We start from the raw sequence: 51,195 nt of genomic DNA, 5'->3' as shown, positions 1-51,195 counted from the left end.
TTTGCTTTGCAAACTCACCCAATCGTACATAGCCTTATATGAAGTTCGTGTTCCTCAGACCGGAGGTTTGCCGCTCGCTTCCTTCAGATTCCACGTCACCATGGACACCCTTGCGTTAAGCTAACTACTACTTCTGCCTTCACAGTTCGGGACTTGCACCCTATAGACTACGCCCATGCTGGGCGCACAAAGTAAGTAGGGATGCGACGAAGTCGCATCCCTACTTACTAAGACATCTCGATAATGGTATAGAAGTTGTTCAATTCAAAGCGATCCAAAACCAACTACACACGTAGAGCCCAATGTATATTCAAGTTGTTTACTGGTTTTTTCTGGTTAATCAACAGATGTGTCATATTATAAAATGAAGTTCTATCATGGACAAATCACAGTTTTTATACCTACACAAACTTAAATAATAAAATAACTATAATAAATCAACTGTTTTATTATCCTTTAATTAAAAAAGCGTCCAGAGCCATATTTCGCTCTACACGCTTTCAAAATCATTACAGCTCTTGATAATTTCTTTGATGGTTGCCACCGTCTTTTACATCTGCATGATACAACGCTTTCAAAGCGAAACTTTTCTCCAAGTCAAGTTCTGCCATTATCTGTTTCAGACGTTTTGACAGCTCCGGATCATTCTTCACAAGCTTCTCCATTTTCGTTTTTGAATATTTCATAAACTGATTCCTCCTTCGCACTAAAGTTGTCTTTTCATTATACCACCTATTTAAGGTCATTCGCCCAATTCAGATTTGCTATACTACGGGTAAAGCAAGAAACGGACAGGAGCGACATCATGTATAAAACAATCGGTATACTCGCACACGTTGATGCAGGAAAAACAACTTTCTCTGAACAACTGCTTTATCATACACATCGCATTAAACAAAGAGGACGCGTGGACCACAAAGATGCCTTCCTCGATAGCCATGCCATTGAAAAAGAGAGAGGAATCACTGTTTTCGCAGATCAGGCATCTATCTCCTATAATGGCTCCATGTATACGATTATCGATACGCCCGGACATGTCGACTTTTCTCCCGAGATGGAACGTGCCATTCAAGTAATGGATTACGCCATAATTATCATTAGCGCGAGCGACGGCGTGGAAGGCCATACTGATACTGTGTGGCAGCTGCTTCGAAAACATCAAGTCCCTACATTTTTCTTCATCAATAAAACCGATCGTGAAGGAACGAACGTCGACAATATCATACATGAAATACGGACCAATCTATCGGAAGACATTTGTGATCTCACGACTTCTTTTAATGAAGGAATCATGCAAGAAGAACTCATCGAATTTGTAGCGGAGCGGGATGAAGAATTGCTGGAAACCTACATGAATTCCGGTTATGATTTGAGCTTATGGCTTGAAACGCTACAAACGATGATTAAAGAAAACAACGTCTTTGCAGTTTCTAGCGGTTCAGCACTAAAAGACATCGGTATTCTTGATTTTTGGAGGAAACTCGATTTATTGACCACTACTTCTTACAACGATGACAGTGAATTCGCTGCACGCGTTTATAAAATCCGTCATGATATAAATGGCAATCGAGTCACATACCTGAAATCCCTGAGTGGCACGCTAAGTGTTAGGGATGAGGTGAACTATGGCAATACCACCGAAAAAGCAACACAAATCCGTATCTATAATGGTAATAAGTTTAAGTCAGTTGAACAAATTCATGCAGGTGAACTATTTGCTGTTACAGGATTGACGCAGGCATCCATCGGCGACGGGATAGGTACGCTTACAGAAAAGTCGATATACGATATGATTCCGACCCTCAAATCGAAAGTCATTTTCAATTCATCCATCCACGTCAAAGAAGTACTGCAATGCTTCAACTTATTGGATGCGGAAGACCCTTCACTAGCCGTAACTTGGGACGAACACTTTCAAGAAATCCACGTTCATGTCATGGGCACCATCCAGCTCGAAGTCCTTCAGCAAATTGTCAAAGAACGTTTTTCCCTAGACGTTTCTTTTGGTGACCCCAAAATACTGTATAAAGAAACCATTGAAACGACAGTTACAGGGTACGGCCATTTTGAACCGTTGAAGCATTACGCCGAAGTACATCTATCAATCGAACCTGCAGCCAGAAATAGTGGATTACAATTTGAAAATGTATGCCATGCCAACGACCTATCGATTGGCCATCAAAACTTAGTACGTAGCCATTTATTCGAGCGGGATCATAACGGCTTACTAACGGGTTCTCCCCTCACTGATGTGAAACTAACCTTACTGACGGGACGTGGACATAATGAGCACACGTCTGGCGGTGATTTTAGAGAGGCAACCTTCCGGGCATTGCGGCAAGGCTTGGAGAAAGCCAAGAATAGACTTCTGGAACCTTATTACAATTTCAAACTAAAAGTGGATTTGGATCATATGGGACGCGTATTGTCAGATATTCAACAGGCATCCGGCAGCTTTGACCCGCCCGAAACCACACACGGATTGGTGATTGTGAAGGGACGAGTTCCCGTCGCTACTTTCATGAATTACAGCACCACCTTAGCTTCTTTTACGCATGGAAAAGGGACATTAAGTCTGTTATTCGGTGGCTATGATGAATGTCATAATGAGAAGCACATCATAGATGAAATTGGTTATAATAAAGAGGCGGATCCCGAATACTCATCCACCTCTATTTTCTGTGCGAAAGGGAAAGGCTATCCTGTCCCTTGGGATGAAGCGGAGAATGCCATGCATTGTTTATAATGTAAAAGTATTGAAATAGTATAGGGTTATGCCTAATAGATAGATGATAGAAAAGCTTGTATGATTATCAAAATTATGTGGAGAACGACTATTCTTTCGCACTTAAAAATGCTGATTAAAATAAATGACGGATGGGAAGGAACTATTACATAATGTTATCAAGAATTCAAAATCTCTCATCTGTATCTCTGCTACTAGAGGAGAATTTTGCTGTTTCTATTATAGATGCTAACGGATTTATCACTTATGTGAACCAAATTTTTTGCGATATCACAAAATACCAGGCCGAAGAGTTAATTGGGAAAACATATGGATTTCTCAATAGCGACTACTCCGATGAGACTACCCTTCTCGAAATAAAAAATGAAGTAATGAACCATAAAGTATCACATCAAAAAATAAAGAGTCACGCCAAAGACGGAACTCCATTCTGGATCCAAGCAACCATCGTCCCTGTTCTTGGCGATAATGACCAAATCATACAGTATATTTCTTTCGATATGGACATTACAAGCAAAGTACTGATGGATGACAATTATAAAAAAGCACTGTTAGACTTTAATAATATCGAAAATGCACTCAATCAATCTACCATTGTTGCCATCACTGATCGAAAAGGATTGATCACTTATGCAAATGATAAATTTTGTGAACTGTCTCAGTATCCGCTTGAAGAACTAATTGGACAAACTCACCGAATCGTTAACTCAGGTCATCACCCTAAAAGCTTCTTCAAAGAAATGTGGCAGACAATCGGAAAGGGGAAAATTTGGACGGGTGATGTGAAAAACCGATCAAAAGATGGAAAAAGCTATTGGGTTAACACCACAATTGTCCCCCTTCTTAATAATAAAGGAGGACCTTATCAATACATCGCCATCCGATCAGATATCACTGCTAGAAAAGAAGCGGAGCAATCACTTGAAATTGCTTTAAATAATGATTTCTGCCAGACTGTAAAAAACCTACAAAATGCAATTTTTAAGTATACATACGATGACAAAGGAAAAATCCTATTCACACTTATGGAGGGTAAGATTGCACAAGAACTCGGTATTACTGTGGAAAAAATCAATTTGCGCAAAGTGGAATCTTCTTTTTCAAAAAAGGAACTTGCTCAGATATTCCGTGATCTAACGAAAGGGATGGAAGGTAAGGTTGTTCAATTTGAATTGCTTCTCTATGGTTATACTTTTCTAGTTTATTTGTCACCGATTTCTGTAGACGGCGAGGTGGTTGAAGTAGTGGGTACCGCCATCGATATTTCCGAACGGAAAGAAGCGGAAAAACTTGTTGAACATATGGCATTTTATGATCATTTGACGGGTTTGCCAAATAGAAGACTTTTTCAAAAAAAAGTAAATGAAGAAATTGTACAAGCACAGATAGAAAATACTCAATTTGCAATTATGTTTATCGACCTCGATCGCTTTAAGAATGTCAATGATTCTATGGGTCATCCAATCGGAGATCAGCTACTAATAGCCGTAGGACAAAGATTACTGAAATCTGTTCGGAAAAATGATTTTGTTGCACGCCATGGTGGAGATGAGTATATCATTTTACTTCCTTTCTGCCAGCCATTGGAAGCGGATACAATAGCTGCACGAATCGTCGATGAACTAACACACCCGCTGACTCTTCAGAACATGGACTTGTATGTCACTTCAAGCATCGGCATCAGCACTTTTCCGGAAGATGGACATGATTATGAGACCTTAACTAGAAATGCTGATTCAGCAATGTACCTTGCAAAAGAAAAAGGAAAAAATAACTATCAATTTTTCACAGAGGATTTACATCGTGACATCGTCGAAAAAATGACACTGGAAATGGAACTTCGGCATGCACTAAAAAGAGATCAGTTCCTGCTCTATTATCAACCCCAAATCGATATCAACACAGGTGAAATAACCGGATTGGAAGCTCTTATCCGGTGGCATCATCCATCGAAAGGCATAATTTCACCCGCTGACTTTATTCCGATTGCAGAAGAAACTGGTTTGATTGTCCCAATCGGCCAATGGGTGCTCGAAACAGCGTGTGCACAGACTAAGAAGTGGCAAGAAACTGATTTCCCGAAGTTACAGATCAGTGTCAATGTTTCATTTATCCAGTTCATGCAAACCAATTTTGCCAAGCAAATAGAAGAAACACTTGTCCAAACAGAGCTACAGCCGCACTATCTAAACTTGGAAATAACCGAAAGCATGACGTCAGACGCTTTGAACTGTCAGAAAACGCTCTATCAGCTTAGAAAAATCGGCATCAATATCAGCATCGATGATTTCGGGACTGGATTCTCATCACTTAGTTATATTAGTAATTTTCCGATTACCCACTTGAAAATCGACCAGGTATTTGTACAAGGTACGAGTACAAGCAACAAAGCCATTGTTAAAACCATCATCAGTCTGGCAAAAAACTTGAATTTAAAAGTTATTGCAGAAGGCGTTGAAACGGAAGAACAAGCACGTTTTTTAAAAGACTTGGATTGTGATGAAGTACAAGGCTACTATTATTACAGGCCGCTGCTCAAGGAGCAAGTCACTACCCTATTTGCGATATCGAATTTGAATCCAATGAAATAATCTGATTGACGACAAGAAAACCCGCATTCAACTGCTATGAATGCGGGTTTTCTTTCATTTGTCTGTCCCGAAACGCAACACCAGAAAAAGTTCATTGGGATCTTTCTCGCGCATACCGGATACTTTTACTCCCTTAATGAGTTCAAAGGGAGTATTATTTTCAAGGAATTCAATATAATCACTAGTGGGATAATAAAGGATGATATCTACAGACCGTTGATTCTTTTCAACAGAAAGAAGAATATTATCAACGACTTTCATGAAGATTTGAATCGAAAATGGATTGAAGAAATAAAACCGATTATCTCCCGCATCGACCTCGTACTCCTCAGCTAGACAGCGTTCAAAATAGATAGATGCATTTGTCCGCTTAACCTTTTTCATGTAACTCGCCTGATTTTCAAGCGCTTCTGTATACAGTTGTCCACTCATTTCAATCCCCGTCACTGAAACATCAAATCGATTATGTATGTAAAAAGGCAGCCTGCCTTTGCCACATCCAAAATCTACAACGCTATCCGTTTTTGTCAGTTCATAGACTTGAAAAAACTGATCCAAGGCATCATAAGGCGTCGCTTCGTACCGGTTATAATGAGAGGACTGATGCAACCATTCCCGGGTACCGACGGTATTAATACGTAGCGATCGATCGCATTTTTTATCATACATAAGAGGTCCTCCCGCCTGTTTACATACATTGTATCAAAACATAAGAAAAAAACCCTGATAACTTTAAAAGTCTGTGTTTTCATTGTTTATTCAGCATGCTTTCACAAGCACTCAACCTTTTTTCGTTAAACAAACTTTGCCTGGTATTATGATTTACGCATTGTTATAAACATAGTCGCATTTTCGATAAAAACAGTATAGTTCTGTTTTAACGTTTTTATCAATATCAGTCAAGGTAATGGTATTGTTGATTGAATTCTCTTTCTCAGTACAACTAACTGTATTATTAGTTAACTGGTAATGGTATACTCGCCTTTATCTATGCGTCTTAAAATTTAGGTATTGGAATAGAAGACGTTTTCTTGTTAAGGAGCGGTGGGTAAATTGGACACAAAACAATTACGAATGTCTGTCACTGTGTTAGCTGGATTTCAATGGCTTTTCTTTATGTTCGCTAATACGGTGGTCATTCCAATCTCAGTTGGCAGTGCTTTTCAGCTGGAGTCTGTTGAAATAGTATCAGCTATTCAGCGTTCTTTCATTTTTACAGGAGTAGCCTGTCTTCTGCAGGGACTCTTCGGGCATCGCTTAGCATTAATGGAGGGCCAATCGGGTCTTTGGTGGGGCGTCATTTTAAGCCTGGCTGCAACCGCTAGTACAATGCATCTAGAACTAACAACGGTTGGCGGTAGTATTGCAATTGGAGTCATGATTTCTGGTGTAATCGTTGCCCTTCTTGGAATGCTCGGCATCGGGGAAGTCCTAAAAAAATGGTTTACACCTGTAGTGATGTTTGTTTTCCTTCTGTTGTTAGCCAATCAGCTTATTACTGTTTTCTTAAAAGGAATGATTGGTCTAAATACAGGAGATTCTATCGATGTAAAAGTTGCAGTTTTTTCGTTTCTCCTCGCTACACTTACGATTCTGATTCATGTATTAGGAAAAGGAATCATCAGCAGTTTGAACCTTCTCATTGGGATGACGGTCGGTTGGATTGGTGCTGTAATTCTATTTCCAGTGGAGGCCACAGAAACAATTAACACGACACCTTTCCTCACTTGGTTTCCATGGGGTTCCCCCACTACGTTCGAATGGGGCATAGTGATTACTGTTATTATCACTGGACTATTAAACACAACAAATACGATAGCCACATTAAAAGGGGCAGAAGATATTTTCGAAAAAGAAACGACGCCAAAACAATATCGGTCCTCTTTCCTACTAACAGGACTGTTTTCAACTGCTTCAGGTGTTCTTGGACTCGTTCCTTATGCACCCTATACTTCTTCATTAGGTTTATTACAGTCGTCCGGGATTCGTGACAGGGCACCATTTTTCATAGGTTCTGCTCTATTCATTCTTCTGGGGATGAATCCAATGCTTAGTACATTTTTTTCGACCATTCCACAAAGCGTCGGAAATACGGTGCTTTTTGTAGCCTATATCCAGCTATTCCGTTCAGCAATCCGTAATATCGAGGGCCTGACATTTGAGCCAAGAACCGTCTACCGCATTGCAATTCCTGCGTTACTGGGACTGTCAATCATGTCACTCCCCGCAACCGTTTTTACAACAATTCCACTACTGGCACGACCAATCCTCTCAAACGGGATGCTTATGGGGATTCTAACCGCACTCTTTATGGAGTTGTTGTATTATCTCAGTCAAAGGGTTAAAAGCCAACATTATTGAGGGAGTTGCAATTCGGAGTGTGAATTGTAGATCACTTAGCGCTTTGGGGTGTACATTGTAGACCGCTTGGCGCTTTGGGGATGCCTTTCGCCATGAGCCTGGATTAGCGCTTCGCATCCAGTCTCAGGGCTTCGGCTACCCCTTTGACGCGCCTGCGCTGGTGTGTTCATTATTGAGAGTGTTGTCATTTTGAAATGTATTGACTGAGATTATATTGTTATTGCTATTTGATACTGATTTAATTCAATGTAGAATGCACTAGAGGTTGCAAATCTCATACCCAATAACGAAATACACTATCTAACATAGACTTATCCAACGAAGGCGCAACTTCGTGGTAGCCGGAGCGATAAGACTGAAAGCGGTCTCCTTTCCGGCTTATCGGAGGCCACTGAAAAATTTCTTTATTATAATAAGAACTAGTTGATTGTAGTGGAGAGCGGCGACTCCAGCGGGAACAGCGCGAGCTGAAGACCCCACAGGAACGCAGTGACGAGGAGGCTGAAGCCGTGCCCGCGGATAGCGTCCGCTCGGAACGGAAATCAACGGGATTGAAGGAAATCGGACTTTTTCAGTGCCCTCGCTTATCGCGGGAGGCATCCACAAAGCGCAGAAGCGGTAATAGGAGGATTTCTAATTCTCTCCATAGCCCATTATCCTATAGTAGAAAAAGGTGATTACATGAATACAAAATTGTATACAAAAAATGAAAAACTAATCGCGGGCATTACCATGAAGGATGAAACCGAGCTTGATAACAATAATATGGCTCTCCACGCATGTATAAACCCTGATGATGTAAGACAAAATCGGCAAAAATTAGCTACTTTCTTGAATTGTGAGTTGGAAGCTTTTGTTTGTGCTCATCAAACACATAGCTCCAATTTCCATGAAGTGACACTTCATGACAAAGGGCGAGGCGCAAATCAAATGGATACCGCTATTGCTGATACAGACGCCTTATACACATTTGAGCCGAATCTATTATTATGTAGCTTTACTGCCGATTGTGTTCCAGTGATTTTCCACAATGATGCATCGGGTGTGATTGGTGTGATTCATTCGGGATGGCAAGGTACAGTAAAAGAAGTCTCCTCGAAAGTTTTCGAGCATTTGAAACTGGATAAACAATGCAACCCGAGTGATTTTCGTGTCCAGATTGGTGCAGCACTGAGCCAAGAAAAGTTTGAAGTCGATGAAGATGTATACTTAAAATTCAAAGATCTAGGCTATACGGATGATTTTATCTATTACAATGATCAAACCCACAAGTATCACATTGACAATCAGCGAGTCGTGAAAAAACAATGTGAGTTGGCAGGCATTCCGACTGAGCAGATTACAATTGACGAGACCTGCACGTATGTAAGCTCGGATGGTTTTTCGTACCGTCAAGACAAAAAGAGCGGGAGACATCTTAGTTTTATTATGAGAAAAGATGATTGACCCGATCTATTTCAAAAAAATATAGACAAAAAAGCACATCAACTAGTCCCATCGATGTGCTTTCATAATATAATTTATTGATTATTGACGATATCTACTTGCCAATCCTTTTAGGAAGTTTCTAGCGTATCTGTCGCCACATTCTTTATAATTTCGTTGTCCTTCTTTTCTAAGAACTGCACTCAATTCGCTTTTAGAAATATTGACTCCTGTGTCTTCTAAGATATCAAGAATGTCTTCACTTGTAAGTGAAAGTGCAATCTTCACTTTTTTGAGCAGGATATTATTAACATTACGATTGTTATTTGCCATTAAGAATTGTTTTTGGGAATCCTCTGGTTTTGTATCTTGTGTTCCTCTTTTTAAACGAACTAAACCGTTTAAAAAGGACTCTAACGTAATGTTGTCGATTTTTTTAACATATTCATCGTCTTGCACTTCATTCGTACTACTATTTTTTGCTTTTGATAACATTTCTTGTACTTCTTCTTTCGTTGTTTGAATGCCGCCTAGCCCAAAAATTTCAACCATATCCATATCTTTTATATCCAACGCATATCTTAACCTAATTAATATATCGTTATTAGTCATTTTTATCCCTCAAAACCTTTCCTAATTGCATAGTCATTATCAGTAGTATCCTTTACCCTATTATTGCATTAATTTATTACCATGTCTCTCCAAGTGTCCGCTGTGATTCGAAAAATCAACTATATTTACCTTTCAACTGATCACTGCCAATACCGCCAATTACCATTAAAAGTAGTGGTAAAAAGTTGGTGACTACTTTCGGTAAACCTTCTAGTAAAAGAATATTTGTACCCACAAAATTATTTAAAACGATAATAATTACTTTTGATGCTAATAAAAATACACCTACCAAAAACATACTGTCGAACAAAACTTTCCACTTTGGATATGCCAATTGCTTACTATCTTGAATTACTTTCTCTTTTAACTCTTCATCACTTCTTAAAAGCTCGTCTATCGTAATACCAAATAAATCACTCAAATCGATGATTACCTCGATACTCGGATAGTTTTTTCCTGTCTCCCATTTGGAAACCGATTGGCGACTAACATGAAGCTTTTCAGCGAGTTCTGCTTGTGACCAACCCTGTTTTTCTCTTTCCTTTTTTAAACGATCACTTAAAATCATACTTTTCATCGCCTTTCCTAGCAATTACAGTATTTCAGAAGTAAGTAGATAAAGTAAAGCTAGTTATAGGCGCATCTAGGTGCAACCTTTAGTTGCCACCTAGAATGTTCACTAAAATTCTTTCTTTCAACACAAATGGTAATTTAATAATTTACTTATGATACGGTTCATTTTTCATAATTCTAAAAGCCCTATACACTTGCTCCAGCAATATGAGCTTCATCATTTGATGGGGAAAGGTCATTTTCGAAAAAGACAACGATTCATCCGAGCGTTTCATCACACTTTCGTGGAGTCCAAGTGACCCCCCAATAACAAATGTCACTTTGCTTCTTCCATAAGTCATCAATGACTCTAGGTCTGCCGATAACTCCTCCGACGTCTTCATCTTCCCATCAATCGCAAGTACAATCACATACGCATCTGTCCCTATTTTCGACAAAATACGATCCGCTTCTTTTTTCTTTACAATTTCCATGTCGGCATCACTTAATGATTCGGGCGCTTTTTCATCAGCCACTTCGACGAGCTGTATTTTTGTATATGCTCCGAGTCTTTTTGAAAACTCTTCAATCCCCATCTTCAAATACTTTTCTTTTAGTTTTCCCACTGTCACAATTGTAATATTCACAAGTTATCCACCTTTTTATATTTGTTATAAACAAAACTTATGCACATATCCACAGGAGTTATCTACATGTTGTGTTCGACTAATCGTTCGCCACAACATACAATGCTGGCTCTTCACAATAGGAGCATTTTGTGGATAACTTTTCTTCATCTCGTACAGATTCCATAACTGGAAACTTTACCTGATCTGCCACAAAAACGTCAAGTGCATGGTTTATATGGGTTTCGCAGCTATATATCCTCATTTTTTATCCCTACTTTCATCCTTTTTCTTTCACACAAAGTTATTCACAAATTTTTAGATTTATCCACAAATAGTGAATATAATAAAAAAAGTAGGCAAAATAGCTATCGGCTAGCTACCTCGCCTACTGTGGATAAACTGAAATGTAAATTGTTTGTAACTTTTATTACTAGAACGAGTTTCCGTCTCTTAAAACCATTTCAATTTCAAGTAACTTCCCTTGTCGATACACTTTCATTTGCATCGTGTCACCTACATTCTTCGCATTATACAGATGTTTACGCAGGCTGACCATATCTTCTATCTTTTCGCCGTCCATTTCGACGATAACATCGTACTGTTTCACACCCGCAATTTCAGCAGAAGAGTTAGCTATGACATCATTGATAACTACGCCATCTGTTACACTTTCGGGTAACTTCAACATTTCCCGCTGTTGTTGTGCTGGAATGCTTCGGAGATCGAGTAATGTAACGCCCATCGTTGGGCGGTTTACCTCACCCAGCTTTTCTAGTTGATCAATAATAGGCATAGCAAGGTTTATTGGAATCGCAAGTCCTATTCCTTCAACAGTTGCCTCTGATATTTTCATGGAATTGATGCCAATTAACTGACCCGCAAGATTAATAAGCGCTCCTCCTGAGTTCCCCGGATTAATGGCAGCGTCAGTTTGCATGACGTCTGCAAACCAGTCCACTGATCCATTACCATCAAAATCGATTGGAATTGAACGGTCTTTCCCGGATACGACCCCGACAGTTACGGAACCTGAAAAACCAAGCCCGAGCGGATTACCGATTGCGATAACAGGTTCTCCACGTTTCAAAGCATCCGAGTCACCAAACTCGATAATTGTTTTTACAACTGCAGCATCAATTTCAATAACAGCCAAATCTGTCCACATATCGCTTCCTACAATCTTTCCTGCTGTCTTTGAGCCATCATCGAAGGATATCTCAATTTCAGTTGCGCCTTCTACTACGTGATGGTTTGTAACTATATATGCTGTATTCCCTTGTTTTTTATAAATGACACCCGAACCGGACCCTGTTTCTCTCGTTGTTTCAGTTGTCGACCAGATATCACGGTCCGTTTTCAAATTTGTTACACCAACAACCGAATCTGCCACTTTTTCGACAATATCAGTCACATCATTATTCACATCGAAGGAAACACGCTCTGTTCCTATCTCACCAGCCTTCTGGGCAGTTGTCGCACTCTCTGTGTCTTCTGTGATGTCATTTCCATTATGCATGATGAACCAGACGATCAATGCACCGAGTAGTACACCCAGAAGCCCCGGTAAGAAGCCACCTCTTTTTCTGGGCCGCTGTGGAACTGGCTGCTGTGAAGGTTCTTCTAGAAGCGGTCTTAATTCCCTATCGTCCATATTTTGATTGAATTCATCCATTTACCTCTCCCTTTCTGAAAAGAACGTTGTAGTTAACATTACCCTAATTCATATATTTCAATATAAAAAACCTTACCTATTGAGGATTTAGGTAAAATCCCTTGAAGGTAAGGTTATTTCATTATTTACACGGTGACGAGTTCAGTTGGCTGGTCAGCATCCGTATCGTATAGATGAACGAATTCACCTGTCCTAATTCCGCATGTTTCCAACGTTTGTGAAACACTCATCCTTGCAAGGTCTTTCATATTATTGTCTTTACTTAAATGTGATAGATAGATCTTCGTATCTTTTTGCTCAACAACTTCACTCATTGCTACTGCAGCGTCTTCATTAGAAACATGGCCGACATCACTCAGGATCCGCCGTTTGACGGACCAAGGATAACGGCCAACTTGCAACATACTGACATCATGATTGCTTTCAAAGACAAAAGCATCTGCTCCGTGTATGAAGCCTTTCATCCTGTCACTTACATAACCAGTATCCGTGATAACCGCAAGTTTTCGACCGTTTTCATGGAAAACATAAAACATCGGATCTGCTGCATCATGTGAAACAGCAAATGATTGAATGTCGAGTGAACCAAATGATTTAACTGTTTCCATATCAAATTGAAAACGCTGATCGAGAGGTATGTTGCCTACGAGTCCATCCATCGCCGCCCATGTCTTTTCATTTGCGTAAATGGGCATACCGTATTTACGCGCAACAACACCAATCCCTTTTATATGGTCACTATGCTCATGTGTGACAAAAATACCATCGACATCTTTCATAGAACGGCCAATGCCAGCAACTAAACTATCCATTTTCTTTGCACTAAATCCCGCGTCTACAATAAATGTATGTTCGTCATTTTCTATAAAAACCGCATTGCCGCTACTGCCGCTTGCGAGTACGCTAAAACGCATTAAAAAAACTCCTTATTCATTCTCTTCTTCAAGCGGTTCAGGTTGAAACTCTATAATCATACCTTCGATCGCATTAATGAAGTAATCTTCAATTTCGCCATCCTTTAATTCTACACGAACATGCCACGTCGGAGCAAACACTTGGGTTTCTGTCACTTGAACAAGACTGGAATAACCTAGCGTCATTTGCTTTACTTTGTAATCCTTTTTCAAATAATCCCGTGAATACAAGTTACCGATTGCTTCAATGGGTGATAGAAGATCATTTTTCCGGTTGAAACGATCGAATTCACCGAGCATACTTTGCTCGTATTTCGTCGCTTCCCCATCCTCATTCCAATAGATTATCAACATCGCATTGAGGCTATGGTAAATTGGATCTCCGTCGACCTTTTGGAAGAGTATAGCTTTTCTCTCATCTTTATTAACTTCCCATTGGACATAACTTTCTCCGCCCATTACATGCTTTGACAGGAACTCTGTGAATTCAATTTCCCCTTTTACATTCAGTAGACTGAACGGCTCTATCAAAGTCGATTTTAGAAGTGTTTCATCGACAACTTCGCCTTTTTGATTTTCAAGTTCTGCTAGTTTTGCATCGGATAATATCATAGGCTTTGCAGACACATAAAAGGGTTCATTTTTAAAAGGTGGTAGTTTATCATACGTAATGTTTTCCATCTTCAGCAATTCCTCGATTGGTGTTTCACCCAGCACTTGAACATTTTGTGCCTGCGTAACCTTGTTGAGGTAAAGCGTGTACAGAAAAACGTTCACTATTGAAAATACGATGATGAATATCGTTTTCGTCTTATTCCAATCCAATCAGCTCACCTCCTAAAGTTTCAGGTGAAAAACGATGCCAATTTTCAGTGTTGTTTCCTTTCACCAAGTAAAACCACGCCGGTTCCATTATGATATTTCCTCTATCAGTATTTCGCTTCATAAAATACCCTGGAGCAATTTCATCAACAGTTTCAAAATCCAGCATTTCCGAGTCAATTAGCCTTTCGGCAATCTCTACGCCTGAAGGGAGTGTTGCAGGTTCATCATCAATAAAAAAATCAAGGCGATAGTAGGGTCTCTTATAATTGAATATCTGTTTATCTCCCCATTTTTGTACAATTTCTGTGGTGGTACTCGAGTCTGAATAAACGGGAAGCCCCTCCAGGAATAAGCGAAATCGTACGGTCCTTGTTTTCGGATCCATGTACGTATACCTGAAATCATCTGTCCAACCGCCATGTTCATTAACAAAGTTGACTGTGTTCGAGAGTAATTCAGATGGAATTGCTAGTTCTTGAATTTTGGCAGTAGGATAAACATATTCAAACTTCTTATTTTCCTTATCAATCTTCATTATTGCATGGTTATCCCCTAGTTCTTCCATCTTAGGTCCCACTTGGCTACTCCGCACTGCATTCGGATCGTTGAACAATGCATCCCGGAATCGATTCGGGGAAATATCACCTTCAATAAACGTATACTTGGTTGTTTCTACAGGTTCAACTGGAACGACGATATAAGAAGAGCTTTCAGGGGCTACCTCCTTATAATCGGCGAGTTCCCGTGCGTCCGTTAATATGGATTGTTGAAGTTTATGATTGTCATCCGGTTTTGCTTTTGCACTGTAGATTTTCTTATTTGCCCTGCTGACAAAATAAATATCCATGTCACTATTGTCCGTATTCCAATCAACGACAATCCGATCGAAACTAATTTCTGGCACTGTCGGTATCGGTTCATCAATGTTTATGACATTATCATAGACAGTCAAAGGGACCTCACCGTGAAAGAATAATGTAAATCGGTTCGGTTTCCGTAAGAGGGTATTCAGATTATCTGTACTAAAGTTATTATTAAGTGATCTAATATCACCTATTTTCCATTCAGACAACTCTTCTACAAAGCTATTGATTTCAACTGGATTGGTGGTTCCTTTTAATGCATCTCCGAAGTTAAATATAGTTTTGTATGGTTTAATAATTTCATTGTATTTCTTTTTATCTGCGATGGCTACGTCTACAGGCGCCAATTGCTCAATCGTGTCATAACCGGGAGTGTATGTCCAAATGGAAAAGGTCAATACCATACTTAAGGCGACGAGTAAGGTAAGTACTGTTGTCTTGACAATCTCGATATATTTCATTCCCATTCACCGTCCTCTTGGATTTCAAACGGCAACGTAAAGAAGATTGTCGTCCCTTTTCCTTCTACACTCTCCGCCCATACCTCTCCACCATGCGCTCCAATCATTTCGCGGGCAATTGCTAGCCCTAGTCCCGTTCCACCCATTGCACGTGATCGTGCACGGTCTGCCCGGTAAAACCTATCGAATATCCGCTTCACGTTCGCTTGTGGTATACCCATTCCATCATCAGAAATCATTACTTTAATGAAGTCATCAGACATCATTATTCCAAAGCGGATATTTCCCCCGTCTGGAGAGTATTTTAGTGCATTTGAAATGATATTGTCGAGGACCTGGGTCATCTTATCCGTATCAATTTCAACGAACAAATCGGAGGCAGACAACAGTCTTATAAATTGAACACTTTGAGACTTTGAAAATTCAAAGCGATCTATGATTGAGTTGAAGAAGTGATTAAATTCGACCCATTCTTTATTCAAATCATAATCCCTGCTGTCCATTCGTGATAACTTCATTAAGTCATTTACAAGACGAATCATCCGTTCAGTTTCGGTCTGTGTTACGTGGAGGAAGGATGGAGCAATCTCTTCATTCTTCCAAGCACCATCAGCCAATGCTTCTAAATAACTGCGCATTGTCGTTAGTGGCGTACGCAACTCATGCGAAACATTTGAAACGAACTCTCGTCTCTCCATATCAATTTTTTCTTGTTCCGTATTATCATGTAAAACAACGATTAAACCATTCACAAATCCAGTCTCTCTCTGCGTGACTGAAAAATTGGCACGCAGAATATAAGGCTGTTCGTTCGTACTAAAGTCCAATGCAATTGAATCTCTAATTTGTATTAAATCTTCAAAAGCATATTCTTGTTCAACTCCCAGAATGCTAGAAATCGGTCTATTGAGGACAAGATCCCTTGTCAATCTCAGCATTCCAAGAGCGGAGTCATTAATAAGACTGACACGCCCTTTTCGATCGGTAGCTATGACACCATCCGTCATATTTTCCAGGACAGAAGCCAGTTTCCGTCGTTCACTTTCGGTCGTTGAATAAGACTCTTGTAACTGGTTTGTTAAGTGATTAAAAGCAATTGCCAGCTGGCCCAATTCATCGTTACCATACACACGCACTTTTCTGGAGAAATTCCCTTTTGCCATCGTCTGCGCCTGGCGTCTCATATCAGATATCGGCCTCGTCATTGTCTGGGCTATTAAAATGCCAAGAATGATTGTTATCGTCAACGATATGGCTACCCCGCCAGCTAAAATCCGATTCACTTCATCAATCTGAGTAAACACCTTTTCAATGTCTGCCTCTAGATAGATTGTCCCTATTAATTCATCCTCAGCAGTAAGAATAGGCGTTGCACGTACCAAAATCCGATTTCTAGTTTTCCGATCTAAATTGATAACATCGTTCGGGGTTTTTGAGGCAGTCGCCTTTCTAACAATTTCGTCCATCGCTCGCTGTCCTACCATCGACTTTTTGTCCAGGGCGGATGTAGCAAGGATAATCTTCCCTGCGCTAATAACCCTGATTTCATTGATGTCTTCCGAAGTGAAACCCGAAAGGACGGCCTGGAGACTCATTTCGAGTGTCACCGGGTCGTCTGGGGATCGTTTCTTTACCAATTCTTCACTAACACTAAATTCAATCAAACTCATCCTGTCCGAAATTGAGTCAGTGAAGTTTGTTTTTAATTTATCTTCGAGTTCACGTGCAAAATAGAGTCCGATTATTTCCATAGCAATTAGAATGAGCATCACATAAATTAGAACAAATTTAACGTGAATAGATCTAAAAAAACCGACTTTTTGCATAATTGTTACTCCTGTTCTGGATCCCGTAAGTAATAGCCTACTCCGCGTCTCGTGACAATCCACGTCGGGTGGCTCGGTGTATCTTCTATTTTTTCGCGCAAGCGACGAATCGTTACATCGACTGTCCGTACATCCCCAAAGTAATCATAGCCCCATACTGTCTGTAAGAGATGCTCACGTGTCATAACCTGTCCGATATGTTTGGAAAGATAATGAAGCAATTCAAATTCACGATGCGTCAATTCAATTTTTTCATCTCTTTTTAACACGAGGTAGGCATCTGGCTGAACAATTAAGTGGCCGACTGTAATATCGTTTGTCCCACCTTCCGCCTCTTCTTCGACAGATTTCATATGTCTCCGTAAATTAGCTTTGACTCGTGCGATTAGTTCACGGGTTCCGAATGGTTTTGTGACATAATCATCTGCTCCAAGCTCCAAACCAAGTACCTTATCAATCTCAGAGTCCTTCGCTGTCAGCATAATAATCGGAAAGTCATATTTCTTCCGGACTTCTCGACATACTTCCATACCATCCCGTTTAGGTAGCATAATGTCGAGTAGCATTAGGTCGGGTTTCACTTCTTCAACTTTTTCTAGCGCTTCTTCTCCGTCATATGCACAGTAAACAGTAAATCCTTCTTTTTTCAAATTAAATTCAAGTATATCTGCAATTGGTTTCTCATCATCGACTATTAATATTACTTTATCTTGCATGTTACATTCCCCTTCCAGCCCAGTTGGCATCTCTATATCTGTCCTTTTACTCTATCATTCTTGTCGCTAATTCGCACGTTTCACTCGTTCTAAGGCTATATTTCCCAAATTATTTCCCGGGCAATATTTCGTGGATATTGTCGAATAACTAATAAAAAAGACGGTACAACATTGTGTACCGTCAGTAGTTGTTTATTCATCTTAACACGCTCATAGGATCGATATTTGAACCGTTCTTGAATACTTCAAAATGAAGATGGACACCTGTCGAACGACCAGTTGATCCCATTACTCCTATTTTAGTTCCTTGTGGTACCGTTTGTCCTACTTTGACATCTATTGAAGATAGATGAGCATAGAGCGTTTCATAACCATTGTTATGCGTGATAACAACTCTATTACCAAATGTGCTATGGTTCCCTGCAGTTGTGACTACGCCATTATCTGCAGCTACAATTTCATAGGACGACGGACGTGCGAAATCAATTCCTTGATGAATTCTTCCCCATCGGGTGCCCATTTTACTAGAAATATATCCTCCAGACACAGGTCTGATAAATGTACCTGATCCTCTTGATGGTATCACTTTCGTACCTACAACTGTCACTTTGTCTCTCGCCTCAGAAATGACTCTTTCTTCAGTTATAGATTTGCCGATAATTTGACCGCTCCGTTTTCGGATAAGTTCCGTTACTTCTTTTTCCCCATCCGAACCTTTGGCTATAACTTTCTTTTCCCCTTTAAAAAGACTATCGTCCTCTTCAACCTTGTTTGCTTGTTTAATAACTTTTCTTTCTTTTGTTTCATAATGAACTTCCACTTCGATATACGGTTCGACAGCTGTTATATTCAGTTCATCACCAGAACGGAGAATTGTTGTATGTGTCATACCTGGATTTAGTTCTAGTAGTTTAGATGTAGTCATTTCGTTTTCCGCAGCAATTGTTCCTAGAATATCTCCGGAAATTACATTGTATTTCTTTTGTACACGTTTTCCTTTTTCAAGAAAATCTATTGCTTGCTCAACGTTTTTCACCTTTTCAGGATCTGTTTCCCCATTCGCTACCTCTATACCTTTACTGATAACGATGTTTGTAATACGGGTTTCGTCCTCTTTAAGCGGGGGTATAGGTTCAGTAGATGCTGTACGGGCTTCGAATTCATCGAGTTCCTTTTCGGTGACATATTGCATCTTCAGTTGACGAATTAGTTCATAGTATGTGTCCATGTCTTTGACGTAGAATGCCAGTTCCCCGTCAATTGAAACACCAACCGCTTCCGCTTCAACCGATATCATGGTTTGAACTTTTTCTAAGACTTCGCTATCGTCCGTTTCTGCTGTGAAAACCATTTCAGGAATTACGGATAAATCTTTTCCTATTATAAGAGGGAGATCTTGAAATTCAGAGGACGTTTTTTGAATCTCATCTTCTTTCATTTGTTCAAGCTTCTCCTCGTCGGATATAACCCCTACATATTCCCCTTTTGAATAGATGTGGAATATAGTCAATAAATCTTCAGTTTTATTTGCATAACCTGGTTGTGCTGCAACACCTGACAGCAATAAAGTAATGATGGAAACCAGTTGAATCCTTTTGATAGAATGTTTGAAGTTTGGCAGGACTTTCTTAAGCTTGTCCTGGTTGCTTCTTTTGAAAAACATATATGTGTAACTCCTTCCAAATTTCAAATCGAATGACCGATTACAGTTTATTTTTTACATGCTTATCTAATCTAACATATCCTAATGTACTCTTGTAGAATTATAGGCAATTGTAACGAGATTGTAGAATTACATCCAAATACCACCACTTAAAACATAAAATAGACATATTTTGATTTTTTATCATTTTCTCATGAAATAAATGTCGATTTCTTCACTTTTTCATACATTTCTCTGTTCAATATTCTTTTGTTTGATTGTTCAAGTAAAAAAAACATCTCAGAGCACCGGAAGTTCCCGGTGCTCTGAGATGTTTTTTTTCCTACATGTATACCTTCAGTACTAGACAACAGAGTCATTGGTCTACGCTTTAAATGGAAATTGGTAGTTTTCCCATTGCCTTCGTCTCCCTACAGGGTTTTCAATTCCTAATACTATTGAGTTGATCTACACCTCTATTAAAATGTTTTGCCTCGTCAATTAAACACAAATAACGAGCATTATGAGTCCGTAAACTCATAATGCTCGTTTTAATTAATAAGCGGATGATTCATGCTGACTCCAGTCGATATTAACGAACTTGTTATATTCCTTAGCAAAAGCTAAAGTAACTGTTCCAGTTGGACCATTCCGCTGCTTTGCAATAATTATTTCAATCATGTTTTGATTTTCCGTCTCTTTATCATAATAGTCTTCACGGTAAAGAAACGAAACAATATCAGCATCTTGCTCGATACTCCCTGATTCGCGAAGATCGGACATCATAGGACGCTTATCTTGACGTTGTTCAACGCCACGGGAAAGCTGTGAAAGGGCAATTACAGGTACTTTCAATTCTCTGGCGAGTGCTTTTAACGATCGAGAAATTTCCGATACTTCCTGCTGACGGTTTTCACCAGGCTTAGAACCACTTCCTGCTATCAGCTGCATGTAGTCAATCATAATCATGCCCAGTCCATGTTCTTGTTGCAATCTACGGCATTTTGAACGGATTTCATTTACACGGATACCAGGCGAATCATCAATGAAAATACCTGCATTTGAAAGGCTACCCATTGCCATAGTAAGTTTACGCCAATCCTCAGCTTCAAGTGCACCTGTTCGAAGCACCTGAGCATCGATATTTCCTTCTGCACAAAGCATCCGCATGACAAGCTGTTCCGCCCCCATCTCCAAACTAAAGATGGCAACATTTTCATCGGTTTTAGTTGCAACGTTTTGCGCCACATTTAAAGCAAATGCTGTCTTACCAACAGAAGGCCTTGCAGCAACAATGATTAAGTCATTACGCTGAAAACCGGCTGTGATTTTATCTAAATCACGGAAGCCCGTTGGAATTCCTGTAACGTCGCCTTTTTGCGTATGAAGAAGTTCAATATTATCATACGTTTCAACAAGGACATCTTTAATATGACGAAAGTCGCCGGCGTTCTTCCGGTTGGATACTTCCATCATCTTCTTTTCCGCTTCAGACAAGAGTGCCTCTACTTCATCCTCACGTGCATAACCATCTTCTACGATTGACGTCGCAACACGTATTAGACGTCGCAGAAGTGCTTTCTCTTCCACGATACGCGCATAGTGCACGATGTTTGCTGCGGTTGGAACAGAGCTTGCGATTTCAGACAAATATGAAATGCCGCCGACGTCTTCGAGTTCTTTTTTAGCGGATAACTCTTCCGTAACCGTGACAACGTCAATCGCTTGACCTTTATCACTTAGACTAATCATCGTTTGAAAGATTTTTTGGTGCGCCATCCGGTAAAAATCGTCGGGCATCAGAAGCTCTGCTGCCGTAATGAGTGCCTGCGGTTCAAGAAAAATAGCACCGATGACCGATTGTTCCGCTTCATTATTATGTGGTGGGATGCGATCAATCATCTGGTTCATCTATCCAATCTCTCCTTATCCCTCTTCAATTACATGTACTTTAAGTGTTGCCGTAACTTCAGGGTGAATTTTAATTGGCACATTTGTAAAACCTAGTGCACGAATTGCATCTGGTAAGTCCATTTTACGTCGGTCCACTTTAATGCCTTCTGTTTTATTCAAGGCTTCTGCAATTTGTTTAGTAGTGATTGAACCGAATAGACGGCCACCCTCACCTGATTTTGCTTTCATTTCAACTGTGATTTTATCGATTTGTTCCTTCAAGACGATTGCTTCAGCCAACTCTTCAGCAGCATCTTTTGCAACCCGGTTTTTTTGTCCTTCAAGTCTGCTAATATTACCAGCAGTCGCTTCAACCGCTAGCTTATTTTTCAATAGAAAGTTCTGTGCATACCCCACAGATACCTCTTTCACGTCGCCTTTTGTACCTACGCCTTTAACGTCTTTCAAAAAAATTACTTTCATTATGAATTTCCCCTCTCTATCATTGTATTTAATACATCTTTTAGCATTTGTTCAGCTTCTTCTACCGACCCAACGTCGAGCTGGCATGCCGCGTTTGTCAAATGGCCGCCACCCCCAAGTTCCTCCATAACAAGTTGAACATTCAACTCACCTAGGGAACGGGCGCTTATACCTATTTTACCATCTGAACGAGACGCAATGACAAACGAAGCTGCAACCCCTTGCATCGTCAGTAGAATATCTGCAGTTTGGGCAATCAGAACAGTGCCGTAAACAGTTTGGTCCTTCCCTTTTGCAATTGCAATACCGCCATTGGACAATTCAACAGTCTCAATCAATTTTGCCCTCAAAACATAGGTGTCAATATCCTCTTTCAAGAGACGCTGGACTAGTATGGTATCCGCTCCATTTGTTCGTAAATACGATGCGGCTTCGAACGTTCTAGCCCCTGTACGGAGTGTAAAACTTTTCGTATCAACGATAATACCTGCTAGCAGTGCTGTTGACTCAAGCATTGTTAGTTTTTCATGTTTCGGCTGGTATTCAATTAATTCTGTAACGAGTTCAGCCGTAGATGACGCATATGGCTCCATGTAAACAAGCATCGTATTGTTGATGAACTCTTCCCCGCGACGATGGTGATCTATTACGACAACCTTCTCTGCTTTCTCGATGAGACGTTCATCAATGACCATACTCGGCTTATGTGTGTCAACAACGACAATCAATGACTTTTCTGTAATCATAGCAAGCGATTCTTCAGGACTTATGAATTGATTGAACAGTTCCTCATCGCGCTTAATTTCATCCATGAGCCGTGTTACACTTCCGTCAAGCTCATTAAAATTAACGACGACATATCCTTCAATATTATTCATACGTGCCATTTTTTGAACGCCAATGGCGGCTCCGATGGCATCCATATCCGGAATTTTGTGACCCATAACAAAAACTTTATCACTGCCTTGGATAAGGTCACGCAAAGCATGAGATATAACTCGAGCACGAACCCTTGTCCTTTTTTCGACAGGATTTGTTTTCCCTCCGAAAAACTTCAACTTGCCATCCAATCGCTTAATAGCCACCTGGTCACCACCCCTACCAAGAACCAAATCCAGGCTGGATTGTGCCAGTTCCCCTAATTCGATTAATGAAGTTGATCCCATTCCTACACCAATACTCAACGTTAGTGCAGTACTCTGTTTAGCCGTTGTTTCACGAATATCATCTAGAATCGAAAACTTTGTTTTTTCCAAGGTAACGAGTGTTGCTTCATTGAATACTGCCAGGAAGCGATCCGTTGCAATCCGTTTTACATAGATTCCATTCTCCGTTCCCCACTTATTAATAAGTGAGGTAACAAGGGAATTAAGCTGACTTCTCGTCTGATCATCCATTGCTTGTGAAAGTTCATCATAATTATCTACTAGAATAATACCGAGAACCGTGCGATCTTCATAGTAAAGTGATTCCATCACCAATTGTTCTGTAATATCGAACAAATAAATGAGTTTCTCTTCAGCTTTGAAAAAGACCTTATAGGACTGTTCCCCCACTGTCAGTACACCATTTTCAAGACTTTCACCTTTTACAATCGCGCGAAATTGCTCTGATAGATCAAACAAGTCATTTCCAATCAAAGTCTCCTGTCGTTCGAATACCTTTGCCGCATACGGATTCGCCCAGTCAACAACGTTTTTATCGTTAATGAGAATGATGCCAATTGGCAATGCAAGAAGTGCCTCTTCTCCGACTTTCTTCAACCTATAGGATAACATTTCAATATGTTTTTCCGTTTCTATATAGGTTTGTTCTTCTAATTTCCACGCAATCCCAGCCGCAGTCGTGAATAAAACGGCAAAAATAAGTCCTGACCAAAAATGAGATAAAAGCAGGAGCACTGCCGCCAACAAGCCCAGAATCGACAATACTGTCAATGGATAACGTATTGCTCTTTTTCTAAAAAACGACGTCATTGTCCCATCTCCTTACTTCGACTTGTCTTTTTTGACCCAGGCACGTATATTCACTCCTGCATCTAGTATTCCGATTAACGTTGTGACCGGGGTCAATAGCAATGCAAAAATTGTGGCAACGACAGTCGCTACTTTCGGTAACTTCATTTCATTTACATAGTAATAAATGAATGAAATCCCTTGCAGCAGAAACAAGGTCCTTAGTATAACAGTGGCATTATTGGTAATTAAAAATAGATTCGTACCCGGTTTCATTTCTACAAATAGGGATGTCAGAAGAATGACTCCGTACAAAATTACTGTTATAGCTGGTAATTTCATTTCCCGAAATGGTGGAAACTTTGGAACATCGAATTTCAACCGTTTGGCAACACTCAAATTCAAAGTGAGAATGATAAACGCCAACATAAAGATGCTTAAAATAAAAATGGAAGGGATCGTGTTTTCATACATTGTAAATGTTGAAGCAACAATTTCATCGTAATTGTCTGGTACTCCACCAGCTCGCTTCATAAATGTAGTTACCTGCTCTTGCGTACTCTCCATGACCTTCATTAATTCTTCAATCATATTGATGCCGAATAACAAAACAGCACCCACATACATTACGAGTGATGTAATAATTAGTGTCAGGCCAGAAGCCATAAAGATATAAAGTTTTGTTTTTCCCAATCTCACAGTTTCTCCCATAACAAAGCCTAAGAGCCCGTGGATGAGAGCGAAAGGTACAAGCAAAATGCCTCCAATTAGTAAGGACAGTATGACTCCGGTTGCAAGCACAAGAAGAGACGAGGCGCGGTCATACTTCAGTCTGTAAAGAATAATTGGCAACGGTATGAAAAACATCGTTATATTACCGATTAGCGGTGCATATAGCGATACTGCAAGTAAGATTGCAAACAACGCAATCATCATTGCTCCGTACGTAATTTTTCTTGAGTTGTCTTGCATAATATAAGATTCCTCCGGTCTTTCACTGGATGATGATTTCTATCCACTTGTTTAAGTTCCTAATCCAATATTCTAGATGGACAGTTGCTTCAATTGTATCATGATTATTGTTTTTAGACCAAAAGTGGAACATATGTACTAGATTCGTTTGTATAAAAAAACCGCCCCCATCCCGGTTGTGCCGGTTTGACAAGGCGGTCATCTAAATAAAATTATCTTTCTTCCGAACTGAATGGAAGAAGTGCCATGATACGTGAGCGTTTGATTGCAAGTGTCAGTTTACGCTGATACTTCGCGCTTGTACCTGTTACACGGCGAGGCAAGATCTTTCCACGCTCAGAAATAAATTTCTTAAGCATATCTGTATCTTTATAGTCGATTTTTGTAATGTTATTTGATGTGAAATAACAAACCTTACGGCGTCTTTTTCCTCCACGACGTACTGCCATAATTGTTCCCCTCCTAACGTTAGTCATTTTCAGTTTATCGATGTTTTTTAAAACGGTTTGATCATCAGAATGGCAGGTCGTCGTCTGATACTTCTATCGGACCTCCGCCTGTCGAGAATGGATCATCGTCCGTACGTGTGTAATTTTGCTGATTCGGTTGTTGATATTGTTGGTTTGGCTGTCTATCTTGATAGCTCGGTTGCTCGCTTTGTTGAGAACCTTGGTAAGGTGCTCCGCCAGCTCCCGCTCTATTTTCGCTAGATGCATTGCGCGGTTCAAGAAACTGCGTACTGTCTGCTACAACTTCTGTTGTATAAACACGCTTTCCATCTTGTCCATCAAAGCTACCCGTCTGAATACGGCCATCTACTCCGACAAGACTTCCCTTTTTCAAGAAATTCGCAACGTTTTCAGCCTGTTTTCTCCAAGCTACACAACTGATAAAATCAGCTTCCCTTTCGCCTGAAGCGTTTTGGAAGGCCCGGTTCACTGCTAACGTAAAACGTGTTACAGCGATACCAGTTTGTGTATACTTAAGCTCAGGGTCTTTCGTTAAGCGTCCTACTAAAACAACTCGGTTAATCATTAGAATTCAACCTCCCTCATTATTTTGTAGATTTCAACTTATATATGGATCAGTCTTCAATACGAACGATCATATGACGAATGATATCTTCGTTGATGTTCGCAAGACGTGTAAATTCATCGATTGCTATAGTTTCAGCATTCAACTTAATTAGTTGATAGAAACCTTCACGTAGATCGTCGATTTCGTAAGCAAGACGGCGCTTGCCCCACTCTTTCGACTCGATGTTTTCTGCACCATTGGTAGTAAGGACTTCGTCAAAACGTTCAATCAACGCTTTTTTCGCTTCATCTTCTACTGTTGGGCGGATAATGTACATAATTTCGTACTTTCTCATCTGTAGTCACCTCCTTATGGACTTGGGCCCTGCTGATGTCAGCGGGCAAGGAGTAAGTAATTATATTACTCACATCAGTACATGTTAGCATAACTTCATTCATCTTTCAACTATTTTCTTGTATACTTTTACAAAGAGGTGATATTTTTGATTAAATTTCCTGAACCCGATAAAGTAATCGAGATTGATTTACCTAAGGTGGCAAAAAACAGCTTACTTTTAACCGGTTCCGCTCTCTTACTACTGTGGATTCTTAAAATTGGTATAGAGGGAAGCTTTCCTTCTTCATTCAGCTGGTGGGCGATTGTCTTCTTCATTATCGGATATATCTTACTAATTATTCTGCATGAACTTTTTCATCTTTTAGGTTTTCGGTTATTCGGAGGTGTCCCCTGGAGAAAGATGGTCGTAGGAGTCAATCTGAAATTGGGCATTGCATACGCAACTACCACTCAACTTATGACGAATCGGGCTATCCGCAAAGCACTGCTACTTCCTTTTTGGATGACAGGTATTCTCCCTGCCATTGTCGGCCTTTATATGGGGAGCGGCTTGTTAATCAGTCTCTCTGCTTTATTGATAGGCGGAGCAGCTGGTGACTTTGCCATGTATAAAGAATTGAAGGAGCTACCAGACGACTGGGTTGTCAAGGACGACCCTGAATTGCCAAAGCTCTATGTCTATTCGCCCAACAAGTCGAGCGAATTGGTAAATTAATAAAAGCCACATTGGGATATGAATTATCCCAATGTGGCTTTTCAGTTATTATACGTTAAAACGGAACAGCATGACATCGCCGTCTTTAACAATATACTCTTTACCTTCAAGGCGGACTTTGCCTGCTTCTTTGGCAGCTGTCATAGACCCTGTAGCAACCAGGTCATCATAAGCAACTGTTTCTGCACGGATAAATCCACGTTCAAAGTCAGTATGAATAATACCAGCACATTGTGGTGCTTTCATCCCTTTACGGAATGTCCAAGCGCGAACCTCTTGTACACCCGCCGTAAAGTAGGTAGCAAAGCCAAGTAGCTTATATGATGCTTTAATGAGTTGATCGAGTCCTGATTCCTTGATACCAAGTTCTTCAAGGAACATCGCTTTCTCATCATCTTCAAGTTCAGCCATTTCTTCTTCGATTCTTGCACAGACAACAATTACTTGCGCATTGTCTTTTTCAGCAAATTCACGGACAGCTTTAACATTTTCATTGTTTTCCGCGTCTGCAACTTCGTCTTCCGCAACATTTGCAACATAGAGCATCGGTTTAATAGTGAGAAGGTTCATTCCTTTAGCCAAGACAAATTCATCATCTGTGAAGTCAATTGAACGTGCAGGCTTTTCGTTTTCAAATGCTTCTCTTAGTCTAATCAGGATAGGTTCTTCTGCCATTGCTACCTTGTCTTTTTGTTTCACCATTTTTGTTACACGAGCCAATCGTTTTTCAACGGCTTCCATATCAGCAAGGATCAATTCCAAATTAATGATTTCGATGTCATCGATTGGATCGACTTTACCGGATACATGTGTAATATTCTCGTCAACGAAGCAACGGACAACTTGACAAATTGCATCCACTTCACGGATGTGCATAAGGAATTTATTTCCTAATCCTTCGCCTTTACTAGCCCCTTCAACAATTCCTGCGATATCTGTAAATTCAAAAGCGGTTGGTACTGTTTTCTTCGGTGTCACTAGCTCCGTTAGTTTGTCTAGTCTTTCATCAGGAACTTCTACGATGCCGACATTCGGATCAATTGTACAGAACGGATAGTTCGCCGCCTCTGCTCCTGCTTTTGTAATCGCATTGAATAATGTAGATTTGCCCACGTTTGGTAGACCGACAATTCCAGCTGTTAATGCCATTCATCCCACAACCTTTCATTGAGCTTTTTAAGCGGTACTTTCGCTTAAAGAAGCCTCCATTATATGTTCATTCACTCATTCATATCAATTACGCCACTAATAGAAGTGGGGACTTCTGCTGAATCAAGTTATGCTGTATGCAACTCTTCCATTATAAGGACAGCAGGCTCAGTTGTCCATCTGCCTGAGGAACAAGGTCCTAGTTAAAGGTCAAGACTCCGCTTTGACAAGTACTTTTTTCATTTTCTTTGTAAATTCATTGCGGGGGATCATAACGCTGTGACCGCATCCCTCACACTTAATGCGGATATCCGCCCCCATCCGAATGATTTTCCATGCGTTCGTTCCGCATGGATGCTGCTTTTTCATCTCAACAATATCATTTAGCCCAAAAACTTTTTCCACCATTTATCTACACCTCATTTTTCGGTTGATACATAACCATTTTCGGGTACGGTATTTCAATACCGTTCTGATCCAGGAATATTTTTAAGTCTTTGCGTAATTTCCTTGCAATTTCGTATTGCATCACAGGTTGGGTTTCTGCTGTAATTCTCATGATAATTTCAGACGCTCCCAGATCTTGTACGCCTACGATAATTGGCTGTGATATCAGTGCTTCATATCCAACAGATAAGTTTGCAAGATACTCTTCCAACAGTTTTTCTGTTTTGGCAATATCTGTTTCATATCCCAGTCTAATGTCTACTATAGCCAGTGAATTATTAATTGAGTAGTTCACGACCTCTGAAATATTTCCGTTCGGGATGATATGTATTTCCCCGCCATACGCGCTTATTTTCGTCGTACGTAAACCAATTTCTTCGACCGTTCCAACTGTTAAAGCAATTTGTACATAATCACCCACTGAAAATTGATCTTCAAAGATGATGAAAAATCCACTGATGATATCCTTCACAAGACTTTGGGCACCAAAGCCGACTGCCAGACCCAATACTCCAGCCCCTGCAAGAATTCCTGTAACATTGATTGTAAAAGCAGAAAGAATTGCTAATATTGCTGCGAAATAAACGACATATGACAATGTATTTTGAAGCAACTTAACCAATGTTGTTTCACGGCGCTCTGTATGGCGCAAGGCGCCTTTCAGTCTCACCTTGAATGCGCGGCGAATAACACTTTTACCTATTTTGACTACAATGACGGATAGCAGAATAATGAAGATTACTTTAAGTCCTAGCATGCCAAGATCAAACCAAGTTTTTGAACTAAATATTAGATCACTTACCTCTTCAGCTTCTTCTTTCAACTTTTTAATGTCTTCATTTATTGTTACTGCCACAATCCTCTTCCTTTCGTATAATAAATCACTTGCGAGCGTAGACTGAGTTATAAAAAAAGAAATGGAGTTTTTTCATGCGAGATCCTCTTCCTTTACCATACGACTACAGAATTCATTACAAGGAAACGGGCGCTGTTTGGAAACTTAGTTCTTTGTTCCTCGAACGCATTCCGTTTGATGCTCAAGATCTCATTTTTTTCTGTATCGGAACTGACCGTTCCACAGGAGACGCATTAGGTCCACTGACCGGTTCTTTTCTATCAGAGTCTCCCCTGTTCCCATTCACTGTAATCGGAACGTTAGAAAGTCCGTTACATGCCCTTAATCTACAACAGCATATCGATGAAACCCGAAACTCTAATCCTTCTGCATTTATCGTAGCAATAGATGCTTGCCTTGGACAAGGCGGTTCCATTGGTCAATTACTATTTAATAGTGGACCTATCCATCCTGGAAAAGCTGTAGGAAAAGTTTTACCTCCTGTTGGAGATGTATCCATTAAAGGCATCGTCAATATTGCAGGATTTATGGAACATGCTGTTCTCCAGAGTACACGACTATACCTGCCATTCGAAATGAGTCGCATTATTTCTCGTGCTTTGCAGTTAGCACATGGTCGTCACAGATCATAGATAGTGGATGATTGTAACGATTATGCCTACTACAAGAATACCCGGAATTAGATTTGCAACTCTCACTTTTGTCAGACCAATTAAGTTTAACCCTATTGCAAGAATCATTAATCCACCCGTTGCCGTCATTTCTGAAATGAAGAACGCCAGCAATTGATCAGGAACAAATCGGCTGATTTGAGTGGAAAACAGAGTGATAATTCCTTGGTAGAGAAGTACAGGAATTGCAGCAAAAGCAACACCGATTCCTAGTGTAGAACTTAATATGATAGCAGTGAAACCATCAATAATCCCTTTCATTACTAAGACATCATGATCATTTCTCAGTCCACTGTCAATGGCACCAATAATCGCCATCGATCCGACAACAAAAATAAGCGTAGCAGTGACAAACCCTTGTGCAATACCCGGACCTTTTTTACCAGCGGGTATCTTAGTTTCCATCCATAACCCTAAGTCATTCACTTTCTTTTCTAAATTCATCCATTCACCAATTACAGCCCCGAGGACGATACTTATAATAACAATTAAAACTTGTGTACTTTCAAAAGTCATCTGTATACCTATAACTGCAACTGCCAGTCCGATTCCATACATGACGGTTTCTTTCATTCTTTCTGGTATATTGTGTAAAAACCGTCCAATGAATGCACCTGCAACGATTAAAATGACATTTACAATTGTTCCGAACAAAACCACATTCTCACTTCCGCCCGTTAAAAATAATACCTATTTTGCACAGTTGGCAAAATAGGTACATATTTATTCATTCATTCAATAGTTCAAGAATACGTTCTAGGTCATCCTCTGAGAAAAATTCAATTTCAATTTTCCCTTTGTTCTTTGTTTTCTTGATTGATACATTTGTACCGAAATAATCCCTAAGATTAGATTCACTTTCAGCTAGGAACAAATCTTTGTTTTTTTCCGGTTTTGTTTCACGTGGAACTTCTTCATTCATTCTTTGGACAAGTTTTTCAAGTTGTCGAACATTATGACCTTCTTTTAATACCCGTTCTGCCACAATTGCAATTTGCTCTTTTTTACGTAGACCAAGTAATGTCCGTCCGTGGCCCATTGAAAGTTTTCCTTCAGTAATATAGTTTCGTACTTTTTTTGGAAGTGATAGCAATCGTACATGATTTGCGATATGAGGTCTACTTTTCCCAAGTCTAAATGCGAGCTGCTCCTGTGTTAGGCCCAGATTCTCCATTAGATTATGATAAGCTTCAGCCTCTTCAATTGGAGTTAGGTCCTCTCTTTGTAAGTTTTCAAGAATGGCAAACTCCATTGTTTCTACGTCAGTTAAAGTACGGACAACTGCAGGGATTTCTGACAGACCCGCCATTTGTGCTGCACGAAATCGTCTTTCCCCCACTACGATTTCGTATGTTGTACCGACTTTTCTTAGAATGATTGGTTGAAGGATTCCGTGTTCTTTAATTGATGCACTTAGTTCTTGAATAGCGCTTTCATCGAATATTTTCCTAGGTTGGTATGGATTCGCTTTTATACTTTTTACATGAATATGTTCGACCGACTCTGCCTTTGTCAGTGACTCTCCAGGGAATAATGCATTTAACCCTTTTCCAAGACCCTTAGCCATTGAGTACCACTTCCTTTGCCAGCTCTAAATACACCTCAGCACCTCGTGATCGGGAGTCATAGACAATAATCGGTTCACCATGACTCGGTGCTTCACTTAACCTAACATTTCTTGGGATAATGGTTTTATATACTTTATCTTGAAAGTACTTTTTCACTTCTTCAATCACTTGAATCCCTAGATTTGTCCTTGCATCGAACATTGTCAGTAAAACGCCATCAATCATTAGATTTTCATTTAAATGCTTCTGTACAAGTCGAATCGTACTTAGCAGTTGGCTTAACCCTTCCAGTGCATAATACTCGCATTGAACAGGTATGATAATTGAATCTGATGCAGTTAAGGCATTTATAGTGAGTAATCCAAGGGAAGGCGGGCAATCAATAATAATGTAATCGTATATATCTTTCGCTTCTTGGATGGCATGCTTCATCCTAACTTCTCTTGAAATCGTTGAAACTAGCTCAATTTCTGCTCCCGCCAAAGAGATTGTTGCAGGAACGATATCAAGATTTTCCACTTTAGTAGAGCGAATTACATCTTTTATATTAACATCATCTATTAAAATATCATAAATACATTGCTGGACTTCCCCTTTATTGACACCTACTCCGCTGGTTGCATTTCCTTGCGGATCAGTATCAATCAAAAGAACTTTTTTGCCTATATGAGCAAGGCAAGCACTTAGATTCACGGATGTTGTCGTTTTTCCGACGCCCCCTTTTTGATTTGCAATCGCTATAATTCTGCCCAAATCTGCACCTGCTTCCTGCACTTTTAATATCAATTTATCTACTTCTTCTAGTCTATCAATAAAAGCATTTTTTGTAGAGAATTATGTAATAAAAAGACTCTTGCATGAGTCAAGCAAGAGTCTTCCCTTATTTCTTTTTCGGAATTTTTACAGTAATTGTGTAAAAGTCCTCCGAGTCTTCTTCTTCGGTTTTCACATCAATTCCACTTTTTGTTACCATGACAAGCGATTGCCTAATTGTATTTAGAGCAATTCGTACATCTTTACTGACAGATTTTCTTTTAGGTCCTGCTTTTTTCTCTTTGGTACTATCTTTTGGATGTAGGACTTGTAAGATTCTATTTTCAAGTTGCTTCACATTCAACTGCAGTTCTATCACTTCATTGTACAGCTTTGATTGCAATTCACTATCTTTGACAGGAATTAAAGCTCTTGCATGTCGCTCGGATATTTCTTTTGCCAGTAAGCCATTCTTTATTTCATCCGGCAGTTTCAATAACCGCAATTTATTTGCAACAGTGGATTGGCCTTTTCCTAGTCTTTGTGCCAATGCTTCTTGTGTTAGTGAATGAAGTTCTAGAAGTTTCTCATATGCATACGCTTCTTCAATTGCAGTCAATTCCTCACGCTGCAAGTTTTCAATCAAAGCAATAGATGCAGTTTCTTTATCATCAAGGTTTCGAATAATTGCCGGAACTTCCGACCATCCCAACTTTTGCATGGCTCGATATCTACGTTCCCCCGCAATAATTTCATATTGCTCTTCGTCAATTTTTCTTATGACAATTGGTTGGATGACACCATGCGTGTGGATTGTCCTAGCAAGTTCTTCAATCTTCTCTTCAGAAAAAACTGTACGCGGTTGATATTTGTTGGGTTTAATAGAATCTATTTTCACTTGCTCTATTACTTCATGCTGAATTTCTTCGCTAACGAGTGGTTCTAATTCTTTCTCCCCACTTCCAAAAAATCGTGAAAACGGACTTTTCATTCCCGGCACCACCTTTTCAATACTGCTCCCTACTTCTACTATTTATGCATAGTGATAGTATACCTTTTCTCGCTGTTCCACGTGAAACAATTTACTGAATTGGTGTTTTATTCGGAACACCTGGTTTACGAGGGTATTTTTTAGGAGTAATTTTATCTTTATCGAAAACAAAGATATTCCGTTCACTATTTTCAAATGGCAATGTGAAAGAATGCTCTTCTTTAATGGAAGCACCGAGAACGGAAAGTGCTTTTTTCGCATCTGCTAATTCATCATCTGCAGCTGCACCTTTCATCGCTATAAATACGCCACCCTTTTTAACAAGTGGAACACATAATTCTGCTAAAACAGAAAGACGTGCAACCGCTCGAGCAGTAACAATATCAAATTGTTCGCGATATTTTTGATCCTGTCCAAAATCTTCTGCTCGTGCATGGACAAAGTTTACATTTTCAAGTTGAAGTTCCTCGGCCAAAGCCTTGAGGAAACCAATTCTCTTATTTAACGAATCAACAATTGTTACTTCAAGGTTTGGGAAGCACATTTTCAAAGGAATACTTGGAAATCCAGCACCTGCCCCGACATCACAAATTGTTTTTCTATCATTTAAATCAATATAAAATGCCGCAGAAATGGAATCATAAAAGTGTTTCAGATAAACCGATGGCGCATCAGTAATTGCCGTCAAGTTCATCTTTTCATTCCATTCTACCAGAAGTTTGAAATACTGGCTAAACTGCATTATTTGCATTTCAGTCAACTCAATACCTTTGTCTTTCAAAGCTTGAATAAATTGTTCAACATCCATCAATATTCCCCCCAATAAGAAAAGCGTATGCGCCTGTTAAGAGGCGCAAAAGCAGGAAAACTGGTGGGAACTTGAATTCCGCACCAGTTAAATAGCTTAAACTGATATTTTAGCAATTCTTCCTTGTTCAATATAGACGAGAAGAATTGAAATATCGGCTGGATTAACTCCGGATATACGAGACGCTTGCGCTATGGATAAAGGTCTAACTTCATTCAGTACGCTTTTAGCTTCTGTTGCGATACCAGATATTGCATCATAATCAATGTTGTCAGGTATTCGTTTGTTCTCCAGTTTTTTCATTTTCTCTACTTGTTGCAATGACTTTTCAATATAACCTTCATATTTAATGAAAATTTCAACCTGTTCTTTCACTTCTTCGGAAACCGTTTCCGTAGGAGGAACGATTCTTTCCACTTGACTATACTTTATTTCAGGGCGTTTCAGAAGATCAGCTGCCTTCATTGGTTCTCTTAGTTCAGAACCACCCGTTTCACGTACAATCTCTTGTGCATGACTGTCAGGTTTTATCGATACTTTCCGAAGTCTTTTTATTTCATCTTCAATTTGTTGCTTCTTTAAAACGTGTGCATCATGTCGTTCTTCAGTAATCAGCCCAATTTGATAGCCAATTTCGGTCAAACGCATATCGGCGTTGTCATGACGCAACAAAAGTCGATACTCCGCACGTGATGTAAGAAGTCGATATGGCTCACTTGTCCCTTTTGTAACAAGGTCATCAATGAGGACACCTATATATGCATCAGCACGTCCCAGGACACATTCTTCTTTTCCTAAAGCGCGGGAAGCCGCATTGATACCAGCCATAATCCCTTGCCCTGCAGCTTCTTCGTATCCGGATGTGCCGTTAAGCTGACCAGCAGTATATAAATTTCGAATTCTTTTTGTTTCAAGTGTTGGCCAAAGTTGCGTAGGAACGATTGCATCATACTCAATCGCATAACCCGCACGCATCATCTCCGCGTTTTCAAGTCCCGGTACGCTTGCGATCAATTGCTTCTGAACGTGTTCCGGCAAGCTCGTTGATAACCCTTGGACATACACTTCTTTGGTATTACGGCCTTCCGGTTCAAGGAAGATTTGGTGACGTGACTTATCTGCAAAACGAACGATTTTATCTTCAATGGACGGGCAATAACGTGGTCCTTTCCCTTTGATCATCCCTGAATACATTGGGGACAAGTGGAGGTTTTCATTAATTAGTTCATGTGTTCTCGGTGACGTATATGTCAACCAGCATGGCAATTGGTCCGTGATGAATTCAGTTGTTTCATAACTGAATGCCCATGCTGTATCATCCCCAGGCTGGATCTCAGTTTTACTATAATCAATCGTTCTGCTGTTGACACGCGGTGGCGTACCCGTTTTAAATCTCACCATGTCAAAGCCAAGTTCACGAATATTATCTGCAAGTTTGATTGAAGGCATTTGGTTATTCGGTCCACTGGAGTATTTCAAGTCGCCAATAATAACTTCACCACGCAGGAATGTTCCAGTTGTAATAATAACTGTCTTCGCACGGTAGACGGCACCAACTTGTGTAATTACTCCTTTAATTTCTTCATCTTCCACAATCATTTCTTCCACAACACCTTGATGAAGTGTCAGATTTTCCTGTTCTTCCAGAAGACGTTTCATTTCTGATTGGTAAAGGACTTTATCGGCTTGCGCACGAAGTGCACGTACTGCTGGTCCTTTTCCTGTATTCAACATCCGCATTTGGATATGTGTTTTGTCGATCACTTTCCCCATTGCGCCACCAAGTGCATCAATTTCACGTACGACAATCCCTTTAGCAGGACCACCGAGTGATGGGTTACAAGGCATAAAGGCAATCATATCTAGATTCATTGTAAGTACAAGCGTCGTTGCACCCATTTTAGCAGCGGATAATGCCGCCTCTACTCCGGCATGACCGGCTCCTATAACAATGACATCGAACGTGCCAGCTTCAAATTTGGGCATGTTCTATTCCTTCCTTCTATTTTTTATTTTCCGAGGCAAAACTGAGAGAAAAGTTCATTGATTAAACCATCTTGGACTGTATCCCCGATAATTTCTCCGAGAATTTCCCAAGTTCTAGTGACATCAATTTGAATCATATCGACTGGAACGCCTGCTTCTGCAGCCGCGAGTGCGTCTTCAATTGTGGCACGTGCGTTGTGCAACAGTGCGATATGTCTTGCGTTTGAAACGTATGTGAAATCGCCTGACTCAAGATTTCCTTCGAAAAAGAGTCCAGCAATTGCTTCTTCCAATTCATCCACCCCTTCGTCTTTTAAAAGGGAGGTTGTGACAACTTTGCCTGTTCCGGCATGTTCCATCACTTTTTGCATATCAATTCTTTGCGGAAGATCGGTTTTGTTAATAACAAAAATCGTATCCATTCCTTTTACCGTTTCAAATAGGCGTTCATCTTCTATAGAAAGCTCTTCAGAACTGTTTAGTACAAGCAGAATTAAATCTGCTTCTTTCAACACTTTCCTGGATCTTTCGACACCGATTCGTTCCACGATGTCTTCCGTTTCTCTGATTCCGGCTGTATCAACAAGACGAAGCGGAACACCCCGTACATTAACGTACTCTTCAATAATATCACGCGTTGTCCCCGCTATGTCAGTTACAATCGCTTTATTTTCTTGAATGATGCTATTTAGCAAGGAGGACTTCCCTACGTTTGGCCTCCCAATGATAACCGTAGACAGGCCTTCTCGAAGAATTTTCCCTTGGGATGAAGTAAGTAATAACTTATCAATTTCATTTCTCACCCATGTACTTTTTTCAATCATAAGCGGAATTGTCATTTCTTCGACGTCATCGTATTCAGGGTAATCAATATTTACTTCAACTTGCGCTAACGTTTCGATAAGCGCTTGTCTTAATTCCCCGATCAATCGTGAAAGTTTTCCTTCCATCTGATTGAGCGCAACATCCATTGCCCGGTCTGTCTTCGAACGGATTAAGTCCATGACCGCTTCCGCTTGTGATAGGTCGACCCGACCATTAAGAAATGCCCGTTTTGTAAATTCTCCCGGTTCGGCAAGACGAGCACCTTCTTTTAGAACAAGTCTAAGAACACGAGTAACCGCGACGATTCCGCCGTGGCAATTTATTTCAATTACATCTTCACGGGTAAATGTTTTTGGTGCTTTCATAAGAGAAACCATTACTTCTTCAATCGTTTCATTTGTTCCCGGATCGATTAAATGTCCGTAATGAATTGTATGTGATGATTCTTCTTTCAGCCTCTTGCCGGACGGCGAACGAAAAATTTGATCCGCAATTTGGACAGCTTCATCCCCACTTAACCTGACGATGGCAATTGCGCCTTCCCCCATCGGAGTGGAAATGGCGGCTATTGTATCAAAATGCATGAAATTCACCTTCCTGGCTTGGTTACGCACATGTGGATAACCTATTTCGGACACGACTATCTAACATAATATATTATCACAAATCTGTTCATTCTCATAGCGGTGTAAGTGTTTTTTTGTGGATAAGTGTTTTCGATATTAAAACGAATCCATGAAAAAGTCCCGCAGAGACAGGATCCGTCTTTTGCGGGACTTTATTTTATTATCTAACTGATTCAATGACAAGATACCTGTAAGGATCAACGCCTTCTGAATATGTTTCAATATCCAATCGTCTTGATAAAGCATTATGAATTACTTTTCTCTCATAGGAAGCCATTGGCTCGAGTTGTACTTTTCGACCTGTTCGGACTGCTTTGTCGGCCATGCGATCAGCCAATTGTTCAAGTGATTGTTCACGCCGCTCCCGGTAATCACCTACATCCACCCGGACAACTTTGAATTGACTGGATGACTTATTCGTGACTAATTGCGCTAATTGTTGAATTGCGTTTAAAGTTTGCCCGCGCTTACCTATAAGTAGCGCAGCTTTTGCACTTTCCATATGGAAAGTGACATATTTGCCTTCAATTACATGATTTACTTGAATATCATCTATACCCATTGCAGTCGCAACCTTTGTTAAATAGTGCTTCGTCTCATCGACGGCTATTTCATCAGGAAGTCCTTCAACTTGTACTTTTTCTATTTCAATAGCAGATTTACCAATGGATTCATCGGTAGTAAGTTCCATATCGGTCAGCAGAACATCCTTTATAGGGTTTGCTTCCTCGAACAATGTCACTTTTTCAGGGACGGAAGGTTCTTCAACATTTATAATGGTTACGGCCACTTCAGCCTCTTTTACACCGAAACCAAGAAAACCTTTTTTTCCCTGATTGATCACTTCGACTTCTACTTCATCCCGCGTAACTCCAAGTGCTGTTAATGCCGATGAAATCGCTATTTCAACAGTGGCTCCCCTTCGCGTCATCCTTGTCATTTCCGTTTCCCTCCCACTTTTACAGGTTCCACTTCTTTTTTCTTAAATGGTTTGTAAATGAAGATATTTTGGATGATTGAAATGATATTACCGATTACCCAGTAAAGTGAAAGTGCTGCCGGCAAGAATGCACCAAAGATCATAATCATGAACGGCATAATGTACATCATTACTTTCATCTGGGGGTTGTCCATTGCAGGACCAGTACGCAGAACGATGAACTGCATGGCTCCAGCTAAAATTGAAAGTGTAATACTTGGCGCTGCAAGTTCAAACCACATAAAGTTCCCAATATCATAGGTTACATTCATTCGGCTGATAGCGTGATAGAAGCCGAAAAGAATTGGCATTTGAATGAGAACTGGCAAACAGCCTGCAACAGGATTGATTTTTCGTTCTGACATGAGTTTTTGCGTTTCTTCACGGTACTTTTGTTGAGTGACTGCATCTTTGGATTTGAATTTCTCTTTTAGAGCTTTCAGTTCGGGTTGTATTTCCTGCATCCGTTTTGAACTCTGTGTCTGTTTGATCATTAATGGAAGCAAGACAAGTCGGATGATGATCGTAACCGCAACAATTCCGTAACCGTATGTTCCGAGTAACTCTTTGAATGTCGTTATTAAAGAAACTAACGGCCAAACGACAAATTTATTCCAGAACCCTTCACTGTCCTCGTAAATAGGTTGTTGGAACTCCGAACATCCCGCAAGAAATACCGACAATGCTGTCAGTATGAGGATTAACGCTAATTTCTTTTTCAAATCAGTTCCCCCAAATCTTATCTTATTCAATTAGATAGCCCATTGGCCAATAATTTCAGTTTATCATGTCCATAGGTTTCCTTCTACTTCTTCTTTAACACTTTTGAAATACGTAAGACATGCTGTAAACTTTTCTTCGTTTCATGAAAATCCAATGTGGCAGCCTGATGTCTGGCGATGATGACATAATCCATGTCATTTCGCAGTTCATCTTTCATTTCCAAGAAGGATTGTCTTAAATACCGCTTAATCCTATTTCGGGCTACTGCATTGCCTACCTTTTTACTGACTGACAAGCCAATCCTAAATTCGGACTGGTCTTCCTTCCTATAGGAGTACACAACGAATTGCCGATTGGCAAACGACTTCCCTTTTTTAAATACTTCTTGAAATTCCTCATTTTTCTTTATCCGTTGACGTTTGTTCATCTATTCCACCTGCTCCGTCATCTATGATTATAGTTCTTCATTATAAACAAGAAAAAAGACCACTGAATGTCAGTGGCCTTATGCTGATAGCACTTTTCTTCCTTTACGACGACGAGCTGCAAGAATTCTGCGTCCGCTTTTCGTGCTCATTCTCTCACGGAAACCGTGAACTTTACTACGCTTACGTTTATTTGGTTGGTAAGTACGTTTCATCTTTTAAGACACCTCCTGCATTGATTGTCCTTAATTGCTGTGACAGTCTTGAATAGTATATCGGTTTTCCATCACAAAAGTCAACCTTTTTTTATTCAACAGAGATTCTGCCTAATTATATCTATTGATTTTTGTCCCGGAAGTTATCCACGGTTTCTCTAGGCCATAGAGAAGTTGAGTGTTGATAGTTTTTCAGGGCATATTTTTATGCACACTTCTTATCGACAGCTTTTTCACATATCAATGCCTGTGGATAAAGGTTTCATCCACATCTGTACATGCTGTGGATAAGGTTTAAGATTCCTTGTAATCCATCGTTTTTCCTGTTACAATGAATTGTATTTGTTGTGCACATATTTTTATAACGATTTTGTTATCCACAGTTGTTAATACATTGTGGATACTTTTTTCAACACTTTTGTATGAAAGTTATCCACGTAAGTGGAAACTGTGTATAATACATATCTTCAGGCTTTTTATTTACACTGCAAAGGAGGCACACGTTTGGAACATTTGGAAGAACTATGGATTGAAGTATTATCAAAAGTGGAACAGAAAATTTCAAGGCCCAGTTTCGAAACTTGGTTGAAGTCCACGAAGCTAATGTCCTACGGCGAAGAGAATGTCACCATCGCAGCACCCAATTCATTCGCTAAAGATTGGCTGGAAAACCACTACGTACATCTAATTACTGGAATTCTATCGGAACTGACCGGAGAAGACCGGATCATTCAGTTTGTCGTCCCTAAAAATATGGAAGAAAATGATTTTATGCTTCCCAAACCTACTGTTAAACCAATAGAAAAGGTTCCACTAACCTCAGCTCCAGGTATGCTTAATCTAAAGTATACATTCGATACTTTCGTCATCGGTTCAGGTAACCGTTTTGCCCACGCAGCATCGCTCGCTGTGGCTGAAGCCCCTGCAAAAGCTTATAATCCACTGTTTATCTATGGTGGTGTCGGGCTTGGAAAAACTCACTTAATGCATGCAATCGGTCATTATGTGCTTGAACAAAATCCATCGGCAAAAGTTATGTATTTATCGTCTGAAAAATTCACGAATGAATTCATCAACTCCATTCGCGATAACAAGGCCGTTGAATTCCGAGATCGATACCGGAGTGTGGACGTGCTCTTAATTGATGATATTCAATTCCTAGCCGGAAAAGAACAAACACAAGAAGAATTCTTCCATACGTTCAATACTCTCCACGAAGAGTCAAAACAGATTGTCATTTCAAGTGACCGTCCTCCAAAAGAGATACCAACCCTTGAAGACAGGCTCAGATCCCGCTTTGAATGGGGTCTTATTACAGATATAGCTCCTCCGGATTTGGAAACACGGATTGCAATTTTGCGCAAAAAAGCGAAAGCTGATGGGCTTATTGATATCCCGAATGAGGTTATGCTATACATTGCAAACCAGATAGATTCAAACATACGTGAACTTGAAGGCGCACTTATACGTGTTGTTGCCTATTCATCTTTGGTTAATTCGGATATTAATACGGATCTTGCTGCTGAGGCATTAAAAGATATCATTCCCAATTCCCGACCGCGTGTAGTAACGATTCTCGATATTCAAAAAGCTGTTGGAGAGCATTTCAATATTCGATTAGAGGACTTCACAGCCAAGAAAAGAACACGAGCAATTGCATTTCCAAGACAAGTTGCCATGTTCCTATCCAGAGAACTTACGGACTTTTCCTTGCCTAAAATCGGATCTGAATTCGGAGGTCGTGATCATTCAACTGTTATTCATGCACATGAGAAAATCAGGAAAATGTTGAAAGAAGAACAAGCACTTCAACAGGATGTTCAAGATATTCGTAATGTGCTTGGCAGAGGATGAGTTGTGGATAACGTAGAATAGAGAATACAAAACTTGCACATGTTATACACATGTGCAAAACGTTCGAGCAACTAGGGAAAAGAGACTTATGAACATATCCACAGGCCCTACTACTATTACTACTATCTATTAATAACTAATAATATATATACTAAGCGAGGTTACAGAATGAAATTTGAGATTATGAGAGACAAGCTGCTTGACGGATTAAGCGATGTAATGAAAGCCATAAGTCAAAAAGTAGCGATCCCAATTTTGACAGGTATCAAAATTGAAGTGGACGAAAAAGGAATGACTTTAACAGGTAGCGATTCCGATATAACGATTTGTACATTCATACCTGTTGAAGATAACGGGGAACAAATTATTCAAGTCATGGAGAAAGGCAGTATTGTGCTGCAAGCTAAAGTTTTTAGCGAAATTGTACGAAAACTCCCGACGAATGACGTAACTATCCAAGTTACTAATGGACTTCAAACACATATTCAATCAGGGAAGTCGGAATTCCATCTAATTGGATTAGATCCGGAAGACTATCCGATACTGCCGAATGTAAAAGATGAGTATATGTTTTCATTGCCTGCAGATTTAATGAAATCCATCATTCGTGAAACGGTTTTCGCGGTTTCTCAACAAGAAACAAGACCAATTTTGACAGGGGTTCACTGGGAAGCAAAAGATGGAGGACTTGCTTGTGTCGCTACAGATAGCCACCGATTGGCAAGAAGATTGACAATTCCCGAAGAAATGCCGGAAGTTCCATTCAGTGTAGTTATCCCAGGTAAAAGTCTACAAGAATTAAATAAAATTCTTCCTGACAATGCTGAACTAGTGGAAATCGTTATTGCCGATCAACAAGTTTTATTTAAAACACGTGGTGTATTATTTTATTCACGTTTACTTGAAGGCAATTACCCAGATACTTCACGACTCATCCCTTTGGAATACAAAACATCGGTGACGGTGAATGGGAAACTTCTTCTACAAGCGATTGACCGGGCATCACTGCTCGCACGAGAAGAAAGGAATAACATTGTCCGCTTCTCAGCAGATGAAGGGAAAGTCATCGAAATCTCTTCGAATTCTCCTGAAGTGGGGAAAGTTGAAGAATTGGTAGAAGCAATCGGAGTAATAGGCGAAGGACTGAATATCTCATTTAGTGCCAAATATATGATGGATGCATTGAAAGCAATCGATGGGCAGGATGTAACCATTCAATTTACAGGGGCGATGCGCCCATTCATCTTGAAATCGGTTGACGACGACTCGATTCTGCAATTAATACTCCCTGTAAGGACATACTGATTTTTGAAGGATAGTCACTAATTTGACTATCCTTTTTACTTACGATCGAAAATCAGCTAAAATAGAAGGATAAACTAACTGACGAAGGGTTGAGAAGCATTGGAAAATGTAACAATCGACACAGAATATATAACACTTGGACAATTATTAAAGATGACTGACTTAATCAGTTCCGGCGGCATGTCCAAATGGTTCCTAGAAGAAAACATTGTTTATGTCAACGGTGAGGAGGAACAGCGCCGAGGAAAGAAACTTCGTGACGGAGATATTATCAAAATCCCTGACGTAGGCACATATAAAGTAATTGGACAATTAGACGGTCAAACGGATGCATATTGAACGTCTGGCACTAACTGATTTCCGGAATTATGAATCACTCGAACTTTCATTTTCACCGCAAATTAATGTATTAATCGGCGAAAATGCCCAAGGTAAAACAAACATCATGGAAGCCATCTATGTCCTCTCCATGGCAAAATCGCATAGAACATCCAATGATCGTGAATTGATACGTTGGGAACAAGAATATGGTAAACTAGAAGGGGACATACAGCGTAAGTACGGACGACTACCGTTAGAATTAGTTATTTCTAAAAAGGGCAAGAAAGCGCGAGTTAATCATCTTGAACAGAAACGCCTTAGCTTGTACATCGGTCAATTAAATGTCGTCATGTTCGCTCCGGAAGATTTGAATCTTGTAAAGGGCAGTCCCCAGGTGAGAAGACGGTTTTTAGACATGGAAATCGGACAAATTTCTCCAACTTATTTACACGATCTCTTAACATTTCAAAAGATATTGAAACAACGTAATGCCATTTTAAAAGACAATCGGGGTAAATCGATACTCAATGATGTCATGTTTGATATTTATACAGAACAGTATATTCAATTGGCCGTTCAAATTATTCGCAAACGGTTTTATTTTATGGAACTTTTGCAGAAATGGGCTGAACCAATCCACAAAGGCATTTCCCGTGGTATCGAATTTCTTAAAGTTTCATATGGAACGCTAAAAGAACTCGATTCCGGACAGACTGTGGAACAGATGCAGTCAATAGTGGGCCAGCGCTTGCTTGAAGTGAGACAACGCGAGCTGGATAGAGGTATGACATTAATTGGACCGCACAGAGACGATCTCCACTTTATTGTCAACGGTTATGACATCCAAACGTATGGATCGCAGGGACAGCAGCGGACAACAGCACTGTCCCTTAAACTTGCGGAAATCGAACTCGTCAAGCAAGAAGTTGGAGAAACACCCATTCTTCTTCTTGATGATGTTTTATCCGAACTTGACGATTACCGGCAATCTCATCTTTTAAACACAATTCAAGGAGAAGTGCAGACAATTGTTACTACGACGAACGTAGCGGGAATCGACCATGACACAATTCGCCAAGCAGATATATTTGAAGTAACAGCGGGTGAAGTGGCCAGAAAAGATGATTGACAATTGCAGTAATCCTGTTTTATAAATTCAGGTTATAAAAGTGTTAGACGTTCTGAAAGGAAAGGTGAACAGTTTGGCAATGGAAGAGAAAGATATGCAGATGGCCTATGATGAAAATCAAATCCAAGTCTTAGAAGGATTGGAAGCTGTCCGCAAACGTCCAGGTATGTATATCGGGACAACGAGTTCTAGAGGACTTCACCATTTAGTATGGGAAATTGTTGACAATAGTATTGATGAGGCTCTTGCAGGTTACTGTGACCATATTGAAGTAACGATGGAAAAAGACGATTGGATTTGTGTCGACGACAATGGTCGGGGAATTCCGGTAGGTACTCAGGAGTCAACAGGCAGACCAGCAGTTGAAGTTATTATGACGGTACTTCATGCAGGCGGTAAATTTGGTGGCGGAGGCTACAAAGTTTCGGGCGGTTTGCACGGCGTTGGCGCATCTGTTGTAAATGCATTGTCCGAGACGACAGAGGTATTCGTTAGACGTGATGGTGAAGTTCATTTCATCGAGTTTCAACGTGGTGCAGTAACCAAAGAACTAAGTGTAATCGGTAAAACTGATGAAACTGGATCAAGAATCCGCTTTAAAGCAGACCCTGAAATCTTTACAGAAACAACAACATATGAGTATGAAATTTTAGCGCATCGCCTTCGCGAACTTGCGTATCTCAACCGCAGTCTTCGGATTACGATTACAGATAAGCGCAGCGAAGAAGAGCGAAGCGACGTTTATTACTACGAAGGCGGCATCAAGTCATACGTAGAACATTTGAACAAAAACAAAGAGCCTATTCATGATGAACCGATTTTCGTTGAAGGTGAAAAAGATGGTATTTCAATTGAAATTGCAATGCAATACAATAGCGGCTACGCAGAGAGTCTGTTTTCATTCGCCAATAACATCAACACATACGAGGGCGGTACGCATGAATCAGGTTTTAAGACAGCCTTGACACGTGTCATCAATGACTATGCAAGGAAGAACGGTGTATTGAAAGAAGCCGATCCAAACTTATCAGGCGACGATGTACGTGAAGGATTAACTGCTATTATTTCGATTAAACACCCTGACCCGCAATTTGAAGGACAGACTAAAACGAAACTCGGTAACTCTGAAGTGAGTACAATTACCAACTCACTATTTTCTGAAGGATTCCAAAGGTTCCTGCTTGAAAATCCAACAACATCGCGTCAAATTATCGATAAAAGTCTCATGGCAGCACGTGCCCGTCTTGCAGCGAAAAATGCGCGTGAATTTACACGCAGAAAGTCTGCACTTGAAGTATCAAGCCTTCCAGGGAAATTGGCGGACTGCTCTTCACGTGATCCAGCTATAAGTGAACTGTATATCGTTGAAGGTGACTCGGCCGGTGGTTCAGCTAAAATGGGACGCGACCGACACTTCCAAGCAATTCTTCCACTTCGAGGCAAAATCTTGAATGTTGAAAAGGCACGTCTTGATCGGATTTTAGGTAACTTGGAAATTCGTGCAATGATTACAGCTCTAGGCACTGGCATCGGAGAAGAATTTGATCTTGCTAAGGCACGTTATCATAAACTTGTTATTATGACTGATGCAGACGTCGATGGTGCTCACATTCGTACTCTTCTTTTAACCTTTTTCTTCCGCTTTATGCGACCGCTTATTGAGGCGGGGTATGTGTATATTGCCCAGCCACCTCTTTATCGTGTGAAACAAGGGAAAACTCAGGAGTATTGCTACACTGAGGAAGAACTCCAAGAAATTATTGGACGGCTCCCGGCTATGCCTAAACCTGTCATTACACGGTATAAGGGTCTAGGAGAAATGGATGCAACACAATTGTGGGATACAACAATGGATCCTGATCAACGTACATTGCTTCAAGTTCATCTTGAAGACGCATTCGACGCGGATTCGACATTCCAGCAGCTTATGGGAGATGAAGTCGAACCGCGACGTAAATTCATTGAAGAAAATGCAATGTATGTGAAAAATATAGATACCTGATAAGTTAGCTAAACCAAAAGTCAAATGGAACTCGTTTTGTATAAATATAGCGTAAGCGCCTTACAAGGGTTAGCTAAAACTGCTTGGCTTACAGCGGGAGGCATCCCCTTGCGCCGCAGTGGATTCATTAGGTAATTTAATTTTATCGTTACGGATTTATGAGTTGAAAGGAGTCTAATAACATGGCAGATATGCCTCAACGTGGTGTAAAGGGGATTAACATTAGTACAGAAATGAAGACCTCATTTCTCGATTATGCAATGAGTGTCATTGTTTCACGTGCGCTCCCCGATGTGAGGGATGGTTTAAAGCCGGTCCATCGTCGTATTCTGTATGCAATGCAGGATCTTGGAAATACCGCAGATAAACCGCATAAGAAATCTGCACGTATCGTCGGAGACGTTATCGGTAAGTATCACCCCCATGGTGATAGTGCTGTGTACGACACGATGGTTCGGATGGCCCAGGATTTCAACTACCGTTATATGCTCGTCGACGGTCACGGGAATTTTGGTTCAGTAGATGGTGACGGTGCAGCTGCGATGCGTTACACAGAATCACGAATGTCACGTATTGCTATGGAACTTCTTCGCGATATCAATAAAGATACAGTGGATTACCAAGATAACTACGATGGGCAGGAAAGAGAACCGATAGTTCTCCCAAGCCGTTATCCAAATCTGCTTGTCAATGGAACAACCGGTATTGCCGTTGGTATGGCAACAAACATTCCGCCACATCATCTTGGAGAAACGATTGATGCTGTCCTGGCGCTGGCTGACAACTCCGCTATTACGACTGAAGAATTGATGGAAATAATACCTGGTCCGGATTTTCCGACAGGCGGGATCATTCTTGGGCGTAGTGGAATCCGAAAAGCTTATGAAACGGGACGGGGTTCAGTCATTATTCGCGGAAGAGTTGAAATTGAACAGCAGTCCAACGGCAAGGAAACAATCCTTGTACATGAATTGCCATTCCAAGTGAATAAGGCACGCCTTATTGAAAAGATTGCTGAACTAGTACGAGATAAGAAAATAGATGGTATTACTGATTTACGGGATGAATCAGATCGAACAGGAATGCGCATTGTTATGGAAGTCAGACGTGATGCAAATGCCAATGTGCTATTGAATAACTTGTACAAACAGACAGCACTTCAGTCAAGCTTTGGTGTCAATATGCTTGCACTGGTCGATGGTCAACCAAAAGTACTTGCACTAAAGGAAATTCTATATCATTATCTTGAACACCAAAAAGTTGTTATCCGAAGACGTACTATGTACGACTTGAAAAAAGCAGAAGATCGCGCACATATACTAGAAGGTCTCCGTATTGCACTAGACAATATCGACCGAATCATTACGCTTATTCGTTCATCGAAAACAACAGATGAGGCAAAAACAGGATTGATGGATCAATTCAATTTATCTGATCGTCAAGCCCAAGCCATTCTTGATATGCGTCTTCAACGATTAACGGGACTTGAACGGGATAAAATTGAAAGTGAATATGAAGCTCTCCTAGTCTTTATGGCTGAAATGCGCGCCATTCTTGCAGATGAATCAAAACTGCTTGAGATTATTCGTGAGGAATTACTGGAAGTGAAAACCCGTTTTGAGGACAAACGCAGAACGGAAATTACACTGGGCGGCGCTGAAATGATTGAGGATGAAGATCTGATCCCGGTTGAAAACTCTGTATTGACACTTACTCATAATGGTTATATTAAACGTTTACCTGCTAATACTTATCGAAGCCAACGACGCGGTGGCCGTGGAATACAAGGTATGGGTACCAATGATGACGACTTCGTAGAACACCTCTTGAACACGTCAACGCACGATACCATTTTGTTCTTCACGAGCAGAGGACGGGTATTCCGTACGAAAGGCTATCAAGTACCTGAATTCAGCCGGACCGCTAAAGGGTTGCCAATCATTAACCTATTAGGCGTCGACAAAGATGAGAAAGTAACAGCAATGATTCCTGTAGATGTATTCGAGAAAGATGATTACTTATTCTTTGCCACTCGTAATGGAGTCGTTAAACGTACGCCTGTGATTGAATTTGCCAATATCCGTTCAAATGGGTTAATTGCACTCACGCTTCGTGGTGATGATGAACTTATTGAAGTCAAAATGACAAGCGGTAAGGAAAACATTGCTATCGGAACGAAAGATGGAATGTTAATTAAATTCAATGAGACTGATATTCGTTCAATGGGTCGTATAGCAGGCGGGGTCCGCGGTATCCGTTTAAGAACAGGTGATATCGTAGTCGGTATGGATACAGTAGATGAAGGCGATGAAATCTTAGTCGTAACAGAAAAAGGGTTCGGAAAACGGACACCTGAAGATGAATATCGTATCCAGTCACGTGGTGGTTACGGATTGAAAACATTAAATGTAACAGAGCGAAATGGGACACTTGTTTCGATGAAGACAGTAGATGGAACTGAAGATCTCATGCTAATCACAATTCACGGCATTCTGATTCGTATGGATATTGAAGACATTTCTGTTATTGGGCGTAGTACACAAGGAGTCCGTTTAATCCGTTTAGGGGAAGATGAACTTGTTGCGACTGTTGCCAAAGTTGTAAAAGAAGAAGAAGAACTAGAAGAACTAGAAGAACTAGAGAACGACAACAGTAGTATGGAAGAAGACACAGCTCCTTCTGAAATACCAGAAGATGATATATCGTCGCCTATAGAGGATGACGAGTGAAAAAGCTAGAAATAGTAAAAGGTTATTGGAATGGCCAAGTTGGCCGTCTCAATAACCTTTTTATTTTTTATCGTTTGTTTGAAATATTTAAAGTACAATAGAAATAACTATCTGATGAAAGCAGGTAACATCAATGACAGAAACGTATATAAAAACAAGTGACCTACGTCCAGGTATTATCCTAAGTGAAGATATATTTGTAAATACGAGATACCCGATTGTTAGGAAGGGCACAGAACTCTCCTTAGAGCACTTGGAAGTTTTGAATGCATTTGGCGTGAAAAAAGTAAAAATTCAAGAACGCTTAATCGTTAAAAAAGAAGAAATGCTTGAACACGACAGTGAAGGTACAGTGGATCCAGATGAAATTCTTACGATAACATCCTTGAAGCAGACAGATTTACAAACACAGTATAGTGAAGCTGTCCAAAAGTATAAAAAAGAATTTCTTGGATGGCGTGCAGGCATTCGTCCTGATATAGCAAAAGTCCGTTCAATGGTCATACCTTTATTGGAAAGTTGGAGTGAACAGAAAGGTAAATTAGCAGCTTTAAATGAACTTTCAAATCCCGATGACTATATGTATCATCATTCTATAGCCGTTGGGTTACTAGCTTCAGCCATTGGTGCCCAAGTCGGATTCCCCAAAGGAGAGATTTTACAGCTGGGCCTTGCGGGTACGTTAGCCGATTGTGGAATGTCAAAAATTGAAGTGTCAATAACTGAGAAGGCAGTATTCCTTACGAAGGATGAGTTTAATGAAGTGAAAAAACACACAATATACAGCTATCAAATGCTTCAAGATACGCCACTTTTGCGTCATGAAATGAAGTTGGCGATTCTTCAACATCATGAACGTCTGGATGGTAGCGGTTATCCGCGAGGTGATAAGATGAATCAAGTTTCTGTTCATTCACAAATCCTTGCCGTTTCGGACGTCTTTCACGCAATGACATCTGAAAGGATATACAGATCAAAGGAATCACCTTTTAAGGTAATTGAAATGATTAAAGAAGAAGAGTTTGGAAAATTTGATATCAAAGTCGTACAAGCATTACTTGATATAGTAGGGAATCTATCTATTGGAGCAAAAGTACAACTGACAAATGGCGTGGTAGGAGAGGTTATATTTGTCCACCGAGATGCGAGACTGCGGCCAATGCTTAAAATAACTGAAGATAATTCTATTTTAGATTTAACAATCAATCGTCATCTAGCTATAGAAAAAGTACTCTAATAGAAGAGAGTACTAAGTTTTTGGATTAGTAGACTCGAAAAACCCTTTAGATAGCGCATTGCAGTACCATTTAAAAAGAAAGTGTAGTTATTTTAAATCTAGCATTGCAATTAACAAGATAAGATGTTATATTTAATAACGTTGCACATCCGACATATTGAAAACAACTTAAAAGAAGTTAAAGAAAGTTGTTGACACGGACGACGCAACTTGGTATGATATAAGAGTTGCCACTGAAACAAGCGGCAAACAAATAAAGAGGAAAGTAAATTAGTTCCTCGCCAAATGAACCTTGAAAACTGAACAGCAAAACATCAATGAGATATCGCGAGAGTGTGAACGCACTTGAGCAAAACGTTTCGAAGTAAG

47 protein-coding genes are annotated in these 51,195 nt (G+C 40.2%); 13 read left to right on the top strand and 34 right to left on the bottom strand.

Features of this window, described 5'->3' with window-relative positions; translation table 11 throughout:
- Positions 1-509: 509 nt before the first annotated feature.
- A complete protein-coding gene (locus tag AC1TO4_RS17245) occupies positions 510-686 on the bottom strand; it encodes a hypothetical protein (RefSeq protein WP_482106306.1) in 177 nt (58 codons plus the stop codon).
- A 119-nt stretch (positions 687-805) separates the two neighbouring features.
- On the opposite strand from AC1TO4_RS17245, the gene AC1TO4_RS17240 reads away from it, so the two are divergent.
- Positions 806-2,746 carry a GTP-binding protein gene (locus AC1TO4_RS17240; protein WP_482106305.1) on the top strand — a complete coding sequence of 647 codons (1,941 nt, stop codon included), beginning with the start codon at positions 806-808 and terminating at the stop codon, positions 2,744-2,746.
- Positions 2,747-2,898: 152 nt separating this feature from the next.
- Positions 2,899-5,337, top strand: a complete 2,439-nt coding sequence (locus AC1TO4_RS17235) for a sensor domain-containing protein (RefSeq protein WP_482106304.1) — start codon at positions 2,899-2,901, stop codon at positions 5,335-5,337.
- 54 nt (positions 5,338-5,391) lie between these two features.
- Here the strand turns inward: AC1TO4_RS17235 and AC1TO4_RS17230 are convergent, their stop codons facing one another.
- The gene (locus AC1TO4_RS17230; protein ID WP_482102645.1) at positions 5,392-6,006 is read right to left on the bottom strand and encodes a class I SAM-dependent methyltransferase; all 615 of its coding nucleotides are present in this window, start codon (positions 6,004-6,006) and stop codon (positions 5,392-5,394) included.
- 384 nt (positions 6,007-6,390) lie between these two features.
- Between AC1TO4_RS17230 and AC1TO4_RS17225 the strand changes: the two genes are divergently transcribed.
- The gene (locus AC1TO4_RS17225; protein ID WP_482106303.1) at positions 6,391-7,698 is read left to right on the top strand and encodes a uracil/xanthine transporter; all 1,308 of its coding nucleotides are present in this window, start codon (positions 6,391-6,393) and stop codon (positions 7,696-7,698) included.
- Between the two features lie 681 nt (positions 7,699-8,379).
- Positions 8,380-9,144 (top strand): peptidoglycan editing factor PgeF, encoded by a 765-nt coding sequence (pgeF, locus tag AC1TO4_RS17220; protein ID WP_482106302.1) that lies wholly within the window; start codon positions 8,380-8,382, stop codon positions 9,142-9,144.
- A gap of 81 nt (positions 9,145-9,225) precedes the next feature.
- On the opposite strand, the gene AC1TO4_RS17215 is transcribed toward pgeF, so the two are convergent.
- The 18 genes from AC1TO4_RS17215 to rpsF all read right to left on the bottom strand — a co-directional run bounded on the left by AC1TO4_RS17215 (position 9,226) and on the right by rpsF (position 26,510).
- Positions 9,226-9,741 (bottom strand): YehS family protein, encoded by a 516-nt coding sequence (locus tag AC1TO4_RS17215; protein ID WP_482102727.1) that lies wholly within the window; start codon positions 9,739-9,741, stop codon positions 9,226-9,228.
- A 109-nt stretch (positions 9,742-9,850) separates the two neighbouring features.
- A complete protein-coding gene (locus AC1TO4_RS17210) occupies positions 9,851-10,303 on the bottom strand; it encodes a helix-turn-helix domain-containing protein (RefSeq protein ID WP_482106301.1) in 453 nt (150 codons plus the stop codon).
- Between the two features lie 151 nt (positions 10,304-10,454).
- Positions 10,455-10,934, bottom strand: a complete 480-nt coding sequence (gene rlmH / locus AC1TO4_RS17205) for a 23S rRNA (pseudouridine(1915)-N(3))-methyltransferase RlmH (protein ID WP_482102641.1) — start codon at positions 10,932-10,934, stop codon at positions 10,455-10,457.
- A gap of 79 nt (positions 10,935-11,013) precedes the next feature.
- A complete protein-coding gene (locus AC1TO4_RS17200; protein ID WP_482106300.1) occupies positions 11,014-11,178 on the bottom strand; it encodes a CxxH/CxxC protein in 165 nt (54 codons plus the stop codon).
- Between the two features lie 168 nt (positions 11,179-11,346).
- Positions 11,347-12,588, bottom strand: coding sequence for a S1C family serine protease (locus AC1TO4_RS17195; RefSeq protein ID WP_482106299.1), 1,242 nt, complete (start codon positions 12,586-12,588; stop codon positions 11,347-11,349).
- Positions 12,589-12,713: 125 nt separating this feature from the next.
- Positions 12,714-13,502, bottom strand: a complete 789-nt coding sequence (locus AC1TO4_RS17190) for an MBL fold metallo-hydrolase (protein ID WP_482102638.1) — start codon at positions 13,500-13,502, stop codon at positions 12,714-12,716.
- A 12-nt stretch (positions 13,503-13,514) separates the two neighbouring features.
- Positions 13,515-14,327: a two-component system regulatory protein YycI gene (locus AC1TO4_RS17185; protein WP_482106298.1), complete on the bottom strand. Its 813-nt coding sequence runs from the start codon at positions 14,325-14,327 to the stop codon at positions 13,515-13,517.
- Positions 14,314-15,657 carry a YycH family regulatory protein gene (locus AC1TO4_RS17180; RefSeq protein WP_482106297.1) on the bottom strand — a complete coding sequence of 448 codons (1,344 nt, stop codon included), beginning with the start codon at positions 15,655-15,657 and terminating at the stop codon, positions 14,314-14,316. The genes AC1TO4_RS17185 and AC1TO4_RS17180 overlap by 14 nt, the downstream gene beginning before the upstream one ends.
- Positions 15,648-17,477 carry a cell wall metabolism sensor histidine kinase WalK gene (walK, locus tag AC1TO4_RS17175; RefSeq protein WP_482106296.1) on the bottom strand — a complete coding sequence of 610 codons (1,830 nt, stop codon included), beginning with the start codon at positions 17,475-17,477 and terminating at the stop codon, positions 15,648-15,650. The genes AC1TO4_RS17180 and walK overlap by 10 nt, the downstream gene beginning before the upstream one ends.
- 5 nt (positions 17,478-17,482) lie before the next feature.
- A complete protein-coding gene (gene yycF / locus AC1TO4_RS17170; RefSeq protein WP_482102634.1) occupies positions 17,483-18,193 on the bottom strand; it encodes a response regulator YycF in 711 nt (236 codons plus the stop codon).
- 196 nt (positions 18,194-18,389) lie between these two features.
- Positions 18,390-19,856: a peptidoglycan DD-metalloendopeptidase family protein gene (locus AC1TO4_RS17165; protein WP_482106295.1), complete on the bottom strand. Its 1,467-nt coding sequence runs from the start codon at positions 19,854-19,856 to the stop codon at positions 18,390-18,392.
- A 534-nt stretch (positions 19,857-20,390) separates the two neighbouring features.
- Positions 20,391-21,746 (bottom strand): replicative DNA helicase, encoded by a 1,356-nt coding sequence (gene dnaB, locus AC1TO4_RS17160; RefSeq protein WP_482102632.1) that lies wholly within the window; start codon positions 21,744-21,746, stop codon positions 20,391-20,393.
- Positions 21,747-21,761: 15 nt separating this feature from the next.
- On the bottom strand, positions 21,762-22,211 hold the full coding sequence (gene rplI / locus AC1TO4_RS17155) for a 50S ribosomal protein L9 (protein ID WP_482102631.1): 450 nt from the start codon (positions 22,209-22,211) through the stop codon (positions 21,762-21,764).
- On the bottom strand, positions 22,211-24,187 hold the full coding sequence (locus tag AC1TO4_RS17150; RefSeq protein ID WP_482106294.1) for a DHH family phosphoesterase: 1,977 nt from the start codon (positions 24,185-24,187) through the stop codon (positions 22,211-22,213). Before AC1TO4_RS17150 ends, rplI begins: the two co-directional genes overlap by 1 nt.
- Before the next feature lie 12 nt (positions 24,188-24,199).
- Positions 24,200-25,138, bottom strand: a complete 939-nt coding sequence (locus AC1TO4_RS17145) for a YybS family protein (protein ID WP_482106293.1) — start codon at positions 25,136-25,138, stop codon at positions 24,200-24,202.
- Positions 25,139-25,350: 212 nt separating this feature from the next.
- On the bottom strand, positions 25,351-25,590 hold the full coding sequence (gene rpsR, locus AC1TO4_RS17140; protein ID WP_482102726.1) for a 30S ribosomal protein S18: 240 nt from the start codon (positions 25,588-25,590) through the stop codon (positions 25,351-25,353).
- 61 nt (positions 25,591-25,651) lie between these two features.
- A complete protein-coding gene (gene ssb, locus AC1TO4_RS17135) occupies positions 25,652-26,173 on the bottom strand; it encodes a single-stranded DNA-binding protein (RefSeq protein ID WP_482106292.1) in 522 nt (173 codons plus the stop codon).
- A gap of 49 nt (positions 26,174-26,222) precedes the next feature.
- The gene (rpsF, locus tag AC1TO4_RS17130; RefSeq protein ID WP_482102627.1) at positions 26,223-26,510 is read right to left on the bottom strand and encodes a 30S ribosomal protein S6; all 288 of its coding nucleotides are present in this window, start codon (positions 26,508-26,510) and stop codon (positions 26,223-26,225) included.
- A gap of 138 nt (positions 26,511-26,648) precedes the next feature.
- On the opposite strand from rpsF, the gene AC1TO4_RS17125 reads away from it, so the two are divergent.
- Positions 26,649-27,227 (top strand): DUF3267 domain-containing protein, encoded by a 579-nt coding sequence (locus AC1TO4_RS17125; protein ID WP_482106291.1) that lies wholly within the window; start codon positions 26,649-26,651, stop codon positions 27,225-27,227.
- A 48-nt stretch (positions 27,228-27,275) separates the two neighbouring features.
- Here the strand turns inward: AC1TO4_RS17125 and ychF are convergent, their stop codons facing one another.
- From ychF to AC1TO4_RS17110, 3 genes are all read right to left on the bottom strand, one after another.
- The gene (gene ychF, locus AC1TO4_RS17120; protein WP_482102625.1) at positions 27,276-28,376 is read right to left on the bottom strand and encodes a redox-regulated ATPase YchF; all 1,101 of its coding nucleotides are present in this window, start codon (positions 28,374-28,376) and stop codon (positions 27,276-27,278) included.
- Positions 28,377-28,586: 210 nt separating this feature from the next.
- A complete protein-coding gene (locus tag AC1TO4_RS17115) occupies positions 28,587-28,784 on the bottom strand; it encodes a DUF951 domain-containing protein (RefSeq protein ID WP_482106290.1) in 198 nt (65 codons plus the stop codon).
- A 4-nt stretch (positions 28,785-28,788) separates the two neighbouring features.
- A complete protein-coding gene (locus AC1TO4_RS17110) occupies positions 28,789-29,679 on the bottom strand; it encodes a mechanosensitive ion channel family protein (RefSeq protein WP_482106289.1) in 891 nt (296 codons plus the stop codon).
- A gap of 74 nt (positions 29,680-29,753) precedes the next feature.
- Between AC1TO4_RS17110 and yyaC the strand changes: the two genes are divergently transcribed.
- A complete protein-coding gene (gene yyaC / locus AC1TO4_RS17105; protein WP_482106288.1) occupies positions 29,754-30,311 on the top strand; it encodes a spore protease YyaC in 558 nt (185 codons plus the stop codon).
- Here the strand turns inward: yyaC and AC1TO4_RS17100 are convergent.
- The 11 genes from AC1TO4_RS17100 to rpmH form a co-directional block, all read right to left on the bottom strand.
- Positions 30,306-31,010, bottom strand: a complete 705-nt coding sequence (locus AC1TO4_RS17100; protein WP_482106287.1) for a DUF554 domain-containing protein — start codon at positions 31,008-31,010, stop codon at positions 30,306-30,308. The two genes, yyaC and AC1TO4_RS17100, sit on opposite strands and share 6 nt — an antisense overlap.
- A gap of 67 nt (positions 31,011-31,077) precedes the next feature.
- Positions 31,078-31,917: a ParB/RepB/Spo0J family partition protein gene (locus AC1TO4_RS17095; protein WP_482102620.1), complete on the bottom strand. Its 840-nt coding sequence runs from the start codon at positions 31,915-31,917 to the stop codon at positions 31,078-31,080.
- Complete coding sequence (locus tag AC1TO4_RS17090; protein WP_482102725.1) at positions 31,910-32,671, bottom strand: ParA family protein; 762 nt, start codon at positions 32,669-32,671, stop codon at positions 31,910-31,912. Before AC1TO4_RS17090 ends, AC1TO4_RS17095 begins: the two co-directional genes overlap by 8 nt.
- Before the next feature lie 127 nt (positions 32,672-32,798).
- On the bottom strand, positions 32,799-33,662 hold the full coding sequence (noc, locus tag AC1TO4_RS17085; RefSeq protein WP_482106286.1) for a nucleoid occlusion protein: 864 nt from the start codon (positions 33,660-33,662) through the stop codon (positions 32,799-32,801).
- A 91-nt stretch (positions 33,663-33,753) separates the two neighbouring features.
- Positions 33,754-34,470: a 16S rRNA (guanine(527)-N(7))-methyltransferase RsmG gene (gene rsmG / locus AC1TO4_RS17080; protein ID WP_482106285.1), complete on the bottom strand. Its 717-nt coding sequence runs from the start codon at positions 34,468-34,470 to the stop codon at positions 33,754-33,756.
- Positions 34,471-34,566: 96 nt separating this feature from the next.
- A complete protein-coding gene (gene mnmG, locus AC1TO4_RS17075; RefSeq protein ID WP_482106284.1) occupies positions 34,567-36,456 on the bottom strand; it encodes a tRNA uridine-5-carboxymethylaminomethyl(34) synthesis enzyme MnmG in 1,890 nt (629 codons plus the stop codon).
- Between the two features lie 23 nt (positions 36,457-36,479).
- Positions 36,480-37,865 (bottom strand): tRNA uridine-5-carboxymethylaminomethyl(34) synthesis GTPase MnmE, encoded by a 1,386-nt coding sequence (mnmE, locus tag AC1TO4_RS17070; protein WP_482102616.1) that lies wholly within the window; start codon positions 37,863-37,865, stop codon positions 36,480-36,482.
- 202 nt (positions 37,866-38,067) lie between these two features.
- Positions 38,068-38,847: an RNA-binding cell elongation regulator Jag/EloR gene (gene jag / locus AC1TO4_RS17065; protein ID WP_482102615.1), complete on the bottom strand. Its 780-nt coding sequence runs from the start codon at positions 38,845-38,847 to the stop codon at positions 38,068-38,070.
- Positions 38,844-39,608 (bottom strand): membrane protein insertase YidC, encoded by a 765-nt coding sequence (gene yidC, locus AC1TO4_RS17060; protein ID WP_482102614.1) that lies wholly within the window; start codon positions 39,606-39,608, stop codon positions 38,844-38,846. The genes jag and yidC overlap by 4 nt, the downstream gene beginning before the upstream one ends.
- 83 nt (positions 39,609-39,691) lie before the next feature.
- The gene (gene rnpA / locus AC1TO4_RS17055; RefSeq protein ID WP_482102613.1) at positions 39,692-40,036 is read right to left on the bottom strand and encodes a ribonuclease P protein component; all 345 of its coding nucleotides are present in this window, start codon (positions 40,034-40,036) and stop codon (positions 39,692-39,694) included.
- Positions 40,037-40,114: 78 nt separating this feature from the next.
- Complete coding sequence (rpmH, locus tag AC1TO4_RS17050; protein ID WP_067204080.1) at positions 40,115-40,249, bottom strand: 50S ribosomal protein L34; 135 nt, start codon at positions 40,247-40,249, stop codon at positions 40,115-40,117.
- 504 nt (positions 40,250-40,753) lie between these two features.
- On the opposite strand from rpmH, the gene dnaA reads away from it, so the two are divergent.
- The 7 genes from dnaA to AC1TO4_RS17015 all read left to right on the top strand — a co-directional run bounded on the left by dnaA (position 40,754) and on the right by AC1TO4_RS17015 (position 50,826).
- A complete protein-coding gene (gene dnaA / locus AC1TO4_RS17045; RefSeq protein WP_482102612.1) occupies positions 40,754-42,103 on the top strand; it encodes a chromosomal replication initiator protein DnaA in 1,350 nt (449 codons plus the stop codon).
- Between the two features lie 168 nt (positions 42,104-42,271).
- Entirely contained in the window at positions 42,272-43,408 is a 1,137-nt protein-coding gene (dnaN, locus tag AC1TO4_RS17040) for a DNA polymerase III subunit beta (protein ID WP_482106283.1), read from the top strand.
- Between the two features lie 99 nt (positions 43,409-43,507).
- Entirely contained in the window at positions 43,508-43,747 is a 240-nt protein-coding gene (gene yaaA, locus AC1TO4_RS17035) for a S4 domain-containing protein YaaA (protein WP_482102610.1), read from the top strand.
- Positions 43,737-44,858, top strand: a complete 1,122-nt coding sequence (gene recF / locus AC1TO4_RS17030) for a DNA replication/repair protein RecF (protein ID WP_482106282.1) — start codon at positions 43,737-43,739, stop codon at positions 44,856-44,858. The genes yaaA and recF overlap by 11 nt, the downstream gene beginning before the upstream one ends.
- A 79-nt stretch (positions 44,859-44,937) precedes the next feature.
- Entirely contained in the window at positions 44,938-46,860 is a 1,923-nt protein-coding gene (gene gyrB / locus AC1TO4_RS17025) for a DNA topoisomerase (ATP-hydrolyzing) subunit B (RefSeq protein WP_482106281.1), read from the top strand.
- A gap of 182 nt (positions 46,861-47,042) precedes the next feature.
- Positions 47,043-49,589: a DNA gyrase subunit A gene (gyrA, locus tag AC1TO4_RS17020; RefSeq protein WP_482106280.1), complete on the top strand. Its 2,547-nt coding sequence runs from the start codon at positions 47,043-47,045 to the stop codon at positions 49,587-49,589.
- A 133-nt stretch (positions 49,590-49,722) separates the two neighbouring features.
- Entirely contained in the window at positions 49,723-50,826 is a 1,104-nt protein-coding gene (locus AC1TO4_RS17015) for an HD-GYP domain-containing protein (protein WP_482106279.1), read from the top strand.
- Positions 50,827-51,195 lie beyond the last annotated feature (369 nt).

It is taken from the genome of Sporosarcina sp. Y838 (assembly GCF_056786515.1).
Note: the sequence above shows the minus strand (reverse complement) of the source record. Positions and strands in the feature narration are given on the sequence as shown.

Coding starts and splice junctions, on each gene's coding strand:
- AC1TO4_RS17245 (WP_482106306.1), bottom strand. CDS start 686: ATGAAATATTCAAAAACGAAAATGGAGAAGCTTGTGAAGAATGATCCG.
- AC1TO4_RS17240 (WP_482106305.1), top strand. CDS start 806: ATGTATAAAACAATCGGTATACTCGCACACGTTGATGCAGGAAAAACA.
- AC1TO4_RS17235 (WP_482106304.1), top strand. CDS start 2,899: ATGTTATCAAGAATTCAAAATCTCTCATCTGTATCTCTGCTACTAGAG.
- AC1TO4_RS17230 (WP_482102645.1), bottom strand. CDS start 6,006: ATGTATGATAAAAAATGCGATCGATCGCTACGTATTAATACCGTCGGT.
- pgeF (WP_482106302.1), top strand. CDS start 8,380: ATGAATACAAAATTGTATACAAAAAATGAAAAACTAATCGCGGGCATT.
- AC1TO4_RS17210 (WP_482106301.1), bottom strand. CDS start 10,303: ATGATTTTAAGTGATCGTTTAAAAAAGGAAAGAGAAAAACAGGGTTGG.
- AC1TO4_RS17200 (WP_482106300.1), bottom strand. CDS start 11,178: ATGAGGATATATAGCTGCGAAACCCATATAAACCATGCACTTGACGTT.
- AC1TO4_RS17195 (WP_482106299.1), bottom strand. CDS start 12,588: ATGGATGAATTCAATCAAAATATGGACGATAGGGAATTAAGACCGCTT.
- AC1TO4_RS17190 (WP_482102638.1), bottom strand. CDS start 13,502: ATGCGTTTTAGCGTACTCGCAAGCGGCAGTAGCGGCAATGCGGTTTTT.
- AC1TO4_RS17180 (WP_482106297.1), bottom strand. CDS start 15,657: ATGGGAATGAAATATATCGAGATTGTCAAGACAACAGTACTTACCTTA.
- walK (WP_482106296.1), bottom strand. CDS start 17,477: ATGCAAAAAGTCGGTTTTTTTAGATCTATTCACGTTAAATTTGTTCTA.
- yycF (WP_482102634.1), bottom strand. CDS start 18,193: ATGCAAGATAAAGTAATATTAATAGTCGATGATGAGAAACCAATTGCA.
- AC1TO4_RS17165 (WP_482106295.1), bottom strand. CDS start 19,856: ATGTTTTTCAAAAGAAGCAACCAGGACAAGCTTAAGAAAGTCCTGCCA.
- dnaB (WP_482102632.1), bottom strand. CDS start 21,746: ATGAACCAGATGATTGATCGCATCCCACCACATAATAATGAAGCGGAA.
- rplI (WP_482102631.1), bottom strand. CDS start 22,211: ATGAAAGTAATTTTTTTGAAAGACGTTAAAGGCGTAGGTACAAAAGGC.
- AC1TO4_RS17150 (WP_482106294.1), bottom strand. CDS start 24,187: ATGACGTCGTTTTTTAGAAAAAGAGCAATACGTTATCCATTGACAGTA.
- AC1TO4_RS17145 (WP_482106293.1), bottom strand. CDS start 25,138: ATGCAAGACAACTCAAGAAAAATTACGTACGGAGCAATGATGATTGCG.
- ssb (WP_482106292.1), bottom strand. CDS start 26,173: ATGATTAACCGAGTTGTTTTAGTAGGACGCTTAACGAAAGACCCTGAG.
- rpsF (WP_482102627.1), bottom strand. CDS start 26,510: ATGAGAAAGTACGAAATTATGTACATTATCCGCCCAACAGTAGAAGAT.
- ychF (WP_482102625.1), bottom strand. CDS start 28,376: ATGGCATTAACAGCTGGAATTGTCGGTCTACCAAACGTGGGCAAATCT.
- AC1TO4_RS17115 (WP_482106290.1), bottom strand. CDS start 28,784: ATGGTGGAAAAAGTTTTTGGGCTAAATGATATTGTTGAGATGAAAAAG.
- yyaC (WP_482106288.1), top strand. CDS start 29,754: ATGCGAGATCCTCTTCCTTTACCATACGACTACAGAATTCATTACAAG.
- AC1TO4_RS17095 (WP_482102620.1), bottom strand. CDS start 31,917: ATGGCTAAGGGTCTTGGAAAAGGGTTAAATGCATTATTCCCTGGAGAG.
- noc (WP_482106286.1), bottom strand. CDS start 33,662: ATGAAAAGTCCGTTTTCACGATTTTTTGGAAGTGGGGAGAAAGAATTA.
- rsmG (WP_482106285.1), bottom strand. CDS start 34,470: ATGGATGTTGAACAATTTATTCAAGCTTTGAAAGACAAAGGTATTGAG.
- mnmG (WP_482106284.1), bottom strand. CDS start 36,456: ATGCCCAAATTTGAAGCTGGCACGTTCGATGTCATTGTTATAGGAGCC.
- mnmE (WP_482102616.1), bottom strand. CDS start 37,865: ATGCATTTTGATACAATAGCCGCCATTTCCACTCCGATGGGGGAAGGC.
- jag (WP_482102615.1), bottom strand. CDS start 38,847: ATGACAAGGATGACGCGAAGGGGAGCCACTGTTGAAATAGCGATTTCA.
- rnpA (WP_482102613.1), bottom strand. CDS start 40,036: ATGAACAAACGTCAACGGATAAAGAAAAATGAGGAATTTCAAGAAGTA.
- rpmH (WP_067204080.1), bottom strand. CDS start 40,249: ATGAAACGTACTTACCAACCAAATAAACGTAAGCGTAGTAAAGTTCAC.
- dnaN (WP_482106283.1), top strand. CDS start 42,272: ATGAAATTTGAGATTATGAGAGACAAGCTGCTTGACGGATTAAGCGAT.
- recF (WP_482106282.1), top strand. CDS start 43,737: ATGCATATTGAACGTCTGGCACTAACTGATTTCCGGAATTATGAATCA.
- gyrB (WP_482106281.1), top strand. CDS start 44,938: ATGGAAGAGAAAGATATGCAGATGGCCTATGATGAAAATCAAATCCAA.
- gyrA (WP_482106280.1), top strand. CDS start 47,043: ATGGCAGATATGCCTCAACGTGGTGTAAAGGGGATTAACATTAGTACA.
- AC1TO4_RS17015 (WP_482106279.1), top strand. CDS start 49,723: ATGACAGAAACGTATATAAAAACAAGTGACCTACGTCCAGGTATTATC.